We start from the raw sequence: 57,671 nt of genomic DNA on the forward strand, positions 1-57,671 counted from the left end.
GGCACGCTGTTGAGTTCTCAAGGAACGGACGCTTCCTTCGAAACCAATCGGTTCTGACGATGCAGTACCGGTTTCTCCGGACGTTTGCCCTTTCGCTGTCTCCGACTCTATCAGATCCGTTTTCCGGCCCGTTTCCGTGCCGTCTTCCGAATCGGATTCCCCTGTCGGCGGGGCGCCTTCCGGCTGACCGCTACTTTAGGGCCTTCCCCCGCCCGGCTCCAAATCGAGCCGAACCTCGAAAGCAATTCACCATGCCAAGGCACGACGAACAGACCCCCGCAAAGGGAGGGTGCTCAGTAGTAGAGGATCCGCCGGAACGGCGGGAGGAGTCATCAGAAGCCGTGACCGGCCGCTGACAACCCGAGGAACCTTACGGATCACCCGTGGCGGTGTCAAACGTGGCGGGCCGCCACCTGGCGCCATGGGTGGCGGGTCAACTCCCCCCGGGTTACCGGCAGTCCACCGGCCGGAGGTTCCTTCCGACCGAACCGGCGGTCAGTCGAGGTCGGTGAGGCGGCCGCCGGCGTCGGGCTGGGCGTGCTCGACGCGACGCAGGAGGCGGGTGAGGAGGTCGCCCAGCTGCACCCGCTCCTCGGTGGCGAGGTCCTGGAGGAGTTCCTCCTCGAAGACCGAGGCCATGCGCATGACCTCGAGCCACTTTTCCCGACCGGTGTCGGTGAGGCCGATGATGACGCGGACCCGGTTGTCCGGGTCACGCTCACGGGTGACGAGGTCCTGGGTGAGCATGCGGTCGATGCGGTGCGTCATCGCGGCCGGGGTGAGGCCGAGCCGTCTGGCGATGGTGCCGGGCCAGAGCTGGTAGGGATTGCCGGCCATGACGAGTTCCTTGAGGACCTCCCACTCCGGGCTGCTGAGGCCGAGCGTCGCGAGCTGGCGGCCGTAGGCCACGCTCATCCTGCGGTCCAGCCTGCTCAGTGCGTTGACCACCTTCTCCACCTGGGGGTCGAGCTCGCGGTACTCCCGCTGGTAGATGGCGATCTGCTCGTCGAGCGTCGGTTGTCGGTCCGGCATGTGCGCAGTATCGCACGGCAACTCATTCGCCCTAAACGCTTGCTCTGTGTATTCTTTAGGATCGAACTTTAGCTTCGAAGTCTTCGTAGCTGTACTCCTTGTCCCCCCTCGACTCAGGTAGGTGAGTGTTGACCACGGCTGTGTCCTCGGCGTCCTCGGCGACGGCCGCCGCGCTGCGGCGGATCCAGCTCGGAAACGCGCTGGCGGCTTTCGGAAACGGCTTCACGGTGCCGTTCCTCTTCGTCTATGTCGCGCGGGTGCGGGAGCTCGGCGACGGCACGGCGGGCGCGGTGCTCGCCGCGTTCGCCGCCGCCGCGCTGCTCGTGCTGCCCTTCACCGGTCGCGTCATCGACCGGAGCGGCCCCATGGTGATGGTCGTCGTCGGTGCCGTTTCTGCCGCCCTGGGCGCGCTGGGCTTCGGCCTGTCGACCGGTGCTGCTGCCGTGCTGGTCGCCTCAGCCGTGATGGGTGCCGGGATCGCCGTGCTGCAGCCCGCGCTCGCGACGATGATCGTGTGGTGCTCGACCCCGGGGTCCCGCTCGCGCGCCTTCGCCACCCAGTTCTTCCTCAACAACCTCGGGCTCGGGGTCGGCGGGCTGCTGGGCGGGATGCTCGTCGACGAACACGACCCGGCAAGCTTCACCCTGCTGTTCGTCATCGAGGCGACGATGTTCCTGGTGCTGCTCGCGGTGCTGGTGACGGTGCGGATGAGCCGTCCGGCGGCGGCTGCGGCCGAGGAAGGCGCCGAGGCGGCCGGTGCGGCGCGGGGCTCCGGCTGGGGCGTGCTGCTGCGGGACCGCTCGATGGTGCTGCTGTGCGTCCTGGGGTTCGTGATCTTCTTCGGGTGCTACGGGCAGTTCGAGTCGGGGCTCTCGGCGTACGCGGTCGAGGTCACCCGGATCTCGACGTCCACGCTGGGAATCGCGCTGGCTGCCAACACCGCGATGATCGTGCTGGCCCAGTTCGTGGTGCTGCGGCTCGTCGAGCGGCGGCGGCGCAGCCGGGTCGTGGCTCTGGTGGGCCTGATCTGGGCGGTCGCATGGTTGGCCGCGGGGGCTTCCGGGCTTGTGCACGGGGCGCAGGCGGTGGCCACCGCGCTGCTCATCGGCACCTACGCGCTGTTCGGGATCGGCGAGACCATGCTGTCGCCCACGGTGGCGCCGCTGGTCGCGGATCTGGCTCCGGCGCGCCTGGTGGGCCAGTACAACTCCGCTTTCGCGCTGGTGAAGCAGTTGGCGCTGGCCGTGGGCCCTGCCGTGGGCGGGGCGCTCGCCGCGGCGGGTGCCTGGTCGGCGTACATCGTGGTGCTGGTGCTGTGCTGCCTGGGCGTCGCCGGGCTGGCGCTTGTGCTGGGACGGCGGCTCACCGACCGCGAGGACCGGCCCGGTTCGGTCATCGTGGCGCGCGGAGAGTCCACCCGTCCGGTCGTCGAGGAGCAGCCCGTCGGGGCTGCCTGCTGAAGTTCCGCGGTTCCAGGGCCGGATCCGCGGGAGCGGGAGCCTGGCGGCGAGGGCCGCCGGGCCCCGGCCGGGCCCCGAGCCCCGAGCCCCGGCCGGCCGTACGCACCCCCCGTACGCACCCACCCCCCGTACGCACCTACCTGCCGGGCAGGGCGAACTCGCACCACACGGACTTGCCGCCGCCCGGAGTGCGGCGGCTCCCCCATGCCGAGGCGATCGTCGCGATGATCGAGATGCCGCGCCCGGCCTCGTCGGCCGGTTCGGCGCGGCAGCGGCGCGGGAGGTGGTCGTCGCCGTCGGTGACTTCGATGATCAGGCGGCGGTCGGTCCGGCGCAGCAGCAGCCGCATGGGCGGGGTGCCGTGCTGGAGGGAGTTGGCGACCAGTTCGCTGGCGGCCAGGACGCCGAGGTCGCGGAGTTCGGTGGGGAAGCGCCAGGAGGCCAGAACGCCGGAGGCGAAGGCGCGGGCGCGTGGGGCCGCTTCGGTGCCGCCGAGCAGGTCGAGTGCCGCGTTGTGGAACAGTTCGGCGTCGGGGCCGGTCCGTGCGGGGTGCTGGAAGACGAGGAGGGCCACGTCGTCGTCGTGGTCCTCGGTGATGCCCAGGGCGCGCAGCAGCCGGTCGCAGACGATGTCGGGCGAGCCGGTGGCCCCTGCGAAGGCATGTTCGAGCGCCGCCACGCCCTCGTCGATGTCGGCGTCCCGGCGTTCGATCAGGCCGTCGGTGTAGAGGACGGCGGTGGCGCCCTCCGGCAGCGGCAGGCTGCCGGAGGTGTGCAGCCAGCCGCCGGTGCCCAGCGGCGGGCCGGTGTGCTCGGTGGCCCGCAGGACGGTGCCGTCCGCCTCCCGCACCAGGATGGGCACGTGTCCCGCGGAGGCGTAGCTTAGGCAGCCCTCGTTGGGGTCGTGGACGGCATAGACGCAGGTGGCGATCTGGGAGGCGTCGATCTCGGCGGCGAGTCCGTCGAGGAGCTGCAGGATCTCGTGCGGCGGCAGGTCGAGCCGCGCGTAGGCGCGGACCGCCGTGCGGAGCTGTCCCATGACTGCGGCGGCGCGTACTCCCCGGCCCATGACGTCGCCGATGACGAGCGCGGTGCGGCCGGCGCCGAGGGTGATGACGTCGTACCAGTCGCCGCCGACGGCGGCGTCCGTTCCGCCTGGCTGGTAGGTGGCGGCGACGCGCAGGTCGTCGGGCTGCTCCAACTCCTGGGGCAGCAGGCTGCGCTGAAGGGTGACGGCGGCCTCGCGCTGGCGGCGTTCGCTGGCGCGCAGTCGCTCCGCGGCCTCCACCTGGTCGGTGACGTCCGCGGCGAAGATGAGCACTCCGCTGTCGCCCGAGGTGCTGATCGGGGTGCAGGTGAAGGTGTAATAGCCCGGGCGCCGTCTGCCGCCGGGCACGCCCTGCTGCGGCGGGACGCGGCGGGATTTGACCGTACGCGGCCGGCCGCTGCGGCGGACCTGGTCCATCAGCGGGAGCAGGCCGAGTTCCACCAGTTCGGGCAGGGCCTCGCGGGCCGCCGCACCGGTGGGGCGGGGTCCGAAGACGCGGCTGTAGGCGTCGTTGACGAACGCGATGCGGTGTTCGGGGCCGTGCACGACAGCGGCCAGCGCCGGTACCTCCCCGAGCAGGGCGCGGACCGGGAGCGCGTCGATGGCCCGTCTGCGCTGCCACCCCGTCTCGTCGAACGCGGTTTCGGCGCCCGGTTCGAGGGCTGCTCCGGCTTCCGTGTCGTCGGCTGCTCCGGCGCCGGTTCCGGAAGCGGCTCCCCACCCCGGCTCGGCTTCCCGGCCCGGACCGGCTTCCTGTTCCGGACCGGATGCGGGACCCGGCGCGGAGTCCGGTGCGGTTTCCGCGCCGGGGTCGGTGAGGGAGCCCGCTTCGGCCTCGGCGGGCGGGCGGCTGCGTGCTGCGGGGACGGTGGGAGTGTCGGAGACGTCGTCGTGCGGGTGGGCCGCCCGGCCGGACACCGTCGCGGCGGGCGGCGCCGGGCGGTCGGAGTCGGAGGTGGCGGGCGGGGCGGTTGCGGGAGCGGCGGTTGGGCCGGTCGGCGGCTCTCCGCCGACCGCTTCCGTCTCCTCGTCCCCGGTGCCTGCGCCACTGCCGCGGCGGGTGGTCCCGTTGCCGTCGTCCGTACCGCTGCCGGAGGTCCCGGCCGACCGCGCTCGCGCCTTTATCGCGGCCTGGGCGGCTGCGGTGCGCCGCTGTGTGCCGGGCAGTCGGGCGCTCCAGCGCGTGAAGTTCACGTCGTCCGATTCCTTGTGTGGTTCGCGGTGTTCGCTCGGTCGCTCCGGACCGCTTCGTGGTCACGCTTCGCAGGCACGGGCCCACCCATGGTCACATGTCCAGTGTGGCCCACCGCGCCGGTGGAACCCTCAGTTCTCGTCGGGGCGCCGTACGGTGCCCGCCGCGGATTCGAACTCGGCACGGGGGTGCTCCAGCGAGCCGAGGGAGACGATCTCCCTCTTGAACAGGCCGGAGAGTACCCATTCCGCCAGCACCCGTGCCTTCCGGTTGAAGGTCGGCACCCGGCTGAGGTGGTAGGCGCGGTGCATGAACCAGGCAGGGTAGCCCTTGAGTTTCCGTCCGTACACGTGGGCGACGCCCTTGTGCAGCCCGAGGGAGGCGACGGATCCGGCGTAGGAGTGCCGGTAGGGGGTGGGTTCCCGGCCTTCGCTCACCGCGGCGAGGTTGTCGGCGAGGCTGCGTGCCTGCCGGACGGCGTGCTGCGCGTTGGGGGCGCACAGCGGGGGCTCCGCGCCGTCCGTCGGCTCCGTGTCGGCGGTGAGATCGGGGACGGCCGCCGCGTCACCGGCCGACCAGGCGTGCTCGGTTGCCTCGACGCGCAGGGTGGCCGCGCACTTGAGCTTGCCGCGCTCGGTGACCGGCAGTCCGGTACGGGCCAGCAGGGGGTGGGGTTTGACGCCGGCCGTCCACACCAGGGTGCGGGCGGGGTGGCGGGAGCCGTCGCTGAGGACGGCGACCCTGTTCTCGCACGAGTCCAGGCGGGTCTCCAGGCGCACGTCGATGTTGCGGGCACGCAGCTCGCGCAGCGCGTACCCGCCCATCTCCGCTCCGACCTCGGGCAGGATCCGGTCGCTGGCCTCCACCAGCAGGAAGCGCAGGTCGTCGGCGGAGATGTTGTGGTAGTAGCGGCAGGCGTAGCGGGCCATGTCCTCCAGTTCGGCCAGCGCCTCGACGCCCGCGTAGCCGCCGCCGACGAAGACGAAGGTGAGGGCGGCGTCCCGGAGGGCGGGGTCGCGGGTGGAGGAGGCGATGTCGAGCTGTTCGAGCACGTGGTTGCGGAGGCCGATGGCCTCCTCGACGGTCTTGAATCCGATGCCGTGCTCGGCCAGGCCGGGCACCGGGAGCGTCCGTGAGACGGATCCGGGTGCCAGCACGAGTTCGGTGTAGGGCAGTTCGAGGGTCCGCGGCTCGGGGCGCTCCCCGGGGGCCGCGCGGCCCGCACGGGCGGCGTCGGACTCCGCCGTGGCGAGTGTGCTGATGTGCGCGACCCGGCGTGCGTGGTCGATGGTGCGCGCCTCGCCGACGATGACCTGGCAGTCCGGCAGTACGCGGCGCAGGGGGACGACGACGTGCCGGGGGGAGATCGATCCGGCCGCGGCCTCGGGCAGGAACGGCTGGTACGTCATATACGGGTCGGGGTCCAGGATCGTGATGATGACCCCGGTGGCGGACTCCAGTGACGAGGCGACGGGCGCACCCGGGGTACCCAGCGCGTCCGGCGCGTCCGGCGCGGCGGCCTCGATCACGCCGGCGGCGTGCTTGAGGCGCTGCTTGAGTCTGCGCTGGAGTCGCAGAGCCGTGTACATGCCGACGTAGCCGCCGCCGACGACGAGGATGCGCGCGGGTTCCGCAGGTTCCTTCGTGGCCTTCGTCACCTGACCATGACGCACCCTCGGCCCCTCGTTTGTCCACAGGACACGTCAATCATGTGACCAGGGTGCGCCGGGCACCCGTGGTACGGCTGATGTCGTAGTAGGTACGGTCCACGCAGGTCACGACGGGTATGGGGCAGGCGGGCAGGGGGTCGGGGCGGGGTACGGCCGATACCGGGGCTCGGCCGTCGGAGGGCCGTGCCCGGTCGCCCTCTTCTCTCTCGGGGTGGGCTCAACTATGTTCGTACCCCAGCGGGTGCGGCCTCTGGACCAGTGCGCCGTATCCCGGCCCCGCGGACGCGGGGGTCTCCGGGGGGAGACAGGGATTTACCGGGGGAACAACGATGCGCATTCAGGGTATTCACGGCTCTCGTGCGGGGGCGGCGCCGACCGCTGTCCCGACCGTCGCGGAGGGCCAGGCCACCGCACACGCCACCGCGACCGCGGCCGCCCGGCGGACCGCTCCGCTGCGGGTGGACGCACAGCGGAATCTGGAGCACGTACTGCGCGCGGCGCGCGAGGTCTTCGGCGAGCTGGGCTACGGCGCGCCGATGGAGGACGTCGCACGCCGGGCACGGGTGGGGGTCGGGACGGTCTACCGCCGTTTCCCGAGCAAGGACGTGCTGGTCAGGCGGATAGCCGAGGAAGAGACAGCACGGTTGACCGAACAGGCGCGGGCTGCGCTGGGCCAGGAGGAGGAACCCTGGTCGGCGCTCTCCCGCTTCCTGCGCACTTCGGTCGCCTCCGGGGCCGGACGACTGCTGCCGCCCCGGATACTCCGGGCCGAGGGTCGGGCCCAGGGTCGGGCCGAGAGCGCCCTGCGGGTGCCTCCGCAGCGCACGGCGGCGCCGGGCGAGTCCGCCGAGGCGCCGGTCCGTGCCGAGGGCGGCCAGCCGGAGCTGCGGCTGGTGGAGCGTGCTCCGGTCGCCGCGGTGACCGCCGAGGGCGGTGCGGGCGCGGCGTACGACGGGCTGGAGGACGATCCCGGGGCGGTCGAGTTGCTGCACGTCGTCGGGCAGTTGGTCGAGCGGGCGCGGGCGGCGGGCGAGCTGCGGCCGGACGTGACCGTCGGCGACGTGCTGCTGGTGATAGCGACCGCCGCTCCGTCGCTGCCGGATGCGGCGCAGCAGGCCGCTGCCTCGACCCGGCTGCTGGACATCCTGCTGGAGGGGCTGCGCTCCCGCAGCGGGCGCTGATCGGGCGCTGAGCAGCCCGCCGTCCGGCGCACCACTTCTCGGCGGGCGTCCCGCTGATCGTGCCGTCGGTCGTGCCGTCGGTCGCCGCCTGCCGTCCGGCGTTCCGCCCGGCCTCGTCGCCCGCGGACGCCGAGCGGCGGGCGGCGGGCGGCGGGCGGGGGCGGCGGCACGCTGTTCGAGGGCTGTCGGACAGCCGGGGGGCGTGGACGACTGACGCCCCGTCTCGACATTCGCAGAACCGTACGGAACAACCCGAACGAGTGGTTGGTCTGCTTGTCGGGTTCCGGCCCGCCGGGGCTGTGCCACTCTGACGCGATGGTCAGCACGCAGGGCGAGTACGGAAGTCGCGGCTATGGGTGGTGACAGGGAGCAGAGGCCCGGAAGGCCCGGACCGGACCCCGCGCAGGGACGGCCCGGGAAGGCCGCCGGGCGCCAGGTGCCCGAGCAGCGGCGGCCCGGCCGCTCGGAGGACCACGGAAACCGCTGTGCTGCAGGCCGCCCTCCCCGCGGTACCGAGCGCGGCATCCGGAGCGGGCGCGTCGGCCACGGCGTCTCCGATGTGGAGCTGCTCGCGCGAATGCGGGAGGGCGACGACAGGGCGTACGAGGAGCTGTACCGACGGCACGCCGAGCCGGTGCGCCGCTACGCCCGGACCTGCTGCCGGGACGCGGACACCGCGGAGGACCTCACGGGTGAGGTCTTCGCGCGCACGCTGCAGGCCGTGCGCGGCGGCAAGGGACCCGAGTCGTCGGTCCGCGCCTATCTCCTGGCCTCTGTGCGGCGGGTGGCGGCGGACTGGGCACGGACCCGGCGGCGCGAGCGGCTGGTGGACGACTTCGCGGCCTTCGCGCAGGCGGCCGCCGTCGGCTCCGTGGGCGGCGAGGGCGAGACGCTGGCGCCCGGTGCCGAGGTGCGCGCCATGCGGGAGGCGGAGCAGAAGCTGATCGTCCGGGCGTTCCGGAGCCTGTCCGAGTACGACCGGATGCTGCTGTGGCACACGGCCGTCGAGGGCGTGCCGCCGCAAGAGGTGGCGCCGCTGCTGGGCAAGTCCCGCGGCGCCACGGCGACAGCGGCTCACCGGGCGCGGGAGCACCTCAAGCAGGCGTATCTGCAGGCCCATGTGAGCCGGGCGTTGACGACCGGGGGCGGAGAGTGTGCCCGGTACGCGGACCGGCTGGGCGCCTATGCGCGCGGTGGGTTGCGGATGCGGGCCGAGCGGGGGCTGGCCCGGCACTTGGAGGAGTGCCCGGCGTGCCGTCAGGCGGCTTCGGAGGTCCGGGACCTGAACGAGCACATCAGGCTGCTGGTGCCGGTGGCTCTGGTCGGCTGGTTCGGAACGACCGGCGGCGCCCAGGCGTTCGGGGCGCTGCTCGGCACGGGTGCGCCGGCGACGGGCGGCGCCGCGGTCGGTGGAGCAGCAGCGAGCGGCGGCGCGGCGGCGGCAGGCGGCGGCGCCGCGGCGGGCGGTGGCGGAAGTGCCGGCGCGGGCGGCGCGGGCGGCGCGGCCTCCGAGGGGCTCGGCGCCCCGGCGAAGGCCGGTATCGGACTGGGAGTGGTGGCGGCGGCCGGTGCGGTGCTCGCGTACGCGCTGAGCGGCGGCGCCGACGAGCCCTCCGGGAAGCCGGAGGCTCGGCGTCCGGCGCCGACCGCCGCTCCCGGTAGGCCCGGAGAGCCCGGAGAGCCCGGCGAGCCGCCGCGGAAGCCCGGCCCGCCGCCGCAGCCGGGCAAGCCGGGATCCGGATCTGCCGCGCCCGATCCGGCGCCGCCGCGGAAGGAGGCGGAGGAGCCGCGCCCCGCGACGAGCCCGGCGCCGACTCCCGCGGCCGAGCCCGGCGAGCAGCCGGCGCCGCCGAGCCGGACACCGCCCCCGGACCCCGACCCGGCGCCCCCGCGCCCCGGTCCGCCCCGGCCGGCGCCACCGCCCGCACCGCCGGCGCGGCACGTCGTCGAGATCACCCGGGACACCGTGACGCTCAGCTCCGGCTCCGGGGATCGCACGGTGCGGCTGGTGGTGAAACGTCACCCCGCGACGGTGGGCGGCGCGGTCTCCGTCGAGTTGTCGGCGTCGAACTGGCCGCACAGCTCGACCAACCGCTCGACGGCCCGGGCACCGGTCAGCGGCGGGCGGCGGGCAGCCGTGCCATCGGCCGGGGAGTAGGCGCGGACCGCCCGGTCGAGGCGGAGTTCGGGAACGCTCGCGGGCAGCTCCCCGCGCCGTCGGCGCGCCGCGTCGGCGAACTCGACCGCCGCCGTGTGCCGGCCCGCGAGGTGCAGGATGTAGCCCGCAGTCAGCAGGGCTTGGCCCGCCAGGGGTTCCGGGATGCCGGTCTCCAGGCCGAGCCGCAGCGCAGTGGTGATCTTGCGAACGGCCGCCCCCGGTGGTTCGGCCCCCTCGGAAGCGGTGATCCGGGCGTCCAGAAGCCGCAGCATGACGTCGAACATCGCGGGCGGCGAACCGACCGCGGCGTGCTCCTCGGCCTGCCCGAGGAGCGCCCGGGCCGAGACGAGATCCCCGGCCTCGGCGGCGGCGACCGCGCGGAGGAAGACACCGAGCGTCAGCGCGTCCCTGATGCCCAGGCGTTCGGCCTCCGCGACGGCACGCTGTGCGAGCCGGTCGGCCTGACCGGTGTCACCGCGGCGGAGCCACACATCGGCGATGCGGGCGAGCAGCAGCGGCACCTCGGTGAGGGCGCCGAGCTGCTCCGCGTACCGCAGGGCGGTCTCGAAGTCCGCCCGGGCGTCGTCGTAGTGCCCCTCCTGGAGGGCGGTCTCCGCACGCAGTCCGCACAGCTGGCCCAGCAGCCAGCGGTCGCCGGTGCTCGCGGCGAGGGAGCCGATCTCGGGCAGGTCGTCGTGGGTCAGGGACAGCCCGCCGGGGCGGTCGATCCGTACGTGGGCGCGGAAGAGCAGTGCCACGGCCAGCCCCCACGGCTCGCTGTGACGGCGGCAGTTGGCGACGGCGAGGTCCATCAGCGGGGCCACGGCCTTGCTGCCGTCGACGAGGTAGCCGGTGAAGGGCCAGAAAATGCCGGGGAAGCGGGCGGCGGCCGGGCCCGGGTTCCTGAAGGTGACGAGCAGTTCCTCGGCGACGGCCCGGTGGTGGGGATCGGAGAGCAGCGTCTGGGTGTGGTGCTCGGACAGCAGGAAGTAGTCCAGCAGTTGCAGCTCCCGGAAGAGCATGTCCTCCTCCGGGCCGCGCTCCTCGGCGGCGGGGAGCAGTGCCAGGACGGACTCGACCCAGTGCGCGCCCTCGTCACGGTAGTTGCGCAGCCACCAGAACCAGCCTGCGGCGCGGACGAACGCGACGGCCGTCTCCCGGTCCCCGTGGCTGAGCGAGCGCCGCAGCGCGGCGCGGATGTTGTCCAGGTCGGCCTCGACCCTGGGCAGCCAGGAGAGCTGTTCGGCGGAGCGCAGGCGCGGTTCGGCCGCGTTGGCGAAGCGGAGGAGCTGGGCCGTGTGCCGCGCCTCGGCCGCCGCGCGCTCGGCCGGATGTTCGGCGGCCCGCTCGCGGGCGTAGTCGTGGATCGTCTCCAACATGCGGTAGCGCATGCCGGTGCCGCACTGGTCCGGCGGCTGGTCGGCGACGAGGAGGGACTTGTCCACCAGGGCGGAGAGCAGGTCGAGCACCTCGTCCGGGCGGATGCCGGGGTCAGCGGACCCTCCGGCGCCCTCGGCCGGTCCGCGCGGGGCGGACGCCGGTCCGTCCGATACGTGGCGCGCGCGTCCCGCCTCCGCCTCCGCCTCCGCCTCCGCCGGAGCCCGGCGTTCCGCCGGGGTGCCGGCAGGCTCGCCCGCGGCCCCGAAGCGCCCGTCCGCGGGCGTCGGCAGGCTGCCCGCGCAGACGTGCTCGGCGGCGGAGAGGGTGCAGCCACCCGCGAAGACGGACAGTCGACGTACGACGGCTCGCTCGCGCTCGTCCAGCAGGTCCCAGGACCAGTCGACCACCGCGCGCAGGGTCTGTTGCCGCGGCAGTACGGTGCGGCTCCCGTTGGTCAGCAGCCGGAAGCGGTCGTCGAGCCGGTCGGCTATCTGACGCGGGGTGAGCGACCGCAGCCGGGCCGCGGCGAGTTCGATCGCCAGCGGCAGCCCGTCGAGGCGTCGGCAGATCTCGGCAACCGCCGCCGGATCTGCGCTCGGCCGGAATCCCGGGCGGGCCGCCGCGGCGCGGTCGGCGAACAGCCGGTGCGCGGACGCCGGCGGCAGCGGCTCGACCGGCCGTACCGTCTCGCCCTGCACGTCCAGGCGTTCGCGGCTGGTGCTCAGCACGGTCAGCCCGGGGCAGTGGGCCAGCAGCGTCTCGGCGAGGCCGGCGGCGGCGTGGACGACGTGCTCGCAGTTGTCGAGCACGAGCAGCAGACGGCGCTGCTCCAGATGCTCGACCAGCAGGGCTGCCGGATCCCCTTCACCGGTCAGCGGGCGGGCGCTCTCGGTCGTGGCGCTGGACAGCGAGGTCACCCGGCGGCCGAGGGCGCTGAGCACGGCGCCCGGGACCGCCGCGGGGTGGTCGAGCGGGGCGAGCTCCACCAGCCAGGTCCCGTCGGGATACGGCGCCGGATCGGCAGCGGCCGCGGTCGCGGCGACCCGTTCGGCCAGCCGCGTCTTGCCCGCTCCGCCCGGCCCGATCAGGGTGACGAGCCGGGCGGCTTCGAGGTCGGAGCGGATCGCGGCGATGTCGGCCTCGCGTCCGACGAAACTGGTCAGCCGGGACCGCAGATTGCCGGGCGGAGCCGAACCAGGCACCGGTCCAGGCACCCGGGCCGAACCAGGCACCGACCCAGGCATCGGGGCCGAACCAGGCACCGGAACCGAACCGGGAGCCGATCCCGGGATCGCGCCGCGGGCCGCGGCCGGGCCGGTCTGCGGGCCCGCGGACGGCTGCCGGGCGGGGCGTCGGCCCAGGCCGTCCCGGGCTGCCGCGACACCGGACGAGGCGGCGTGGCGCTCCGACGGGACAGCCCCCGGAACCGGCCCCGGGCCCGCCCGCCGGGTGGCGGGGGGACGCCGGATGGCGGGGGGACGCCGGGCGCCCGGTCCGGGCGGCTCCTCCTCCGTACCGGCGGAGAGCAGTTCGGTGTGCAGCGCGCGCAGTTCGGAGCCCGGGTCGGCACCGAGGCGGGCGGCCATGTCCCGGCGTACGGACTCGTAGGCCGCCAGCGCCTCTGCCGTGCGGCCGCTCTCGTGCAGCGCGCGCAGATAGAGCGTCTGCAACGGCTCGTCGAGCGGGTGTTCGGGGACGAGTTCGCGCAGCTCGGGAAGTATCCGCTCGGCACGGCCCAGGGCGAGGTCGGCCGTGAGGCGGCGCAGCAGTGCGGAGTGCCGAAGCGCTTCGGCACGGGCGGCGGCGGAGGTCCCGTCCGGCAGGTCGGCCACGGCGGGGCCCCGCCACAGTGCGAGCCCCTCGCGGAGCACGGCGGCGGCCCGCGCGGGCTCGCCGGCCGCCAGGGCGCGCTCCCCCTCGGCGGCCAGCTCCTCGAAGCGCACCAGGTCGACGTCGTCCCGCTCCGGGTCGATCCGGAGCCGGTAGCCGCCCGGCAGCGACTGGACGGCGTCCTTGCCGAGGGCCCGGCGCAGCCTGCTGACCAGCGCGTGCAGCGCGGCGGGAGCGTTCTCCGGCCGCGCTTCGGGCGACACGTCCGCCCACACCTCGTCGATCAGCGTGTCCTGGGAGGCGGGAGCGCGGTTGTGGGCGCGCAGTGCGAGAGCGGCGAGCAGCGCACGCAGCCGCTGCCCGCCCAGCGGAAGAGGCTGTCCGGCCTCGTCACGCGCTTCGCTCGCCCCCAGGATCAGATACCGCACGGGCCCATTGTCCCTGTCGGGGCCGAACCGCCGGATGCATTTTCCGTGCGGAGTCCCGTCCCTCCGGCAGGTCCGTCCGGGGGCGTCGTGCGGAGCGCCGAACCGGATCGTGCGCCGACCGGAGCCGCTGCCGACCCGGAGCCGCTGCCGACCGGGAGCCTGCCGCTCACAGCAGCTGCCGGAGGTCGTCACCCCGCAGTCGGCGGGCAGCGCGTCACCCCCCGCAGTCGGCGGGCGGCGCCTCACCCCGCGAGGGGCGGGCGGCGCGTGCCCCCGAGCAGGCGGGAGCGGCTCGGGGAGAGGGCCGTCACCCGCCGGTGGGCGGCAGGATCCGCTCGTAGCGGCCGTCCGGGTGGACGCCCGCAGCGGCGGCCCGGTGGCGGGGGGCGGCCGACCCCGTCCAGCAGGTGCCGCGCCGGGCCAGCAGCCGGCCCAGCCACAACTCCATGGAGACCAGGTCCGCGATGCCTTCCACGGGCAACTGCTCGCCCCGCGCGACCCGCTGGACGGCCTGGCGTACGACCCGGGCCTCCACCAGTCCGGCCTCGGCCAGCAGCGGTGCCCGGAAGAGTTCCAGCAGCTGGTCGGCGGCCAGCCGCACCCCCGCGCGCAGAGCGGCGTGCTGCGTGGCGTGGGTGGGGGCGCCCCAGCCGGGCGGGAGTTCGTGCACTCCCGCGCCCGCGAGCGCGGCACGCAGTATGGAACCGCGTGCCTCCGGGCGCACGCGGAGCGCTTCGGGCAGCTCCCGCGCCGCACGGACGACTTGGTTGTCGAAGAAGGGGGCGTGCAGCCGCTGCCCGCGGATCTCCACCGCCTGCTCGAGGACCCGGTGGTCGGCGGCGGCACGGGTGAGCGCGGCCCGGGCCCGTCGTTCGCCGGGACGTTCGACGGACGGGCGGGCCTGCGCCGCGCCCTCCAGCCGCAGCGAGACCTCCGCCAGGGCCTCACCGGTGAGCCAGCGCGCGGCCGGTCCGGGGCGGCACCAGGTGAGTGCGGCGACGGAGGCGTCGACCGCGCTCTCGCCGCCCTCGGGGTACGGCGCGAAGGCGGCGGCCGTGAACGCGCTGTCGCGCAGCAGCGCCGCCGCTTCCGTCACTCCGTCGCGGTAGGAGGTACGGGCCAGCCTGCGCGCCGCGCGGTAGATGGTGACGGGTACCAGCAGGGAGCGGCCCGCGGTCTGCCCGCCGCTCTGTCCCTCGGCGCGGGCCAGCGCGGCGACGGGCCGCACGAGATGGCGGCGGCGCCGGTCCAGCAGCAGGTCGGCCAGCCGCGCCGGGTGCGCGTCGACGACCTGGCGGGCGCCGGAGCCGAGGAAGTGGTCCGAGCTGCCCGCGGAGAGCCGGCCGCGGTGGCGTTCCGCGGTCACCAGCGAGGGGCCCGGCTCGTCGGTGAGGGGGCCGCCGGTCAGGTCCGCGTAGGGCAGCGCCTCGTGGCCACCGGTCACCACGACGTGCCGCAGCCGGGGGTTCTCGGCGATGCTGTGCGCTCGCTCCAGCTCGGCGAGATGGCTGTCGGCGCCTGCGGTGTCGTGCGGGTCGGGGGTCGTGTCCGCCAGGGTGCGGTCGTTGAAGGTGACGGCCAGCAGCCGCTCCCCTGCTTCGGCCGCTCCCGAGCCGAGGACGGTCCCCGGTGTGCCGGGCAGTCCGGCGGCGAGCAGGGCCAGGGTGCCGGAGGCGGGTCCTCCGGACAGGTCGGCGCCGACTCCCGGTGCCGGGCCGCCGCGTGCCCGCTGCCGGTCGGCTGGGCCCATGCCGGGTACCGGGCCCGGATCGCGTACGTCGGTGTCGTGTTCGGCGGCGTGGCGGGGTGCGGTGAGCCGGGCGCGTACGGCGTCCACGAGCGCGTCCCGCACGCCGGCGACCGCCGTCTCCGGATCGACGGGCGGGGCGCCGACGACCAGCGAGCCGGAGGTCTCGTAGCCGGCGGTCTCGCGGCTGCCGCCGTCCCGGACGATCAGCGCGTGCCCCGGCGGGACTCTGCGCACGCTGCGGAAGGGGGTGCTGTCGCCGAGCGCCTCGGGCGGTTCCGGGCAGGCCAGTTGGACGGCCAGGTGACCGAAGTCCAGTTCGGCCTCGATCAGGTCGGCGAGCGGGAGGGCGGCCGTCGCGTAGGCGGTCCCTCCGGCCCAGGGCGCGTGGAAGACGGGCCGGGCGCCCGCGAGGTCGGCTGCCACCGTGATGCGGCGGCCCACGGAGGCGACGGCGGTGTAGCTGCCGGGCCACGCGGTCAGGTGGCGAAACGCTCCGCCGCGCGCGGCGATCAGCCCGAGCCGCAGTTCGTCGTCGCTGGCGCCGCAGCAGCCCAGTACCGCGAGCCGGTTGCCCGGCTCGGATTCGACGACGCGGATCTCGTCGGGCCGCCAGTCGCCGACGGCCCACAGCGGATCGGGGCCGCCCCAGAGCACTTGGGCGCCGACGGGCCGGAGGGCGCCGCCCTGTCCGTCGGGTACGTGTGCGGCGTGCGGGGCCGGTCCGGCGGGACCGTAGGGGTCCGGGCCCGCGGAACCGTACGGGTCGACTCCGGAGCCGTACGTGCCGGAACCGGCGGAGCCGTGCCTGTCGCGGCCGTTGGCGGTGCGGACGGGACCGCGGCGGCCGTCGGAGGTTGCCGCGGCACTGCTCCACCCCACCAACCAACGCATCGCCGCCCTGCTTTCGCGTCACTCCGCTGTGTGCCCCACCGCGCGGGCGCCCTCGCCCCACCGCGCGGGACACCCGGTGCGGATGCCCTGCGCCGCAGAGGCCGCTGCCGTTGCGGCCGGGGCAGCCGCTGCCGTTGCGGCCATGGTGCCATGAGAGTGGCGCGCGGGCGGCGTACGAGGGGGCGCAGACCTCGGCGCATCCGGCGGCGGCTCCGCGCCGCGCGGCGTTCTCGGGCCGCTGGGAACCTCCGCGCAACGGGCGGCATATACCTCCGGCGTGCCCTCCCGGCACCGCACACGCGACCGATGTCATTCGGCCAAATATGAACGGCTTCGGCAGTCCGGCAGAACCTTTCCTGACGCTTCGCCGTGCAACTCCGAATGGACGGCGTACCGAAGACCGCCGGGACGAGCCCGACAGCCCCACGCGATCCGCACAGGACGTGCGCGCAGGGCGCACGGACCCGTCGCACACGCGGGGCACAGAAGCGCGGGAGAGGGCACACGATCACGGGTACCGGGTCGGCGGTGTACCCGACGACGCTCGCGGCAGTGCCCGACGCCCCGCGCAACGGCCGGCGCCGGGCACCGCGGCCACCCGGCGTCCAGCGGGTGCCCCGGACCGCCGCGCGGCGCCGCCGGGCGGGCGTCCACCGCGGCCCACGACCGAGGACCGGCAGGGCGCGGCCCACCGCGCGGCACGCCTCGGGCAGCCACCCGCACTTCGACGGAAAGCCCACGTCCGGGCGGGTATGAAGGGGCTGCGGCACAGGATCGTGGGCGCGTCGTACGGTACGGCCGCGTAGCTGCTCCGCGCAGTGGGTCCGGTCGGCTCCCGGTCCCCGAACCCCGCCCGGTCGCGTCCCCCGTTGCCGGGCCGGGAGGCGCGCGACGCGCCTCCCGGCCCGGACCGCCGCCCGCGGGGAATGAGACGGCGGTGTCCCCCAGCCCACTGATTCCTTGTGCAGCGGGCCGACCCACGCGACTCCTATCGAACCCCTCACCTTCCGTGCCGGGCAGGCGCATGCATGGGCGCACGGCCACACGCCAGGAGCACAGCATCGGGCGTCCCGCAAGACGGCCGTTTCCCGCACGGCGCGCATGATTCCAGCCGCTCCGCGCGGGGCAGTATCGGGATGGCACGTGACCCCTGCACGTACACGCGTACGGACACATATCTCGCCATCCGGCAGGACGCCTCTTAACGGTCGGGATCCGTCGAACTACGCTGTGTTCCCAATGCTTTCCGCGTCGCGCACCGCGCAGTCGCGGGAGGGGCCCCGCGCCTCAGCCGCGGGGCGGTCGTCGGTGTGGTCAGGGGTGCGCATGTCCAGGGAGTCACGCGGGCCGAATGAGAAGCTCGGCACCGTCCTCGCCCTCGCAGGGATCAGCAACGCCGGACTCGCCCGACGGGTCAACGACCTGGGGGCCCAGCGCGGCCTCACGCTTCGGTACGACAAGACGTCGGTGGCCCGCTGGGTGTCGAAGGGGATGGTGCCGCAAGGAGCGGCGCCCCATCTGATCGCCGCTGCCATCGGCAGCAAGCTCGGCCGTCCGGTGCCGCTGCACGAGATCGGCCTCGCGGACGCCGATCCGACGCCCGAGGTCGGGCTGGCCTTTCCCCGCGACGTCGGGGCCGCCGTCAAGTCGGCCACCGACCTCTACCGCCTCGACCTTGCGGGGCGGCGCGGCGGCGGCAGCATCTGGCAGTCCCTGGCGGGCTCGTTCGCCGTGAGCGCCTACGCCACTCCCGCGTCGCGCTGGCTCATAACCCCGGCGGACAGCTCGGTGGCGCGCCACCTCGAACTCCTGGAGGGGACGCACCCGTCGAACGACGGCGCCGACGCCGGCCCCGACACTCCCACCGAGGGCGGGGCACGGGACGGACAGGGCGGACGGGACGGACAGGACGCACTCGACGGGCAGGACGGCCGCGAGGGCGGCGCGGACGCGGACGAGGTCGGCACCCCGCTGCGGGTCGGCCACACCGACGTCGCCAAGCTGCGCGAGGCCGCCGACGAGGCGCGCCGCTGGGACTCGAAGTACGGCGGTGGGGACTGGCGTTCGTCGATGGTGCCGGAGTGCCTGCGGGTGGACGCCGCTCCGCTGCTGCTGGGTGCCTACACGGACGAGGTGGGCCGCTCGCTCTTCGGCGCGACGGCCGAACTGACCCGGCTCGCGGGATGGATGGCGTTCGACACCGGTCAGCAGGAGGCCGCGCAGCGCTACTACATCCAGGCGCTGCGGCTGGCCCGAGCCGCCGCCGACGTTCCGCTGGGCGGCTACGTGCTCGCCTCCATGTCGCTCCAGGCGACCTACCGGGGCTTCGCCGACGAGGGCGTCGACCTCGCGCAGGCCGCGCTGGAGCGCAACCGGGGGCTGGCGACGGCCCGCACGATGAGCTTCTTCCAGCTCGTCGAGGCCCGCGCGCACGCCAAGGCGAACGAGGCGCAGGCGTGTGCCGGAGCGCTGGCCGCGGCCGAGAGCTGGCTGGAGCGCTCCCGGGAGGGCGACCCCGACCCCTGCTGGCTCGACTTCTACTCCTATGACCGGCTCGCGGCCGACGCCGCCGAGTGCTACCGCGATCTGAAGGCGCCCCGCCAGGTGCGCCGCTTCACGGAGAAGGCGCTCTCCCAGCCGAAGGAGGAGTTCGTCCGCTCGCACGGGCTGCGGCTGGTGGTCTCCGCCGTCGCCGAGCTGGAGTCGGGCAATCTGGACGCGGCCTGCGCCGCCGGAGTGCGCGCCGTGGAGGTGGCGGGACGCATCTCCTCCGCGCGCACCACGGAGTACGTCCGCGATCTGCTGCACCGGCTGGAGCCCTACGGGGACGAGCCCCGCGTCGCCGAGCTGCGCGAGCGGGCCCGACCCCTGCTGGTGGCTCCAGCGTGAGCGGGCTCCGTACGATGAACGGCATGTGAGGCGGGGAGGCACCTGAGGCGGGGAAGCGGAGGCAGTTCATGATGGGGGGCGTGTCCTCGACGTCCGGAAGACTCGACTGCGACGTGCTGGTGATCGGCGCGGGCATCGTCGGCCTGTCCACCGCCTACGCGCTCACCCGCCGGTCGCCCGGCACCCGGGTCGTCGTCCTGGAGAAGGAGCCCGGTCCGGCCCGGCACCAGACCGGGCGGAACAGCGGTGTGATCCACAGCGGGATCTACTACCCGCCCGGCTCGCTCAAGGCGCGGTTCGCGCTCCAGGGCGCGGCGGAGATGGTGAAGTTCTGCGCGGAACACGACATTCCGCACCAGGTGACCGGCAAGCTGATCGTCGCCACCGAGCAGCAGGAACTGCCCCGGCTGCACGGCCTCATCCAGCGCGGCCGACAGCACGGCATCCCGGTCCGCGAGCTGGGGCCGGCCCAGATCGCGGAGCACGAACCGCACGTCAGAGGCCTGGCGGCGATCCACGTCGGGACGACAGGGGTGGCCGACTTCGTCGCCGTCGCCGAGCAGCTCGCCCGCTCGGCGCGGGACGCCGGCGCCGAGGTCCGGTACGGCGCCGCCGGTGAGGTCGAGGCGATCGACCGCCGCCCGGGCCGCGGGGTCGCCGTCCGCACGGCGGACGGCGCGGTGGTACGGGCGCGCGCCCTGGTCAACTGCGCCGGGCTGCACTGCGACGCCATCGCCCGCCGCGCCGGGGACAGTCCGCAGGCCCGCATCCTGCCCTTCCGCGGCGAATACGCGGAGCTCGCCCCCGACCGGGAACACCTGGTCCGCGGGCTCGTCTACCCGGTACCCGACCCGGCGTTCCCCTTCCTGGGCGTGCACCTCACCCGCGGTGTGCACGGCGGCGTGCACCTGGGCCCGAACGCCGTTCCGGCGCTGGCCCGCGAGGGATACGCGTGGCGCACCGTACGCCCCAGCGAGTTGGCCGGGCTCCTGACCCACCCCGGTACCTGGCACATGGCGCGCCGCCACTGGCGCTACGGAGCCGGAGAAGTGCACCGCTCACTCTCCCGCCCCGCCTTCACCGCCGCGGTACGGCGCCTGCTGCCCGAGGTGGAGGCCGCCGACCTGCGCCCGGCACCGGCCGGGGTACGCGCCCAGGCCGTGCTGCGGGACGGCACGCTCGTCGACGACTTCCTCTTCGCGGAAGGCCCGCACACCGTCCACGTCCTCAACGCGCCCTCCCCGGCGGCGACCGCCTCGCTGCCCATCGGACGGGAGATCGCCCGGCGGGTGGCCGGGGCGCTGGCCGAGCGCTGAGGGACGCTTCGTCGCTGTCCTCCCGCGCCCCGTAAAATCGAGACCATCGTGTCCGAAAGCAACCACTTCTCCCAGAGCGACGAACCCGCCCACGACGCCCCCGGGCCCGCGCCGGGGCCGTCGGACGGCGGCTCCGTGCCCGAGGGCCGCGTGCCCGACCGCTCCGTTTCCGGCGACTTCGGGTCCGGCGGCCCGGCGCCCGGTGCCGGGTCCGCGACCGGCTCCGGCGAATCGGCGCCCGGCGCCGGGTCCGCACCCGGCACCGGCGGTGAACCCGGTCCCGACGACGAGCAGGGGCAGGACGGCCGACCCGGTCCCGGCACCGGGCCGGGGCAGGGCCACGGCGGCCGAACCGGCCACGGCGGCGAGCAGGCGCCGCGGATGATGGCTCGGATGTTCCCGCCCGGAGCCGGACCCTCGCCCGACCCGGCCGGGTCGCACCACGAGCGCCGCATCCGCAGCTTCCAGCCCCGCCGCAGCCGGGTGACCAAGGGGCAGCGGCTGGCGCTGGAGCAGCTGTGGCCGCGCTGGGGCTTCGACGTGGACGGGCTGCGGACGCTCGACCTCGGCGCGCTCTTCGACGACCCCGAACTGCCCGTCGTACTGGAGATCGGCTTCGGGATGGGCGAGGCCACGGCCCGGATGGCGGCCGCCGACCCGGCCACCGGTGTCCTCGCCGTGGACGTCCACACCCCCGGCCAGGGCAACCTGCTGCGCCTCGCCGACGAGCAGGGCCTCACGAACGTACGGGTGGGCAACGGGGACGCCATCATCCTGCTCCGGGAGATGCTGCCGCCCGACTCGCTCTCCGGGCTGCGACTCTACTTCCCGGACCCCTGGCCCAAGGCCCGCCACCACAAGCGGCGCCTGCTCCAGCCCGAGTTCCTGGACCTGGCGGCCCGCCCCCTGCGGCCGGGTGCCCTCGTACACTGCGCGACCGACTGGGAGAACTACGCGGAGCAGATGCTCGACGTGCTCAGCGCCCACCCCGCGTACGAGAACACCCAGCCCGACGGGGGGTTCGCGCCCCGCCCCGAGAACCGGCCGCTGACCCGCTTCGAAGGGCAGGGCCTGGACAAGGGCCACAAGGTGCGGGACCTGCTCTTCCGGCGCCGCTGAGCCCGCTCCGAGGCCGCTCGGTCCCTCGGCGGCGGTGGCCGATCGGCGACCGTCGCCGGGCAGCCGTTGCGGCGGTGCCGCAGCGCGTGTCACCCACACTGGTTACTGTCGACGGGTGCATGACGAGGCAACCGGCGCTCCCAGCGCCCCGTCGAACCCGATGACGCCCGGGCCGTCCGGCGCTCCGGCACCCGTTCCGGCCGCCCGCCCGGCCGCGCCGCAGAGCGCTCCGGACCCGGACGGGTCCGGGGGCGTCCCCGGAGCCGAGGAATCGGCCGAGGAGCGCATACCGGAGCCGGAAGGCGGCGCTTCGGGACCGCAGGATGTCGCGGATTCACCGACCCGGGCCATGCGCCCACGCCGGTCTCCGTCATCACCTCCGGCCACGCACCCCCCGGTACCGGCCGCCGAGGCGCCGCGCGCAGGGACGCCCTCCGGCGACGCCTCCTTCGCCGGAACCCCGGCAGCCCCGACGCCCTCCGGCGCGGCACCGGCGCCGCCGTACCGGTCGGAGCTCCCGGAGCCGCAGGACGCGCCTGCGGGAGCGCCCGGCGCCGCCTTCCCTCCCGCATACGCCTCCGTGCAGCCGCCGTACGGCCCGACGCCTCCTCGCACGCCTGCCGCCGCTCCGCAGCCGCCCGGTCCCGGACCCGTGGTCGGCGGCCCGCCGAACCCGGCGGATGGCGTCCCGCAGGCAGGGCCGCACTATCCGGAGGTGGCCGCGCCGCAGGGTCGACCCCCGCACGGCGCTCGCCCTCCCGGGCATCCCGCTCCGGCCGGATCCGCCACGCCGCACACGACCGCCGCGTCCGGCTGGGAAGTCCCACCGCACGGAACCGGGCCCGGGGGGACGCCGCACAACGGCACGCCGCACGCCGGGATGTCGCACAACGGCACGCCGCACGCCGGGATGTCGCACAGCGGAATGCCGCACGACGGCACGCCGCACGCCATGCCGACCCATCCGGTGCCGTCCTGGTGGCAGCGGAACCAGCGCACATTGCGCGCCACTTCGGTGATCGTGCTGCTCGCCCTCTGCGGACTGATGATCCTGGCGCTGGTGCGGGAGCAGACCGGCACCCGGGGCCTGCTGGTCGGGTTCGGGCTCGCCCTCTTCCCGGTACCACTGCTGCTGGCCGCGTTCCGCTGGCTGAGCGCGCCGCAGCCCGTTCCCTGGCGCACCCACCTGTTCGCCTTCGCCTGGGGCGCCTGCGCGGCGACCCTCGTGGCGATCCTCGCCAACGGCTTCGCCACCGACTGGCTCGCCTCGTCCGTCGTCGTCGACTCACCCGACCAGGCGGACACGCTGGGCGCCACCGTCATCGCACCCGTGGTGGAGGAGACGACCAAGGCGGGAGCCATCCTGCTGATCTTCCTCTTCCGGCGCCGCCACCTCGACAGCGTCGTCTCGGGCATCGCCGCCGCCGGCATCACCGCCGCCGGGTTCGCCTTCACGGAGAACATCCTCTACCTCGGCACCGCCTATGGAAAGGACACGGTGCTGGACCCCGACGGCTTCGCCGGTTCGGTGACGGCCGGCACGTTCGTCATCCGCATCGTCTTCGCGCCCTTCGCCCATCCCCTCTTCACCTCCATGACGGGCATAGCCCTCGGCATGGTCGCCGCGCTCCCCCAGCGCCGCCGCGTACTGCGCTGGACGCTGCCCCTGCTGGGCTGGTTCACCGGGGTGCTGCTGCACGCCATCTGGAACGGTTCGGCGTCCTTCGCCAACTACACGTTCCTCGCCGTGTACGGCCTCTTCATGATCCCCGTCTTCGGCGCGCTGACCTGGCTGGCGATCTGGTCCCGCCTGCACGACCTGCGCCTGGTACGGAACACCCTGCCCGCCTACGCGGCCGCCGGATGGTTCAGCGAGCCGGAGCCCTGGTCGCTCTCCTCGATGCGCGCCCGCTCGATGGCCCGCGCCATGGCACGCCGCAGCCACGGCCCCGAAGCGGCCCGCACCGTCGCCGCCTACCAACAGGACGCCGGCGCCCTGGCAATCCTCCGCGCCCGCGCCGACAACGGAGCCACCGCCCCGGACTTCGCATCCCGCGAGCACACCCTCCTCCAACGCCTCTGGACCAACCGCCCCCTGGCCGGCCCACCCACCACCAGCGCGGCCCTCGCCCTCAGCCGCCCCCCGACCCCCCGCTGGACGGGACACCCGATGCGCTGATCCGCAGGTGCGGACTGACCGTTCGGCCGACGTACCGCGCGCCTCGGCGTCCCGGGACGAGAGTGTGCGGCGCGGCAACCCGGCGTCGTCGTCCCCCGTACGCGACCGGTGCCGGTCCGAGAAGGAGGACAATGGAGGAATGGATGCCGCACCACCCTCCAGCGACGTCGTCTCGGGCAGGATGAGCCGGCAGGCCAGCCAGGACACGGGCGCCGAACGGGCGGTGCGACGGCTTCTCCATGCCGCCGGCTACCGCTATCGGACCCACTTCCCGGTACCGGGCATGCGCAGGCGCAAGATCGACATCGCCTTCACCCGGGCGAAGCTGGCAGTGCTCATCGACGGCTGCTTCTGGCACGGCTGCCCGGAGCACGCCACCAGCCCCAAGGCGAACGCGGAATGGTGGCGCCGGAAGCTGGCCCGCAACGTCGAGCGGGACCAGGAGACGAACGCACAGCTGAGGGCCGAGGGCTGGACGGTCATGCGCTTCTGGGAACACGAGTCGCCGGAAGCGGTCATGCGTCTGGTGGCCGGAGCGGTCGAACGGGAAAAGGAAACCAGGAGGAAGCCACGGTGACAGGGCGGGGCCGATGAGCGGACTACGATTCGTCGACGTGTGCGCGGGAGCGGGTGGGTTGTCCCTCGGGCTGGAAGCCGCCGGCTTCGAACCCGTACTGCTCCTGGACAACAAACCCGCGGCCTGTGGGACGCTGCGCATGAATCGCCCGGCATGGCACGTTCTGGAAGCAGATCTGCTGAGCTTCTCCCCTTCCCGGCATCAACAGATCTACGACGTAGATCTGCTCGCGGCGGGTCTGCCTCGCGTGAAGTCCAGCGCGACCGTGGCACGGACCGACACCGAGGCCGAACTGCGTCTTCTGGAGGCGACCCTCTACCTGGCACACGCCGTGCGGCCCCGGGCTCTGCTCATCGAGAACGTGCCGGAACTGGTCGACGCAGCGGACTTCGAGCCCGTCCGCGACTTCATCCGCCGGGAGCTGGAGCATCTCGGCTACCGCTTCGAATGGTTCGTCCTGAACGCGGCCGACTTCGGGGTGCCGCAGGTCCGGAGACAAGGACTGCTCGTCGCGCTCCGGACGGAGTATTTCGAGGGTTTCCGTCCGCCGGAGCCGACAGTGCACGAGCACCTGTCGGTGGGCCGGGCACTGCGCCGCTCGATGGCCATGGGCGGGTGGCCGGAAGCCGATCGATGGGCTGCACAGGCGGCTGGCGTGGCCCCGACGCTCGTGGGCGGATCCGACCGGCGTGGGGGTGCGGACCTCGGACCGACCGGAACGAAGAAGGCCTGGGCCCGGATGGGGGTCGACGGGGGCACCGTGGCCGACAGCGTCCCTGGGCCCCACTTTCACTGGCTCCCGGAGGCGGGACGCCATGGGATGGTCAGGATCACCACGGCGCAGGCCGCTCTGCTGCAGGGCTTCCCGCCCGACTGGACGTTCAGCGGGAGGAAGACAGCCCGATATCGCCAGATCGGGCACGCTTCCCCGCCGCCGGTGGGCGAGGCGCTCGGGGTGGCGATCGGAGCCGCACTGAACGCTTCCGGTTCGGTCGACGGATACACTTCAACCCCATGACCAGCCCAGGCACACAGGAGCATCATCTCGACGGAGTCCGCATTCTGGACCTCTTCGCGGGTCCCGGCGGCCTCGACGTGGCCGCACACTTCCTGGGCTTCAAGAGCGTGGGGATCGAGTGGGACCGGAACGCCTGCGAGACACGTTACGCAGCCGGCCTGCCGACGATCCACGCCGATGTGAGCGTCATGCGCGAGACCCGCTTCCAGGAGATCCCCGCATCGGTCGACGTCCTCGCCGGTGGGCCGCCCTGTCAGTCCTTCTCGGTCGCGGGCAACGGCGCCGGGCGGCGGGCGCTGGACACGGTGAAGGAGTTCATCCACCGCCTCGTGGAGGGGGAGGACGAAGCCGAGATCGACAGGGACCTGCACTCCTTGGGCGATCCCCGGACCGCATTGGTGCTGGAGCCGCTGCGCTGGCTCCTCAAGGCCATCGAGACGGACGGTCGTGATCCGTACAAGGTGATCATTCTGGAGCAGGTCCCCGAGGTCCTGCCTCTCTGGGAGGTCTACGCGAAACTCCTGCGCGGCGGCGAGGGGAGGCTCAGGGGCGTCAAGTACGAGGCCGAGTGCTGGAAGCTGAAGACCGAACAGTTCGGCGTGCCGCAGACCCGGAAACGCGCCGTGCTCGTCGCCCGACTGCCCGGTGACGGAGCCATCCGACCGCCGAAGGCGACCCACCAGCCCTTCGATGTACTGCGCGGCAGACGCAATGCCGCGCAGCCGGACATGCTCCCGACCGACGCGGCGGCCTCGGGCACCGAGGCGCGCTGGATCTCCATGGGAGAGGCCCTCGACACGGCGAGCCGGGTCGAGGGCTCGCCGGTGGACGTGTCGCGGCTCCGCACGGACGGCGGCATGAAATTCTTCGTCGTCTCCAACTACGGTTCCGGAGGCGATCCCAAGAACCGCGGTCGCCGCTCCTCCGCCGAGCCCGCCTTCACGGTCACGGGGAAGATCTCCCGGAACAAGGTGTACAGGAGCCTCGCGGAGTACGAGGCGAAGAGGTGGGACCGTTTCACCATCCCCGAATCGGGGGTGCTCCAGACCTTCCCGCACAACTTCCCGTGGTCCGGGAACGACCGGGCCCAGCAGGTCGGCAATGCCGTGCCCCCGCGCCTGGGCATGCATGTGCTCGGTCGCGCCCTGCGCGGAGCGGCGCCCTCGGACGAGGAGTTGACGGCCGCGAGCACCTGGCCGAACGTGCCCCGGACAACCACGGAAGAGCTGCGCCGGCTCGGGTGCGGCGATCGGAGTCAGTGCCCTCCCGACTCCCACAAGGTCATTCGTCCTCGTGGGGAGCCCTCCCCCTGACAGGTGCCTCCGCGAAGAGCTCTGCGAAGTGACCCACCAGGATCTCGACCGCCCCCGGCTGCACGGGCTGCTCCTCCGGCCCCTCCGGCAGATGGTCCCTGGGCGACGGCAGAGCTGATTCGGCTCCCGCGATCCAGTCGCGCAGCGGCTCTCCGTCGCGCTCCGCGTCAGGAGCGAGGACGTCGTACATCAAGGTTGCAGCGGCGGCGTTGACCGCGGATGTCAACGCGTTCACCTCCCGCCCGGTGCGTACCGTCCCCCGTTCCATCATTCCGACGAGGGCCAGTGCCGTGGGACGGTGATCGATGACATCGAGTCGGAGCGCCGAGTTCAGCATGTCCTGGCTGCCGCATGTCGCCACCACAGGTTGATAGTCCGAGCCGTCTCGGAAGAGTTCGGCCGCCCACCAGAGGCGCGCGAAGGCCTGCTTGTAGTGCGGGCCGACGAACCTGTCGCGCGCCACCCGCGCTCGGGAATCGCTCCTGTTCGGATCCGACAGGTGTCGCCAGACGACGTAGTCCGGGGCCACACCGACTGCCAGATACGTCCAGAACTGCTTGTCGGCGGCTTCCTTGCGGGTCATGCGCAGCGTCTCGTGCAGCCGCGGAGCCAACCATGCGTCCGCCGCCGTGGGGCGCTCGTGCCGGAATCGGCTCAGCGCGTCGTCGATCAGATCCCGCACACGGTGCAGCCGCCAGCGCGCATCGTCGCCGGGCATCGGCTCGGCGACCTTGTTCAGCGCGATCGACGGGATGTCCTCCCGTCCTTCGAGCACTCCTGCGGTGAGGTGTTCGGCAGCATGCACGTCGGAGAGCAGAGCGAGCTGTTCCGGAAGATGTTCGGGACGGGAAGTCACGCGGGTGTCTCCTGGTCGAGTCGTGCGATGTCACGGACGCTGTCGGCCAACTCCTTCGGGACCTCGGCACGGCGGGCGGCCGCATACTGGATACGCGGCTGCAGATCCGTCCAACTCCCCTCGCCGGTACGGCGGCGGTGCACCTCGCGCAGCGCGTCCTCCTCCGACCGTCCCGGGAGGACATCCGGGAGCATCTCCCTGAGCACGGCGCCGCGCCAGTCGGCCGGGAAGAGCGGCGTCCCGTCGTCCTCGATCTCCAGATCCCCGATCGCCGTGTGGAAGACCGCGACCCACGCATCGGCACACACCTGGGCCATCAACAGCCTTCCGAAGAGCTTCTCCGTCTTCGTGCCCTCGGCTTCCACGAGCCCAACGAGGCCCTCGAAGTCCGAGTTCAGGCGGACAGCCGGAATCCGTCCCGAGGTGTCCACGACCCATGGCGCGTCGCGGAAGTCGCGCAACCACTCGGCACCTCGCGCGAAGCTGACCGTGGTGACGTCCAGTTCGCGATCTCTGCGGGGGGCCGCCGCTGTCATGTCGATCAGCCACTCACGCTCGGTGCAGGCGATGATCCGTCCGGACACCCCTCCGACGGTGGCGACCACGTACACGACGAGCGACGCCCGATCCATGTGATCGTCCCGGTCGAGTTCGACCTCCCCGATCCAATCCCCGCCTGTCTCCGCAGCCGGCCGCAACCGGGCCACGGTGCGAGCGTTGGTGGCCCCCTCGGTCAGCACGGCGACGACCGAGACGTCGGACCAGTGGCCCTTTCTCTCGATCTCGCGGGCAGGGACGGTAGCCCTCAGGGACAACCGTGCGGTCTGCCAGTCGGCGCGTTCGGCCATGCCGAGCGCCACGACCTGATCGACGACCGAATGTGCCCTGGAGTCCAGCTGCTCGCGGGCGTCCCCGGGACCACGGAGTCGTACCGCGGTGACCCCTGCAGTCACCTCGCCGGTCGGTCGAGGGTAGGGATACGCCCTCACGCGATGATCTCCTTGCTCTCCTGGAGTTCGACGACGAGGCTGGTCAGCGCGGCCCGCGTGGACTGCGTGGACACATCGGTGACCCCTTTGAAGACAGCACGACGAGCGCCCGGCGAGAAGCGCAGCACTCCATCGACCGCCTCACAATTGCTGACTGCGACCAGTTCGGCCCACTTGACCACCGGCCGGGGGCCCGACCGGACCTCAAGCTTGGCCACGGGGTTCATGTGCCATGGTCCGCCGCTCGAGGGCACCTTGACCTCGCCGGTGACCTGCCATGCGCCGGAGGAGGAACTCTCCGCCTGCAGCTCGTCCAGTTCCGGGGCCGCCGTTGTCCCCTTGGCCTTGCCTGTTCGTCGGCCCTTGCCCGAAAGCTTGAGTCGATGTGCGACTTTCTTCGTGCCGCGCGGCTTCTGCTCCTCGGGAATCGCCACCAGAGCCTGCACGGCCCGGTTCGTCTCGGTCGTCAGAGTTGCGATCCGCCGGTGGGCCGAGGGCATGTAGCGCATCCTCAGTTCCTCCGTCTGACCCCACTTGTTGTGTTCGGGAGGCTCCGAGGACCGCAGGAACTCCTCGGCCTCGGCCGCGAACGGCGCGTCGTCCCCCGCCGCGCGTCCGGCGAGCAGCACCGCCTGGAACGGGTTGGTTCCGACCGGGATACCGGCAACCGGACTCGTCTTCACGGTCATCCGGTTTCCACGCATCGCGGTCACCTGATTGATCCTGCCGTCCGCGTCCGAAGCCTCCGTCACCAGGAGAACCGCCCGGTGCTCGCCCGCCGTGTCCGGGAGACCGTCCCGCGCGGGGAGCTTCAACGGCACGGTCACGCACGCCACCTGTCCCGCCTCCGTGAGGCGCTCCACCGTGCTGCCACTCAGGAACGCCTCGAGAGCACGCGAGCGCGCGGGTTGGTGACGATGCGGGTCGACCCGCTCCTCCGCGATGTGCTCCACACCGTTGCGCAGCGTCCGCACCGATGCCTCCAGCATGGGCTGCTGCTCGCCTCCCCCCGTCATCGCGGCCCAGAAATTGCGCCCCAGCGCCCGAACCAGTCGCTGGTGCATGCGCTCCAGGCTGTCCTCGTCGTCGCCCGCGTCGGCCTCCTGGGATCCGCCGGCCTCGAGACTGGCCACATCGTGCGCTCCGACGATCAGGAAGGACGTGCCGGGAGCAGCGTCCTCTCGCGTCAGATGCAGGTCCGCGACCGTCTTTTCGTCGGCCCACCAGGAGCGGACGACCTCCGGGTTCTCCGCCTCGGCGTCCGGCAGGCCCAGCCAGGCGGGTCCGGCGTACCGCCGGCCCGCCACCTCCCGCCACGGCAGATCGAGGCGTCCGATAACCCGGCGTTCCGTCCGCCCCTCGTGCGGCCGGGAGAGCGTGGAGTTCATGAGGACGAGGCCCAGCCGGCTGGTGGCCCACAGCGTGGCCTTCCCGAGCCCGTAGGACCCGCCGGCCGACGTGTCGGACTTGCGACTTTCCAGCTGCCGACGCACCACTGCGGCGAAGCGACCGTCCCCGTAGTCGTCGCCGGTCAGGCCGTTGGCGTTGTAGTCGTCGACACGTAGCAGTACCAGTCGATCCCGCTCGGCCATCTCCCGCAGCCCGGCACCGATGACGCGGCCGACCTTCTGGTCCTGCGCTGCGGCTGCTTCGAAGTGGGGGTGGATATCGCTCCATCGAATCGCCGAACGGAACCGGGCCAGCACCTCGCCGGTGAGTTCATGCAGGGTGTAACGGACGCCGACCGGGCGGTCGTTCGACCTGTCGCGCTCGTCGAGGCTGTTCTGCGTCGCCTCACGGGCCAACACCTCCAGATCGGCCTCGAAGGCGAAGGCGGCGGCATTGCCGAACTCACGCCCCCCGTCGTCGTGTTCGGGTCGGTGATACCAGACAGCAGGCCTCTCCGTGTTCCCGGTCTCCCGCTGTGCCTCCGCCGGGGACACCTTCTCGGGTTCGCTCGTGCCCCCGAACACCACCCGCAGCGCCACAGCATGCTCTTCGCGGGGCTCGGAGCGTCGCGCGAGCCAGGCCTCGATCAGTGCACGCGTCACCCCCAGACGGCCTGCGAGTTCGACTTCGTCCATCTCGTGCAGCTGCATGCGCTCGGCCAACCACGTGCCGAATTCCGTCTCGTTCGAAGCCACCCGCTCTTCTCTCCCGTCGGACCCGTTCGTTGCATCCGGTGTGTCGACATTCCTGTCAGTTCCGGGCCTGCCGACACGCTTTTCCCTCCGCCTCTGCGGACGGCTGTGTGGTGCGGACCTCACGACAACCATTTCCCTGCCGCTACGGACGATCTTCACGTCGTGCCGCGGTGCACCGCCCTCTTGCGGCTGCTCGTACACACAGGTACGAAGCTGCTCCAGGGCACGCTTCTCCAACTGGCGGATCCTTTCGCGCGTGAGTCCGAGCTTCCTGCCGATCTCCTCCAGCGTCCAGCATTCCCCGTCGACGAGCCCGAAGCGCAGTTCGATGATTTCGCGAGTTCGCTTCGTGAAAGCACATGCGTCGAAGAGTTGGAACAGTTCTTCGCGAGCGAATTCTTGCCGCAGCACCTGCTCCGGACCCGGCACCCGACCATGCTCGTCGACGACGAGGTCCCCGAGTGTGATGTTCTCGCCGACCGGCTGATCCAGCGACAGAACCGCACGATGCAGCAGGGGCAGGTATCGCCTCACCTTCTCCGGATCCAGCTCGCACGCCAGGGCCAGATCGTCCACGTCGGGGATCCCGCCCCGCTCCAGATGAGCCCGCTCCGCCTTGCGCAACCTGTTCAGGTCTTCCCAGACGTGAACGGGGAATCGGATCAGCGAGCCTTCGTTCGCGATCGCCCGGGAAATCGCCTGCCGGATCCACCAGGTCGCGTAGGTGGAGAATTTGTACCCTCTGGAGACGTCGAATTTCTCCAGGGCTCGGATCAACCCGATCGTTCCCCACTGCGCGAGATCTTCGTGCATGGAGGCTCTCGCCGGATGCCCCGTGTCGATCAGAGTCTTGTGCACGAGCCGCTGGTTGTGGGCGACCATCGCGCTCATCGCCCGATACGCCTCGCTGCCTCGGGACAGTGTGGCCACATATCCCTCGGGCAGCGGCTCCGAAACCCCTCTCTCCCCTCGGAACAGGAGGCAGAGTCCGACCTCCTCCTCGGCCTTCAGCACCCGCCGCGGGTGGACCAGCCTCCGGTCGACCTCAAGCAGGACGCGAGCGGCTCGCCGAGCACTGTCGGTGCCTTCGCGGTCCGGCGTCGCTCGTGGGGACACGGGATGCGGGGGCTCCGGCTTCGCCTGGGGGACGTGTGCCTCCGACCGCTCGGGCCGCTCACCGGAGTCCGTCGGCAGATCGCGGATCCTCGCTCCGTCCGGCTCGAACCCCAGTGTCTCCCGGTCGTGTTCGTCGGCGACGGAAGCCGCGGCCACGGCTTCGTACAGTGCCTGTGTCCGCTGATCGCCGAGGCGGGCGGCCCTCATCACCTGGCTGACGGCGGCATGCCGGTCGACTCCTTCTTCGGTGAATCGACGTATGAGTCGTACCAGCAGGTCACGTCCGGCGTCGGTCATCCGCCCTGCGTCCGCGTCATCCGGATCCGTGACCATCGCTCTCCCGCCCCCACGCTGCTGCTCGATCCCCCGGCAAGTCCATCATCGGTGAGCCGTGCCTGCCAGCACTTCCGGCCAGGAGCGGCCCGCGAGACGCCCGGTGTTTGTATTTTTGAGGGGCACATCGTGTGACCGTGGGGAGAGTGGATGCGCATCATTCCGAGCGAGATCTCGAGCCGGACCAGGAGCAAGGCCGAGCGCGATGTGTTCGCAGCGTTGCGGGCGATCCCCGATGATCAGAGCGTGGCACTGCACACCGTCCACCTCCCCAAGCACCACAAGAAGCGAGTGGGCGAGATCGACTTCGTGGTCATCACGCCCGACATGCTGCTCTTCATCGAGGTCAAGGGCGGACGCATCGTCCAGCGCGACGGCAAGTGGTACTACGGACCGTACGGTCGGGAGGGCCGGAAGGAGGAGAGCCCCTGGGAACAGGCCAACGGGGGGATGCACGAGTTCGAGCGCGAGATGAGCGCCCTGGTCGGCAATCTGAGACGCCAAGGTGTGCTCGGCGGCTATCTGGTCATCACGCCGGATGTGGACATTCCCCGTATGACGCACTTCGAGCCCGAGCAGTATCTGGGGACCACCGCGTGGGACGGCGGGCGCGGCCTGGCTCGGGGAATCGAGCGGGCCACCGCCCACTGGCGGTCCGAGAACAAGTGGGCTCGTTCCATCTCCCCGGCACTCCGTAGGAAGATGCTGGACGCCATTCGGCCCGACTTCGACCGGGTGCCGAACCTTCGGTCCCGGTTGACCGATCTCGACGCCGCCTTCGAGCGTCTCACCACCGAGCAGATGGAAAAGCTGGACGAGGTCGAGTCCAACAAGCGACTGATCCTGACCGGTGGCGCGGGAACAGGCAAGACGTTCCTCGCCGCGGAGGCGGCACGCCGCCGAGCCGCGCACGGCAGCGTTCTCTTCACCTGTGCCGGCACCACGTTGGCCACACACATGGCGCGCGTCCTCGCCGACGACGCGACAACCGTCCTGCCCTTCCACCGGCTCGACGAGGTGAAGGGTCGTGTCTTCGACCAACTGATCGTGGACGAGGCACAGGATCTGATGAACGTCGACTCCCTTCTCGGCACCCTGGATCCGCTGCTCGCGGGGGGCCTTTCCGAGGGGCGCTGGCTCTTCATGCTGGACCAGAACAACCAGGTGCTGAACCTGGACGCCTATGATCCCGAGACCTGGGAGTGGCTGTCCGACCTCGGCTGCGTCGTCGGCCCTCTGAGGCGCAACTGCCGCAACACGCATCAGATCGTCGATCAGGTCCGCTCGTACACCGGTGCCGACCTGGGCGTCGCGTCGGCAGGCGAGGGTGAGCAGGTGCGCTTCCCCGCCGTGCAGGACGTCCGGGACGAGGCGGCGGCTCTCGACGCCTACATCGACGACCTCGTGGCCGAGGGCGTCTCCCCGGAAGAGATCACCCTGCTGTCCGTCTCCGGCGACTGGGAGACCAGCTCCGCCCGGCTCTCCGGACGTGCCTCCAAAATCCAGCGATTCACCGATGTCGTCGGGAGCGACAACCGGAAGCGACGGCCGCTCTGGTCCTCGGTGGCGGACTTCAAGGGCCATGAGAACCACATCGTCTGTCTGATCGACCTCGAACCCGCACACCTCGAAGGTCGACTCGACGCGATCTATGTCGCCTGGACCAGGGCGCGCTCGCAACTGTGGATCGCCTGCCGTCCCGGTACGCGTGAGCTGCTGAAACAGCTGGGGATCGCGGTGCTGAGGAGGGAGGCACAGTCCGCATGACCGACCTGGGCGAGAAGGCCGAGATCCTCTCCGATCACCGCGACGCGTTCGTGTCCTATCTGCGGGAGCAACTGGTGGGGCCCGCCGGCGGCGAGGACGAGATTCTCGTCGACCCCCCTGACCGCCGCTATCTGATGGGCACCCTCTACCCCCGCGGCGCCTCGCTGCAGGCGCACTCACAGACGGAGGGCGAGGAGGACTTCCACGAGACCGCTGCCGGAACCGGCGAGGAGGACAACTTCGCGGACGATCCGGTGGCCGAGGCGAACGCGTGGCTCCCGTCGTCTCTCGGCGTCTCCTTCTTCACCGACGCACGAGAGATCGAAGTGAGGTGCGAGGCCTCGCGCTATCTCACTCACCGCGAGGGCGGACGCCGCGGCTGGCACAGGCAGCCGCGGCTCGTCTCCCGCAGGAGTGTCGAGAAGGACGACCCGAGCCCGATGCAGGTCCTGGAGGGGCACGGCCGTCTGCACGTCCGATGGCGTCCCTACGCTGCGGGACACCTCGTGACGTGCGTGCTGGCGAACGCCCACGACGAGGAGGAGAGCAGCCACAAGGACCGCGATCTGATGCTCTTCCAGGCCGGGTTGACCGCCACGACCATCGGCGGGGAGGTACTCGAGTATCCGAGCACCCGTCTCAACAGTCGTGACGAGGAGGAGCAGGAACTCCGCGTCCAATACCGGCACGTCGTGACCCGGGCCGTGGGGCACGGATGCGCCGTCGAATGGGACGGCGGGGGCGACGACGTGCCCCCACCGGTCACCTCCGTCCGGGCCCAGGTCATGCCTCGGCAGGTGGTCGCGCACATCAAGCCGGACGGCCCCCGGGACCTCCCCGTGCTCCGGCTCGCCCACCTCTCGCGCACGGATCTCTCGTCGGACGCGCTCGGAGCGGAGCTGCGCGCATTCGCCCAGGACTACCGCGGCTGGCTCCACGCCCAGCGCCGGGAGGCGGCATCCCTCAAGCCGTGGGCCGCCGCCCCCGCCGCACGGATCCTCGACCGCATCGCGCGCGCGGTCGACCGCATCTCGTCCGGGGTCGACGCCCTCACCGCGTCGACCCCCGCGGGAGCCGCGGCCCGTGAAGCCTTTCGCCTCGCCAACCGTGCGATGGCGCTCCAGATGCTGCACAGCCGTCCGGAACTGGCGGGCAGCCGACGGACCAGAAAGAGCGACCTCGTCGAGCTGACCGAACCGCCCGACGACTACGCCTGGCACCCCTTCCAGCTCGCATATTTCCTGCTCGTGGTCGAGGGCCTGATGAACCCGAACCACGAGGACCGGGAGACGGTCGACCTCATCTGGTTCCCCACCGGCGGCGGCAAAACGGAGGCGTATCTCCTCACCGCGTGCTTCGAGATCCTCTGGCGTCGGCTGCGGTTCGGTGCGCAGGGCGGCGGCACCGCCGTACTGAGTCGCTACACGCTGAGTCTGCTCACCACGCAACAGTTCCAGCGGACGGCCACCGCCGTCTGCGCGCTGGAGTACATCAGGTTGGGATTCGACGGAGCGCTCCCGCACGACCTGGGGGAGGAGCCCGTCTCCGTCGGGCTCTGGGTGGGCCAGCAGACGACGCCGAACCGGATCGCGGACGCACAGGACGAACTCTCCGCGCTGAAGCAGTTGCACTCGCCCGACGACCGCTTCCTGTTGGAGCGTTGCCCCTGGTGCGGAACGGAGATCGTGCCGGAACGCCGGGGCGTGGAGAAAGACTTCGGCATCGTGGCCGACGGCGTCACGACGGGCTTCTTCTGCCCACGCTCCACCTGTGCGTTCCACGAGCGACTGCCCGTGTCCGTCGTGGACGAGGAGATCTATCGCGAGCCGCCGACATTCGTGCTCGGCACTGTGGACAAGTTCGCCCGGCTGGCCTGGGAACCGGAGGCCGGAAGTATCTTCGGGCGCAGAGACGGCAAGCGGCCACCCTCACTCGTGATCCAGGACGAGCTGCACCTGCTGGCCGGCCCGCTGGGGACGACCGTGGGCCTGTACGAATCGGCGATCCTCCAGCTGTGCACCCGCGACGGCGCGGCTCCCAAGGTCATCGCGTCGACGGCGACCATCCGCCGTTCGCAGGACCAGGTCCGCGGCCTCTACGGACGTCCGACCCAGCTCTTCCCGCCGGCGGGCATCAAGGCCGGCGAGTCCTTCTTCGCCACGCCCGACACGCACAGGCCGGGCAGGCTGTACGTAGGTGTCATGGCGCAAGGCCACACGGCCTCGACCTCGACGGTCCATGTGGGGGCAGCGGCCCTGCAGGCCCCGAAGGAGGTCGGCGACAACGACACCACACGCGACGCCTACTGGACCGCGGTCGCCTACCACAACAGCCTCCGGGAGCTGGGGCGGACGGTCACGATCGCCCGAGACGACATTCCGGCCCGCCTGGATCATCTGACGAAGGACGACTCCCGACGACGCAAGCTGGACGACGACTCGGTGGTCGAGCTGACCAGCAATATCGCGCGGGCCGAGCAGCCACGGCTTCTCGAGCGTCTCGGCAAGAGCTTCAAGGAACGCGGCAGCATCTCGTTCCTCGCCACGACCAACATGCTCTCCGTCGGCGTCGACGTCCCCCGGCTGGGCCTCATGCTCATGAACGGTCAGCCCAAGACCACGTCGGAGTACATCCAGGCGACCAGCCGCGTCGGCCGCCGCCATGTCCCCGGACTGATCGTCACGCTCTTCCGCTCCACCAAACCGCGGGACAGGTCTCACTACGAATCGTTCGGCGTGTACCACAGCTCCCTCTACCGGCACGTCGAACCGACCAGCATCACCCCGTGGTCCATGCCCTCGCGCAACCGGGCACTGCACGCGGTGCTCACCATCCTGGTCCGACACGGGATCAAGGGCCTCCATTCCGAGAACCGGGCCGGCGAGATCCTCGACCACCTCGACGAGGTCCGCGGGATACGCGATCTGGTGCTGGACCATGTGCGTCGCGCCGACCCCGACGAGGTCGGTGCCGCGACCGAACAGCTGGACCGACTGATCGAAGAGTGGCAACAGCAGGCCGAGATCGCACGCGGAGACGGAACCCGTCTCTACTACCGGCCCCAGGGGCGGTCGTACGAAGCGCTGCTCACCGACTTCGGCAAGCAGGACGGTCTGTGGGAGACGCCCCAGTCGATGCGCAACGTCGACCGTGAATGCCTGCTCGTCGTGAGAGGAATGTGACACCGATGAAGGATGTCCGGCACAAGGTCCGCAGATCACAGACCATCGTTCCGTTCGGCGTCGGTGGGATCATCGACCTGCGTGGCGAGTCGTTCGTCGCCGAGGACACACTGGGGTGGGCAGCGTCGGCCGAAGCGGTGGAAGCCCCCCGTCTCGTCGCCAAGCTGGGCGTTCCCGGTCTGCGCGCGGCCCCGGCCGTCCCCTCCGGCAAGGCTGCGCACACGACCCGCTCCGGGCCACTGTACGTACGTTTTCCCAAATGGCTCTTCTGCCCTCAGTGCAGGAACATGCTGCGGTGGCGTCCGGATCATGAGGTCCGGAACAGACAACCGACATGCCGGCAGTGCGCCGGGAAGGCGCAGTTGGCACCGATGCGTTTCATCCAGGTGTGCCGGGCGGGCCACATGGCCGACTTCGACTGGCGCCGGTGGGCCCATTCCCGGAGCGAGAACCACGCTCAGCGCCAGTGCCAGGTCAGCCGCCTGCGATTCGTCGCGACTCCGGACTCCTCCGGGCTGGAGGCCCTGCGCGTGTGCTGCGCCGTCTGCCGTGCCGGCCGCAGCCTCGCCGGGCTCAGCCGAAAGAACACTCTCGGAAAGGCCGGGTTCCGGTGCCCCGGTACGCATCCATGGGAATCGGAGTCCGACGAGGCGGAGGTCTGCGAGGAGACACCGCAGGCAGTACAACGCGGAGCCTCGAACGTCTACTTCCCGATCACGCACTCGGCGATCGACATCCCCACGCCCTCGGGGTTCTCCGTGGACGACGAGGCGACCCAGGCCGTCATCAACGACAAGCACTGGCCGATGCTCATAAGCGCCGACAACGGTCCCCTGGCCCCCGCCTGCCGCAGTCAGATCGCCATCTCATGCGGCGTCGACGAGCACTTCGTCGAGTCCCTGGAACGTCGCCACGCCGCCGAGACCGCCTCGGTGCCGTTCGCGGCCGATGCCGACGACGACCTCAGCGTCGCCGAGTGGGCCGCATTCTCCGAACCCGAGTCCGCCGTCGATTCGAAGACGTTCTCCGTACGCCGGACCAGCCTCGACGTGGGCGACGGGGACCCCGTCTCGATGAGAGAGCTGGCTGCGCAGATCTCGACAGTCGTCGTCGCCCATCGGATCCGCGAAGTCCGCGCGCTCGAAGGATTCACCCGGTACGAACCGAGTTCCGGCGAGGGCGAGGCGGGCGAGGGCGGACGTTTCGTTTCCGTCAACACCCGTGCGCGTGCCCAATGGCTACCGGCTGTCGAGACCTACGGCGAAGGGATCTTCATCGCCGTCGAGGAGGAACGACTCAGGTCGTGGGAGCGCACTCCCTCCGTCCACGACCGAACACTGTCGATCGCGAGGAACCTCGAGGCCTCCTTCAAGGTGGACTGGCTCAGAGGAAAGACCGGGCCGGACCTGCTGCCGCGCTTCGTCATGCTGCACACTCTGGCGCATCAGTTCATTCGCCAACTCTCCTATGACAGCGGCTACAACGCGGCTTCCCTCCGCGAACGCGTCTACGCGAGAAGCCACATCCCGGGGAGCGGCCATCCGCCCCAGGCGGGGGTGTTCATCTACACGGCCGCCGGGGACACCGAGGGAACGCTGGGCGGACTCGTCCGTCAGGGACGTCCTCCGAACCTCGTCGAGACTTTGATCCGACTGCTCGAATCGGCGCAGTGGTGCTCCCAGGACCCACTCTGCGCCGACTCCACCGGCAGGTCACTGGCAAACCTCAACCGGGCCGCCTGTCATGCCTGCACACTTCTCCCCGAGACGAGTTGTGAGATCGACAACTCTCTGTTGGACAGAACTCTCCTGATCGGCGACGACACCGTCCCAGGATTCTTCGGCGACGTCGTCCGTGCGGCGTTGGAGGAATCCGCTGAAGCCGTCGATCTCTCATGAGGGCGCCCTCTCTGCTCGACCTGGAAACCGAACAGCATTCGGTCATCGATCTGGCGTTCCGCGGCAGCCATGTCATCACCGGGAACCCCGGCTCGGGCAAGACCGTGCTGGCCATCCACCGGGCCTGGGCACTGGCCACGATCGGGCGCGAGGTCACACTCCTCACCCGCTCCAATGTGCTGCACCAATACCTCGCTCAGCTGGCGCCCGACCTCACCGAGTCCGTCCGGGTCACCACCTCCTACCGGTGGATCCGGGACTTCTGGAACGAGCGCTTCGGTTCGGATCCGCCGAAAACCGACGAAGGGGGATGGCACCACGACTGGGTCGAGATGCAGCAGACATGCATCGTTCGAGGCATCACTTCGACGGCGCACCTCGTCATCGACGAGGGCCAGGGGCTTCCCGTCGATTTCTACCGATGGTGCCGCGTCCTCGGTATCGAGGTCACTGTCTTCGCGGACGAGAACCAGCAGATCGGGGACGACCAGAGCACCGTCTCCGAGATCCACCGGGAGGTCGTGGCGCAGGCCCCTCCACTGGTCCTGCGCGGAAACCGTCGGAACAGCCGGGAGATCGCCATGCTGGCATCCGAGTTCCAGGAGGGAAGGGGGGAGCGAATTCCGCTTCCGTCGAGGAGCGCGGGTCGCACACCGACGGTCCTGAGAGTCCCCACTCTCGATTATCTCGTCACCGGGATTTCTCAGTACTTCTCCGCCCACCCGGAGCGGACCATCGGGATCATCTGTCGGTCGAATCGGCTGCAACGAGAAATTCAGAGTCGACTCACGACACTCGGACTGGCCGCGCACACCCAGGCCTATGTACACGACGATCGGTATCGGAACGCAATCGATTTCTCCACCCGTCCCATCCGCATCGTGAACACGAACAGCATGAAGGGGCTGGAGTTCGACAGCGTCTTCGTTCCCGATCTGGACGCCTACACGGAGGATCCGACCGGCGTGGCGGCGCGTCTTCGCTTCTTCGTCCTCTGCACCCGTGCTCGCGAGGACCTCCACCTCGCCCATCGAGGCTCCCGGGAGCCCGCGATCCTCTCCGACGTCCCCGATTCCCTGTTGGCCCGACATGCCGGCTGACATGCGGCTTTCGCGAGACACACCCGGGCTGTCCCCACAGGGCCGATCAGCGGCACAGCCGGGCGGGATCGTCCGAACCCGCCGTACGCGTCGCCGTGTACCGCAGATCCCCGGGTTTTCGAGTCGAATCCGAAACGATGCGACCACTGCCCTCTTCCATGCCGAGACCCACGGAGACCTCGTGACCGACACTCCCGACAAAGAGTCCCGCCTCCTCCGACTCCTCTCCGACTACGACCGAGGCGTGCTCGTCACGTTGCGGAGGGACGGTCGTCCTCAGTTGTCCAACGTCAATCACACGTATGACCCGGACAAGCGGCTGCTGCGGGTCTCGATCACGGCGAACCGGGTCAAGTCCCGGAATCTGGCCCGGGATCCGCGGGCCAGTTATCACGTGACGAGCAGCGACGGGTGGGCGTGGACGGTGGTGGACGGGACGGCGGAGCTGACGCCCGTCGCACAGGATCCGCACGATGCGACCGTCGAGGAGTTGGTCGAGGTGTACCGGGCCATCCGGGGTGAGCATCCGGACTGGGCGGAGTACCGGGACACCATGGTGGCCGACCAGCGGCAGGTGGTGCGGCTTCCCGTGGAGCGGGTGTACGGCCAGCCGCAGCGGGGCTGAGCGGCTGCCAGTGGCCGTCCACGGTGTTCGGGCGGCCACCGTGCCATCGGTACACGCGTGTGTCTCCGGTTCCCGTCGCCCGGGTGTACGGCGGGATCCGGAGCCCCCGGCACGGCCGTGCCGTCGTGCAGGCGCACTGCCGTGCCGCCCTGCCGCAGCGCGGCTTGTTGCCGTCGCAGCCGCCGTGCGGCCGTGCCGACGAGGTGTTACGCGGACGCGTCCGTCAGCAGGCGGAGTTCGTCGTTGGTGAGGCGCAGATCGGCGAAGGCCAGCAGCGCGGGGAGCTGGTCGACCGCGCGGGCGCTGGCGATGGGGGCCGTCACGGTCGGCTGCGCGGCGAGCCAGGCGAGCGCGACGGTGGCCTCGGACGCCTGGTGCGCGGCGGCGACGGTGGTCAGCGCGGCCAGGACGCGCTGGCCCCGCTCGGTGGCCAGCAACTGTGCGGCCTTGCCCGCACGCGCTCCCTCGGGGACGGCCTCGCCCGGACGGTACTTGCCGGTGAGGAATCCGGAGGCCAGCGCGTAGTACGGCAGGACGGCCAGCGACTCCCGTCGGGCGAGCTCCTCCAGTTCGCCCTCGTAGGTGTCGCGCGAGACGAGGTTGTAGTGCGGCTGGAGCGCCACGTACCGGGCGGCGCCCTCCCGGTCGCTGAACGCGAGCGACGCGGCCAGGCGGGCCGGCGAGATGTTGGAGGCGGCGATCTCGCGGACCTTGCCCTCCCTGACCAGGTCGTCGAGAGCGGAGACGATGTCGGAGACCTCGACCGATTCGTCGTCGAAGTGCGTGTAGTAGAGGTCGATGCGATCCGTCCGCAGACGGCGCAGCGAATCCTCGCAGGCGGCCTTGATGGTGGCGGGGGCGAGTCCCATGTGGTCGGGGTGGCGGGCCACCTTGGTGGCGACGACGACGTTGTCGCGCAGGGAGGGGCCGCGTGCGGCGAGCCACTCGCCGATGACGGTCTCCGACTCGCCGCCCCTGTTGCCCTCCACCCAGGCCGAGTAGCCGTCGGCCGTGTCGATGACGTTGCCGCCGGCGCCGGTGTAGGCGTCGAGCACCGCGAACGAGGTGGGGGTGTCTGCTGTCCACCCGAAGACGTTGCCGCCGAGCACCAGCGGCGAGACGGACAGTTGACCGATCTTCCTGTCGGCATTCATCTGCATGCCGCGACCGTAGCGCGGGGTCGGGCCGTCCCGAGGGCGCGCACACCGGGCAGGCCGGAGGTCGTGCCCGGTGCGGGTCCGTTTCGGGGCACGTGCGGTGCGCTCAGGCGCTGTCTCCCCCGGCTCCTTCAGCTCCCCCCGGCTCCCTTCAGCCCCCGGCTCCCTTGTCTCCCTCGGCTCCCCTGTCCTTGCTCAGACCTTGACGCCCTTGTCGCGGAGCCACGGCAGCGGGTCCACCGGGTCGCCCCCGTGCGGGCGGACCTCGACGTGCAGGTGGGGGCCCGTGGAGTTGCCGGTGGAGCCGACCCGGCCGATGACATCACCGGTGCCGACCTTGTCGCCCGCCGACCTGGTCATGGACGAGAGGTGGCAGAACCAGAGTTCGGTACCGTCCTCGAGTTGCAGCACGACGCGGTAGCCGTACGAACCGGCCCAGCCGGCCTCCTTGACCGTTCCGCTGTGGACGGCCTTGACGGGGGTGCCGTTGGCGGCGGCGAAGTCCTGTCCGGTGTGGTCGCTCTGCCACATGCCGCCTGCCTGGCCGAACCCGGCGCTGAGCTGGAAGGAGGCCAGCGGTGCCGTGTAGCTGCGGGCGAGTTCGGCGCGGCGGGCCGCTTCGGCCTTGCGCTTCCGCTCGGCCTCCGCCTTGCGTTCCTGCTCGGCGGCCGCCTCGCGCGCCCGCTCCTGCTTCGCCTCTTCGGCAGCGGCGGCCCGTTCCGCGGCCTCCGCCGCGGCCGCGCTCGCGGCCTGCCGGGCCGCCTTCTCGCGGGCTTCCTCGTCCGCCGCGGAGCGGTGGCGCTCGGCCTGTTCGAGGATGCGGGCCCGCAGGGCCTCGCCCGCGTCGGTGCGGCCCGCCGCCTCGTCCTCGTCGGAGAGCCCGGCCTGGGTGAGGGGGGCGGCTTGCGCGTTCCGGCTGCCGGAGTCCGCCGTACCGTCGGCGTCCTCGGAGAGCAGGCCGCCGATGACGGGCAGGTCTTCGGCGTCGGGCAGCCGGTCGGGGATGCTCCGGAGCGCGTCGGCCGCGGTGTCCACGTCGGGCACGGATATCGTGCCGGGGTCCCGGTCCTGGGCGGTCGCCATACCGCCGGCGCCGACGGCTGCGATCATGCCGACTCCCAGGACGGTGCCGCCCCGCGCCACGCCTCCCGCGCGCTGCTTGGCGACCCGGTGCCGGCCTCGTACCGGAATCGCGGAGTCCTCGGAAGGGTTCCAGTCCTCCCACGGCTCGTCAGCGGCGTCAGCGGCAGCAGGGGCCTCCCCGGCGTCGCGCGCTGCATTGTGCGGCGGCATGGGGCCAGGGCCGCCGGAACCGGCGGAGACGGCGTACATGGACCGTCCCGGGATGGAGCCCTGGGGCGCGGCTTGGCCGGAGGAAGCGGCTTGGCCGTAGGGCGTTGCGGGGCCGTAGGGCGCTGCCGGGCCGGCCTGGTCGGCGGGTGGGGCGTAGGCGTCCGCTTGGGACGCATGGCCGACGAAGCCCTGGGATCTGGAGGCCACGGGGGCGCTCTCCTTTCCTTCCTTCTCGCCTACCGGGTTAGCTGACGGGTTCGGAGCAGGAAGGTCTCCTACGGGCGTCCTCTCGCAAGGGCGTCCGATTCACCCCGTCCTCCTCGTCCGGCTGACGAGGAGGGGTGGTTCCCCGGTTCCCACGGTGCTGTGCGGCCGATCGGGTGCTGCTGTTGCACCGCGTGCGGGATTCGGCGACGGCGCACGGTGCCGTCTTCCGTGACGGCAGTGACGACCGTGCTGCGTTATCGGACGTTAATAGAACTGTGGCCGGGATTCCAAGCCGTTCCCCGTAATTGACGTGAGACCCGCCTCGCTCTCCACCAGCCCCGTCCGTGCCTCTGCCCGGCCCGCGAGCGGCGTCCGACCGGTCGGCACGCCGGTCAGTGCCCCGGTCGGTGCGCCGATCGGCGCACCGGTCGGCGCACCGGTCGGCGCACCGGGCTCAGGCGTCGCGAGGGACGTCGCCCCGGGTGTCGCCCGCGGCGTCGTGGGCGACGGCGAGCAGCGCCATGTCGTCCGCCGACCGGCCACCGGTGTGGGCCGCGACGTCGACCAGGATCGTCGCCAGCAGTTCCTCCGGATCGGCGAAGGAGGTGCGGGAGAGGCGTTCGGCCGGCTGGTAGAAGTCGCCCTCCGGGTTGCGGGCCTCGGACAGGCCGTCGGTGTAGAGGAGGAGCTGGGCGCCGGGCGGGAAGACGAACTCGTCCACCTGCTGAGGCGATACGCCCAGGTCCGTCATGCCGAGCGGGAGTGCGGGGGTGGTGGGCTCCAGCAGGGCGGCCCGGCCGCGGTGCAGCAGCACCGGAGCGGGGTGGCCACGGTTGAGGACGCGCAGGACGACCTGCTCGTCTGCGGCTCGGTCCTCCGTCGCCGCGCTGTCCTGGCCACCGCCCGGTGCACCCGGTCCACCCGGTGCTTCCGGTTCACCCGGTGCGCCGGGTGCTTCCGGAGCGGTCGGGGACGCTCCGGGCACGGGAGGATTCGGGGGCTGCGTGCGCGGGTCGAGGACCTCGACCAGTACCGCCGTGCTGAAGTCCTCCAGCCGCGCCGCGCCCTGGAGGCGATGGGCGTCCCGCTGGAGAGCCCGGTCGAGACGGGCCGCCACACCGGGGAGGGCCGTCTCCTGCTCGGCCGCTTCCCGGAACGCCCCGACCAGGAGGACGACGGCGGCCACCGCGTCGAGCCCTTTGCCCCGTACATCGCCCAGCAGCAGTCGTACGCCGTACGGGGTCTCCTCCGCCGCGTAGAAGTCCCCGCCGATCCGGGCCTCCGCCTGCGCCGCGCGGTACCGCGTCGCTACGCTCAAGGCACCCACGTGGGAGGGCGGTGTGGGCAGTACGGCGTACTGCACGGCCTCGGCGATGCTGCGCGCGGAGGCCAGTCTGCTGCCGCTGCGGATCAGGACGTAGTTCACGCCGACGGCGAGGACGGAGACGGTCACGATGGTGATGGACCGGGCCTCGGCCTCCAGCACGTTGCTGGAGTCGTGGAAGGTGGAGAACAGGATGGTCGCCCCGGAGGAGAACAATCCGGTGAGCACGGTGCCGCGGAGGGTCAGGAAGGCCGCGGCGGCCAGCGGAGCGGCGGCGAAGGGCGCCGAGACGGTCACGTCCGGGGGCGTCGCGAAGTCCAGGACGATGCCCAACGCGCACAGCGCGGCGGGCAGCCATCGCGCCAGGCGCCATAGCCGCCCCAGGTTGCCGCCGTACCCGTCCACCGGCTGTATCCCGGCCGCCGTTTCCCGCACGTTCCCAATCTGACCCGGTCGGTGGCTTCAGGCCAGTCAGGAGCGGTCGAAGGGGGAGGGGGCCGGGTGACGCACCGGAGCCGCGCGGCCCCCGCAGCAGCCGCGAGGGCCGCCGGTTCGTCTCCCTTACCACGGAAGGGGCGGCACCGCCTGTCGAAAGACCGGCGAGGGACCGGCGAGGGACGGGCGAGAGCCGGCGAGACGGTCGGTCCGGCGGGGCGGAGCTTCGGCTCGGCCTGCTCCCGGCGTCACGAAGACCCGGCACCACGAAGACGGCGACACCACGACGCGGCACCACGAAGACGGCAGCGCAGAGAGGGCCGCAGCGCCCGGATGCTCGCCCCGGCCGGGAGACATCCCGGCCGGGAGGCAAGGCCGAGGTCGCGCCCGGAGCGCGGCCGCCGGGACTCCGGGCCGGGCCTCAGCCGCCGGCGCCGGTGCCCGGGGACAGCGGGCCGATCTTGGGCACGGACGCCTTGCCGGTGTTGGTGACCGGGCCGCCGGACCAGTCCACCCGGAGGGAACCCCGCTCGTCGGGCGGGGTGACCTTGGCCGCGCTCGGGGTGACCGTGGTGACGTTCGTCATCTTCGGGTTGGTGTAGGAGAGCGGGGCCCAGGCGCTCTTGCCGGGCTTCAACTCGACGGTCCGGACCTTCCCGCCGGTGCGGTGCGGGTCGAAGGAGACCTGCTCACCGGCGTCGTTGACGAAAGCGAGCCCGGGATAGCCGCGTACGGTGCAGGTGTCGTCGGACCGGTTGGTCAGCACCAGCGCGAAGTTCTCCTGCCCGGCTCCCGGGTGGTTGTCGCCGAACGACGCCTTCAAGTCGCCCGTGCCGCACCGGGAGCCGGAGGACGAACCCGACCCGCTCCTGCTGCTCGACGAGTCCGCGGAGGACGAACCCGACGCCTTGGAGCCCGACGCCGAGGGGTCCGAGCCGCTCCCGTCGTCCTTGCCGCCGGTGTCCTCGCTGCCGTTCTTGCCGTCCCCGTCCTTGGAGTCGCCGGACTTGTCGCTTCCGGCCGGGGCGGCGTCACCGCCGACCTTCTCCGGAGCCGGTTCGGGGTCCTTGCCGCAGCCGACCACCAGTGCGCCCGCAGCCAGTACCGCGGTCGCGGCAGCGGCGACGCGCGTCACCCGGCGCCGCCTGCGGTGGGCGGCGCACGGTGCGCCGGGGGCCGGGACTCCGGCCTCGGACGGGGTCGTAGCGAGCTGCGCGGTTGTCGGGTCCTGGCGCTTCGTCATGGCTGCCGTCACTCCCTGGTCATGCTGTCGCGCGGTCGTTCGGCCTCCCCGCGGCCTCGTGTGCGTGCCGGTTCTCGTCTCCAGCGTGCCTCGGGGCTTTCGCGCCGTACACAGCATTCGATGGCCCATTGCGCGGGAAAGTTCACGGCCGGCCGCGATTTTTTCGCGGCCGGTCGCGACGGGAGGGTCCGAACCGGAACGCGTGCGCCACATGAGGTCGAGGGGGCGTACGGGGTGAAACCGGCGCGGCAGCGGCCGACTTGCCGTGCGGCTTCCTGCCGTGCGGCCGACTGCTTTCCGGCTGCCTTCCGGCTGCCGCGGTATCGCCGCCCCTGCCGGGCCCTGCCGCCCCCGTCGGACCTCTGCCGAGCCCCTGGCATGCCGCCGGTCGCCCCTGCCGCGGACCGGTCCTACGAGGCGTCGGCGCTGACGCGCAGACTGTCCAGCACCTTGTCCGTCTTGTCCGAACAATCCTCCTCGCAGCGAATCTGCACATACACCGGAGACGTCCCCTGCTTCGTCGACTTCAGGCCGATCTCCTCCAGCGAGTACCCGGAGGCGCAGGAGGACCACGTACGAATGCGCCCGCTCCACCCTCCGCCGTTGAAGGTCCGGCTCCCCGCGTAGTCGCACTCCGAGTGCTTGATTCCGGCCACCTTGTCGGGCAGTGCCTCCGCGGCACTGTCCGCGCCGCTCTCCCCGTCCCCGCCGTCCCCGCCGTCCCCGCCGTCCGCGCTCTCGCCGCCCTTGCCTTCCGCGGAACCGAGGCCGACGAAGACTCCGCTGGTCTTCGAGGTGAGGTCCTGCCATCCGTGCACGTCCTCCGCGACGAGCAGTCCGGGCGCGTGGTCGGCCGACAGCCCCAGCGAGGAGGGGTTCCAGCCCGAGTCGGTGAACTCCCGCGCCCATGTGCCCGGGACCCGCACGCTGATCCGCCCGCTGGTGTCGCGCACCTTCACCGCCGAGGGCGTCCGCTGGGGGTCCGGGGCCAGCGCCGTGGCCGCCACTCCCACCCCGGCCAGCACGACAACGGCCGCCCCGAAGGCCAGCGCCCGCGTCCGGCGGCGGCGCGCGGGCCGCGGGGACGCCGTGCCGCCCGTTGAGGGGCGCCCCTCGGCGGGATCGGACGCCCGGAAGCCAGGTGCGCCGGCTGCGGACATCCCGGGCGCGGCTCCCCCGGAAGAGGAACCCGCCGAAGAGGAACCCGCCGAAGAGGAGCTCCCGGCAGGCGGCCCCTCCGGCAGGGCGCTCTCCGGAGCGCGCCCTGCGGATGCGGCGGAGCGTCCCGCATCCGCCGCAACGGGTTCCCCGGTGGCCGGATCCGCCGAGCCGGGCCCCGCCGATTTCGGCCCCGCAGATGTCGGCCCGGACGACGCGAGCTCGGCGCGGTCCGGCTCCGACGAGGTGGGTACCGCACGGTCCGGCTCCGCGGTGGCGGGCCCGGCCCCGGCGGAGGGCGCCTCGGGCCCCGCCGGTGCGGAGGGATGGCCGACTCCCGCTCCCGACGTCCGGGAGGGCGGCTCGGCCGCCACAGTCGCCGGCTGAGCGGTCCCCTGCGAGGTGGCCGGGCGCACCGTGGACGGCATACCGCTCGCGGAGGCCCAGGACGGCGTACCGGGGCCGTCCTGGCCTGCTGCCGCCGCGTCCGGGGCGGACTCCCGCTCCCCCGCACCGGGCGCGGCCGACTCGTCCTCGGCGTGCTCCAGCGTCTCCGCGATCCGGTCCAGCTCCCGCGCCAGCGCCGCCGCCGCCGGCCAGCGGTGCTCGCGGTCGGGTTCCATCGCGCGCCCGACGGCGGCTCCCACCGCGGGCGGCAGTCCGGGGCGCAGTTCGTCGAGCGGCATCACCCGGTCCGGCGTTCCGGGCGTCGCGCCCGAGACCAGGTGGTAGAGCACGGCCCCGAGGCTGTAGACGTCCGCGCGGGCGTCGATGCCCTCGAAGGGTTCGGCCTGTTCGGGCGCCATGTAGCCGACCGACCCGGCGACCACGGTCAGTCCCGACGCGTGGGCGAGGTTCTTGGCCAGGCCCAGATCGGCCACCAGCACCCGCTCCCGGCCCTGCACTCCTCCGCTGGTCAACAGGACATTGGATGGCTTGATATCGCGGTGCACCACTCCGGCCTCGTGCAGGGCCTCCGCGCCGCGCGCCGCCTCGGCGGTGAGCCGGACCGCCTCGGCCACCGGCAGCGGGCCCAGCGTCATCCGGTCGGCGACGGTGCCCTGGTCCGCGTACTCCATGACGAAATAGGGGCGTTCGTCGTCCAGCTCTCCCACGTCGAAGACCTGGACCACGCCACCCGAGGACGCCTTGCGCAGCAGTCGGGCCTCGGCCAGGAAACGGTCCCGGATATCCATTCTGTGCGCCCAGTTGTCGGCCATCACCTTGACGGCGACAGGTGCCTCCAGACGGTCGTCGTGTGCGAGCCACACGACCGCGAAGGCACCGGAGCCGAGACGACGGTCGACCCGGTAGCGGCCGATCTGATCAGGTGAAGGCATGCCCCTTATGATGCCTGGATGTGCCCACCGTCCTCCTCCCACGCCGTGAACCAGCCATCCGGGCAGCCTGAGCCGACCGGCGCCGGAGCGACACCGGAGCCCGTCGACCCGTCGGCGCCCGCCGACACCGAAGCCCTCGCGGCCCGCGCGGCGACCGGGGACAGTGCGGCCCTCGACGCGCTGCTGCGCGCCATCCGGCCCGACGTGGTACGGCATTGCGGCCGCTTCCTCCTCTTCCGCGAGGACGCCGAAGAAGCCGCGCAGGACGTGCTGCTGCAGGTGTCCCGGCACATCGAGCGCTTCCAGGGCCGCAGCCGCTTCAGCACCTGGCTGCACACGATCGTGGCCAACTGCTCCCGCCAGAAGTACCGCGAACTCAAGCGCCGCGCCGTCGAGCAGCCGACGCTCCCGCATCAGACGAGCGCCCCGGAGCAGCGCCCGGACCCGCGGACGACGAGTGTGATCGCGGGCTCCCGGGTGGACCTCCTGGAGGCACTGGAGCGGCTGGAGCAGGAGAGCCCGCACCTGGTGGCTCCCCTGGTCTACCGCGACGTGTGCCAGATGGACTACGCCGAGATCGTCGACCGCCTCGGCATCCCGCTGGGCACCGTCAAGTCCCGGCTGCACCACGCCCGTCGGCAGATCCGGCCGTGGCTCACCTCACAGGAGCTGTGACCTCCGCGCCGCGGCCGGACGCCGCAGTGCCCGGCCGCGCGACCACCTCGGCCGGCGGCTGGAGGGCCGCCGCTCCCTCGGGGACGGGTACGGCGGCGAAGATCCGGTCCTGCTCGCGCTGCAGCTCCTGCGCCCGGGCCGGAGAGGTGCTGGGCAGCCGCTGCTCCTCGTAGAGCTTGTGCGTCCGCAACTGGGCCTGCTTCCCGGCCGGGGTGTGGAACTGGACCTCGAAGACGTGGCCCGACCGCGGCGCCGCCCACGACGAGTTGACGGCCTTGTAGCCCTTCTCGCGGCCCCAGGTGGTGGACCACTTCACCGTCGAGTTGCCCCAGTCGGCCAGGGTGGTGGCCGCGACGGTGACACCGCGGGTGTAGCGGGCGTCCGGCCACTGCAGGGTGTAGCGGACGGAGTCGTTGATCCTGGCGAGCGCCTTCTCCACCGTCCGGCCCGGCTTCTCCTCCATCGATGTGGCGACCTTGCGCTTGAGCGAGTCCGGCGACTTGAGGCGCGCGTCGAACCCGACGAGTTCCGCCCCGCTGAGCCGGGCCGCCGCGCGGATCTGCGGACTGATGGAGCGCTCTGCCCGGCGGGCGGCAGCTGCGGTCGCGGTCGGCCGCGTGGTCCACTGGACCGCGTGGTGGACACGGCGGTGGAGTTCGAGGCGCATCGGGCGCGGCTCTTCGGGATCGCCTACCGGATGCTGGGCTCGGCGTCCGAGGCGGAGGATCTCGTGCAGGAGGCGTATCTGCGCTGGGAGCGCGCCGACCGGCACGCGGTGGCGGCTCCGGGCGCCTGGCTGGCCAAGGTCGTCACCAATCTCAGCCTCAACGAGCTGGCCTCCGCCCGGATGCGCCGCGAGCAGTACGTGGGCCCATGGCTGCCCGAGCCGGTGCTGACGTCGGCGAACGGAGCCGTCGGCGCGGTGGCGGGGGCCGGCGGCGCCGGGGCCCGGACCGCATCGCCGCCGCTCGGCCCCCTGGAGACGGTCGAGCAGCGCGATTCGGTCTCGTTCGCGCTGCTCGTCCTGCTGGAGCGGCTCACGGCGCCGGAGCGCGCGGTGTTCGTGCTGCGCGAGGCGTTCGACTACCCGCACCGGGAGATCGCGGAGCTGCTGGAGACCTCGGAGGCCAACTCGCGCCAGCTCCACCGGCGGGCCAGGAAGGCGATCGGCCGCGATACGCCCGCCGCGCGCACCGGGGCGACCGGCACGACGGAGGCCGACGGCACGACGGACACGACGGGCGCGACGGCCGCGGTCGGCGGGACCGGCGTCGGCGCACCCGTGCGGCAGCGCTGGACGGGGCTGGTGGAGACATTCGTCGCGGCCGCCCGCGAGGGTGATCTCCGGCGGTTGGAGCGGCTGCTGACCGAGGACGTGGTCTCGTACGCGGACGGCGGCGGACGGATCAGCACCGCACGGCGCCCGATCCTGGGCCGGGCGAAGGTGGCGCGGTATCTGGCGGGCGGTCTGGCCCGGTTCGCGGCAGCGGCCGTTCTGGTGCCGTGCGAGGTGAACGGCGGGCCCGCGCTGCTCGCACTCGCGGAGGGCGGACTGCTGGGCGTGGTCACGCTGGAGGTGGCCGAGGAGCGGATAGCCGCGCTGCGGATCTGTGTGAGTCCGGACAAGATCGCCTTCGCGGCACGGCAGTTCGCGGCGTATTCGCCGAGCTGACGGCCGCGGCCGGATCGACCGGGACCGCGGCTCCTGTGCGAGTACGTCGCGGCTGCGGGCGTGCCGCGTCCGGGCGCACCTGTCCGCGGCGGCCCGGGACCGAGGTTCCGTCCCCGGGCCGGTGGTGGGAGCGACTCGCGTCCGGGGCGGGGTTGTCACGTCCGGGGCCGCTGTCCGGTCTCCAGGGTGACGGCACACCCGCGAACCCGGAGGAACGAGTCCCATGGCCCCTTCACCGAACCCGACCGGCCCCGCATCCGGCACCCCGCACGCCACCGGACCCGTACTGGTGACCGGCGGCACCGGCACCCTCGGCCGCCCGCTCGTGGACACACTGCTGGCGGACGGTACGCCGGTACGCGTGATGAGCAGGCGCCCTCGCCGGGCGTACGACGAGCGGCCCTGCGAGTGGGCGGTCTGCGACCTGGTCAAGGGGGTCGGGCTGGCGGCGGCCGTCTCCGGGGCCCGGGCGATCGTGCACTGCGCCACCGATCCGTGGCGGGAGGTGAAAGTGCTCTCGCGGCTGGTCGAGGCGGCGCGCGAGGCGGGCGTGCGGCACCTGGTCTACATCTCCATCGTGGGCGTGGATCGGATCCCCTTCCCGTACTACAAGGCCAAGTTCGCCGCCGAGCGGCTGCTGGAACAGTCGGGGGTGCCGTGGACCCTCCAGCGGGCGACCCAGTTCCACGATCTCGTGGCCTGGCTGACCACGGCGCAGCGGCGGCTGCCGGGCGTCGTCGCACCGGCCGGATTCCGGTTCCAGCCGGTGGAGGTCACCGAGGTCGCCCACCGGCTCGCCACGGCGGTCCGCGGGGAGCCCGCCGGCCGGCTGCCGGACCTGGGAGGGCCGCAGGTGCACACGGCCCACGAACTCGCCGAGCTCACTCTCCGGTCGGCCGGACGCACCCGCCGCGTGCTGGACCTCCCCCTTCCGGGGCGTACGGCCCGCGCGTTCCGTCAGGGCCACAATCTGGCCCCGGAGTCGGCCACCGGCACCGTCACGTTCGCCGAGTTCCTGGCGGCGCGGCAGGCCCGGGAGGCGGGACGGACGGGACGGGAGGGACAGACGGGTCAGGGTGGTGAAGCGGGGTAGGGCGGGGCAGCCGGGGTGGCGGCAGGGCGGCAGGGCGGCAGGGCGGCAAACCACCAAGCGGACAGCGGCACCGGACGGCGGCACCGGGCAGCGGCGGAGGCACCGGGCGGGGCGGCAGCGCGCAGCGGGACGGGGGCTCCGGCTCGGTCGAGGCCCAGTAAGGTGGCCCGTGCGAGCCGTAAGGGAACTGGAGACCCGTTGTGACACCTGAACCGGGGGCCCGGCGGAGGACGACCGGCCCGGGAACCGCCGCCTCACCCGGCACCGTGAGGCCCGGGGGACGCACGGCGCGGGTGCGCGAGGCGGTGCTGCGCGCCGCCGGGGACGCCCTCGCGGAGCACGGTTTCGCCCACCTCGACCTCGCCGAGGTGGCCCGCCGCGCCGAAGTGGGCAAGACGACGGTCTACCGGCGGTGGGGGACGGTCACCGCGCTGCTGGCGGATCTGCTCGACGACATGGCCGAGCAGTCCGAACCCCGCACCGAGACGGGCGCCCTCCTCGAAGACCTGGAGGCCAACGCCGCGCTGGTGCGCCGCGCCCTGACGGATCCCCGGCAGGGCGCCCTGTTCAAGGCGGTCATCGCCGCGGCCACGTGCGACGCGCCGGCGGCCGAGGCCCTGCACCGGTTCTACGCGGCCCGGATCGCGGAGTGGGCGCCCTGCGTGCGGCAGGCGGCCGAGCGGGGCGAGGTACCGTCCGGCACGGACCCCGAGCAGGTCATCCGCGCCGTCTCCGCACCGCTGTACTACCAACTGCTGACCACCGGCGCCCCCTTGGACCGGGCAGCCGCCGAACGGGCGGCGCTGGCGGCGTACGAAGCGGCCCGTGCGGGGGCGTTCCGCACCGGCCGCTGAGCCGAAGGGGCCCCGGTCCGGCCCGGCCCGGCCCGAGATCGAAGACGCCGCGGCACACCCGCGGACCCCGCACACTCCCGGCGGGGAGCACCAATCCCGGCGGAGTAGCACACAATCCCGGCGGGAAGCACGCAATACCGGCGGGAAGCGCGCACCCCGAGCCAACGCGCACCGTCCAGCCGCACGCGCCCGCTGCCGACGAGCACGCGCCCGCTCCTGCCCAGCACCTGCCCGGCGCCCGCCCCCAAGAACGCGCGCCCCCGCCGAAGGACACACCGTCACGCCGGACCGGAAATCCCCGCGTCCGGCGTGCGATCCGCGGGCCCGGAGCCCGACGAGGGCTGCACGGCCCGGCAGTGCACGCACGGTAGGACAATCCGCATGGATCGGGCGCTGACGACCGGTCTCGGCGGGGATCGGGTTCTTACGGAGCGATGACACGGTGCCGCGTACCGTTGCGCGGCGCCCGTACGCCTCTAGCGTGGCTGTATGCGCGTTCTTGTCACCGGCGGTGCCGGATTCATCGGTTCCCACGTCGTGGAGGCCCTGACCGACGCGGGCCACGAGGCGGTCGTCCTGGACGCCCTGCTCCCGTCGGCGCACGGAGAGGATGCCGCCTCGCCCGCCACCGCGCCCGGGGTGCGGCAGCTGCGCGGCGACGTGCGCGACCGGGACGCCGTCGCCGAGGCGCTGCACGGCGTGGACGCGGTGTGCCACCAGGCGGCGATGGTCGGGCTGGGCAAGGACTTCTCCGACGCCCCGGAGTACGTCAGTTGCAACGACCTCGGCACGGCGGTGCTGCTGACCGCGATGGAGCGGGCCGGGGTGCGCGCGCTGGTGCTGGCCGGTTCGATGGTCGTCTACGGGGAGGGCCGCTACACCTGCCCGCAGCACGGGAGCGTCCGGCCGGGGCCGCGTGCCGTGCCGGATCTGCGTGCAGGGCGGTTCGATCCGCCGTGCCCCGACTGCGGCGCGGCGCTACGGCCCGGGCTGGTCGGCGAGGACGCGCCGCTGGACCCGCGGAACACCTACGCGACCACCAAGCTCGCCCAGGAGCACCTGGCGGCGGCGTGGGCCCGCGCCGTCGACGGGGCCGCGGTCTCGCTGCGCTACCACAACGTCTACGGGCCCGGGATGCCCTGCGACACGCCGTACGCGGGAGTGGCCTCGTTCTTCCGCTCGGCGCTCGCCCGCGGGGTGGCGCCCACCGTCTACGAGGACGGGGCGCAGCGCCGGGACTTCGTCCATGTGCGGGACATCGCGGCTGCCAACGTCACCGCGCTGGAGGCGCTGCGCACGCCGGGTGCGGGCCGGGCGCCGGGTTCCTTCGCCGCGTACAACACCGGCAGCGGCGACCCGCACACCATCGGCGAGACGGCGAGCGCGCTGGCCGAGTTCTACGGCGGGCCCGACCCGGTGGTGACGGGCGAGTTCCGGCTGGGCGACGTACGGCACATCACGGCGTCCTCCGAGCGGGCCGCGCGGGAGCTGGGATGGCGCGCGCAGATCGGTTTCGCGGAGGGCATGAAGGAGTTCGCGGCGTCCGACATGAGGGCGCCCTCGGGGCAGGCGTAGCGGACCGTTGCGCCACCGTGTCCGCTTCCGCGCCGCCGGATGCAGCCGATTCGCCGGATGCAGCCGTTTCGCTGGATGCAGCCGATTCGCCGGGTGCAGCCGGTCCCCCGGATGCAGCCTGAGCACCGGGAGCAACCGGACCGTCGGGTCCCGCCGGTCCGCAGCGTCCGGCCGGTCCACCGGCGGCGACCGGCCCACCGGAAGCAGCCGGCCCACCGGAAGCAGCCGACCCGCCGACAGCAGCCGACCCGCCGGGTCCAGCCGGCCCCTCGCGTGCTTCCGGTGCACCGGCGGACCGCTCGGCGCGGGCTCAGCCCGGTCCGGCGGTCGGCAGGGTGAGTTCGAAGCAGCAGCCGCCGGTCACGTTGCGGACGGCTGCCGTGCCCCGGTGGGCCTCGACGATGCCGCGGACGATGGCCAGTCCCAGGCCGGCGCCCGGCGGCGTGCGGGCGTGGGTGCCGCGCCAGCCGGTGTCGAAGACGCGCGGCAGGTCCTCCTCGGGGATGCCGCCGCAGCCGTCCGTGACGGAGAGGACGACCTGCTCCTGGACGCTGCGGACATGCACCGCGACGGTGCCGTCGGCCGGAGTGCGCCGGATGGCGTTGACGAGCAGGTTCCCCAGCACTCTGGTCATCTCGCGCGGGTCCACCTCCACCGGCACGTCGGTCAGCGCGTCGCCCACCAGCCGGACCCCGCTCTGCCGGGCCAGCGGGTCGGCGCCCGCCAGCGCCTCCGACACGAGTTCGGCGGACGTCACCCGGTGGGTGGTCAGGGCGAGCGCGCCCGCGTGGATCCGGGAGAGTTCGAACAGGTCGCCGACCATGGAGTTGAGCCGTTCGACCTCGGTGCGGATCTGCCGCAGGCAGCGTCCGGTGTCCTCCACCATGCCGTCCTCCAGCGCCTCGGACATGGCGCGCAGTCCGGCCAGCGGGGTGCGCAGGTCGTGCGAGATCCAGGCGACCAGTTCCCGCCGGGAGCTCTCCAGTGCCCGCTCGCGGTCCCGGGAGGCGGCCAGTTTCTCGCTGGTGGCGGCCAGCTCCCGGGTCAGGGCCGCGAACTCGGCCGGGTCGTCCGCCTCGGCCGCGCCGGGCGCCGGGAAGCTGCCGCCGTCCCCGAAGGACCGCGCCGCGCGGGTGAGGGCGTGGCTGCGGGACGCCACCCAGCGACCCAGCAGCAGCGCGGTCGCCAGCGAGACGACGGCCGCCATGGCGACGACCGTGGTGATGACGAACAGGTCGTGCCGGGAGAGGAACATGGCCCAGGCCACGGCCAGCGTCCCGGAGAGCATGGCGGTCACGGCGACGGTGGAGACGACCGTCAGGGACACGGCGAGCGAGCGGTGCCGCAGGGCGCGCAGCGCCAGGGCGCCCAGCAGTCCGGCCGCGGCGGCCCCCAGGAAGGCGAACAGGGCGATGAGCAGCATGTCGTGCACGGTGGTTCAGTCCTCCTGCGCGCCGGCGCCCGGGTCGAACCGGTAGCCGACCCCCCACACGGTCTGGATCAGCCGGGGCTGCGCGGGATCGTCCTCGATCTTGGCGCGCAGTCGGCGTACGTGGACGGTGACCGTCGAGAGGTCGCCGAAGGCCCAGCCCCACACCTCGCGCATCAGCTCCTCGCGGGAGAACGCGCGGGCGGGGTGCCGCAGCAGGTGGGCCAGCAGGTCGAACTCGCGCACGGTGAGCGAGAGCTCGGTGCCGTCCCGGCAGGCGCGCCGGGCGAGGGGGTCGACGGCCAGCCCTCCGGCGCGCAGCACCGAGGCGGGCCTGGGGGCCTCTTCGGCGCGGCGGCTGCGGCGCAGCACGGACTCGACGCGCAGCACCAGCTCGCGGGGGCTGAACGGCTTGGTGACGTAGTCGTCGGCGCCGACCTCCAGGCCCAGCACCCGGTCGCCCTCGTCACCGAGTGCCGTGAGCATGATGACGGGCACGGGTCCCCTGCCGCGGAGTTGGCGGCAGACCTCCAGGCCGTCCATGCCGGGCAGCATCAGGTCGAGCACGACCAGGTCCGGCCACCGGGCCGCGGCGCGCTCCAGCGCGTCCGGGCCGGTCTCCGCGCGGTCGACGGCGTATCCGGCGCGCTGGAGGTACCCGGTGACGACCTCGGCGACGGTGGGGTCGTCGTCGACGACCAGGACACGCCCGGCGGGTGGTGGCTGCATGGCCTCAGGGTCGCATCGGACGCCGGAGCGCGGGAGGCGGGTCGGCGGCGGCCGGGGCGATGTCCGTGTTTCGTAAGAACGCGAAGTCTGGAATGTCGCTTTTGGCTCCGTAGGGTGTGCGGAGCGTGATCGAACCCCGTCCGAAGGAGGCCGTGCCCGTGCCCGGTGTCGATGTCGTACTCCCCTGCCTCGACGAGGAAGAGGCGCTGCCCTGGGTGCTGGAGCGGATCCCCCCGGGCTGGCGCGCGATCGTCGTCGACAACGGCTCCACGGACGACTCGGCGGCCACGGCACGCGGACTGGGCGCGACCGTCGTCTCCGAGTCCCGGCGCGGCTTCGGCGCCGCCTGCCACGCGGGGCTGACGGCCGCCGAGGCGGACATCGTCTGCTTCTGCGACTGCGACGCCTCGCTCGACCCCGCCCTCCTGGTGCCGTTCGTGGAGGCGGTGCGGGAGGGCCGCAGCGACCTCGTCCTGGGCCGCAGGCGCCCGCAGACGCGCGGTGCGTGGCCCGCGCACGCCCGCGCGGGCAACCTCGCGCTCTCCCGGATGCTGCACGCGCGCACCGGCGTACGGCTGCACGATCTGGGCCCGCTGCGCGCGGCCCGCCGCGAAGCGCTGCTGGCGCTCGGACTGACGGACCGGCGCAGCGGATACCCACTCCAGATGGTCGTGCGGGCGGCGGACGCCGGGTGGCGCATCGAGGAGCGCGACGTGCCCTACCGCCCGCGCACCGGCAAGTCCAAGGTGACCGGCACCTGGCGGGGCACCTGGCACGCGGTACGCGACATGCGGGCGGTGCTCCAGGAGCCGCCCGTCACCGAACAGGAGGCTGCCCGATGACGACGCCGTCCCGTCCCGCCGAGGGAACCACCCCGGAGGGAGCCACCACATCAGGAGCCGCCCCGGCAGGAGCCACTCCGGAAGGAACCTCCCCGGAGGGAACCACCACCCTGCTCGTCATCGCCAAGGAGCCGCTGCCCGGGCGGGCCAAGACGCGGCTGTGCCCGCCGTGCACCCCGCAGCAGGCGGCCCGGCTGGCTGCGG

At 72.5% G+C, this 57,671-nt stretch carries 37 protein-coding genes, 1 pseudogene and 1 riboswitch (1 of these 39 running past the window's edge); of the genes and pseudogenes, 22 read left to right on the top strand and 16 right to left on the bottom strand.

The annotated features are described in order from the left end of the window. Positions 1-495: 495 nt before the first annotated feature. Positions 496-1,032, bottom strand: a complete 537-nt coding sequence (locus ACFYNS_RS24685; protein WP_074999236.1) for a MarR family winged helix-turn-helix transcriptional regulator — start codon at positions 1,030-1,032, stop codon at positions 496-498. Between the two features lie 125 nt (positions 1,033-1,157). Between ACFYNS_RS24685 and ACFYNS_RS24690 the strand changes: the two genes are divergently transcribed. Beyond that, positions 1,158-2,492 carry an MFS transporter gene (locus tag ACFYNS_RS24690; RefSeq protein ID WP_360302032.1) on the top strand — a complete coding sequence of 445 codons (1,335 nt, stop codon included), beginning with the start codon at positions 1,158-1,160 and terminating at the stop codon, positions 2,490-2,492. A 136-nt stretch (positions 2,493-2,628) separates the two neighbouring features. Here the strand turns inward: ACFYNS_RS24690 and ACFYNS_RS24695 are convergent, their stop codons facing one another. Together ACFYNS_RS24695 and ACFYNS_RS24700 are read right to left on the bottom strand one after the other, a co-directional pair. Then, complete coding sequence (locus ACFYNS_RS24695) at positions 2,629-4,734, bottom strand: SpoIIE family protein phosphatase (RefSeq protein WP_388605121.1); 2,106 nt, start codon at positions 4,732-4,734, stop codon at positions 2,629-2,631. Between the two features lie 129 nt (positions 4,735-4,863). Next, positions 4,864-6,321 (bottom strand): FAD-dependent oxidoreductase, encoded by a 1,458-nt coding sequence (locus ACFYNS_RS24700; RefSeq protein WP_360302041.1) that lies wholly within the window; start codon positions 6,319-6,321, stop codon positions 4,864-4,866. Positions 6,322-6,731: 410 nt separating this feature from the next. On the opposite strand from ACFYNS_RS24700, the gene ACFYNS_RS24705 reads away from it, so the two are divergent. Then, the gene (locus ACFYNS_RS24705; protein WP_360302038.1) at positions 6,732-7,583 is read left to right on the top strand and encodes a helix-turn-helix domain-containing protein; all 852 of its coding nucleotides are present in this window, start codon (positions 6,732-6,734) and stop codon (positions 7,581-7,583) included. Positions 7,584-8,160: 577 nt separating this feature from the next. Beyond that, positions 8,161-8,829: pseudogene (locus tag ACFYNS_RS24710) on the top strand (RNA polymerase sigma factor); the annotation flags it as partial. A gap of 773 nt (positions 8,830-9,602) precedes the next feature. Here ACFYNS_RS24710 and ACFYNS_RS24715 read toward each other — a convergent pair. Together ACFYNS_RS24715 and ACFYNS_RS24720 are read right to left on the bottom strand one after the other, a co-directional pair. Further along, positions 9,603-13,379, bottom strand: a complete 3,777-nt coding sequence (locus ACFYNS_RS24715; protein WP_388605123.1) for a BTAD domain-containing putative transcriptional regulator — start codon at positions 13,377-13,379, stop codon at positions 9,603-9,605. Between the two features lie 307 nt (positions 13,380-13,686). Further along, positions 13,687-16,020 carry an asparagine synthase-related protein gene (locus ACFYNS_RS24720; protein ID WP_388605125.1) on the bottom strand — a complete coding sequence of 778 codons (2,334 nt, stop codon included), beginning with the start codon at positions 16,018-16,020 and terminating at the stop codon, positions 13,687-13,689. A 1,326-nt stretch (positions 16,021-17,346) separates the two neighbouring features. Here ACFYNS_RS24720 and ACFYNS_RS24725 point away from each other — a divergent pair. The 7 genes from ACFYNS_RS24725 to ACFYNS_RS24755 all read left to right on the top strand — a co-directional run bounded on the left by ACFYNS_RS24725 (position 17,347) and on the right by ACFYNS_RS24755 (position 26,431). Further along, entirely contained in the window at positions 17,347-18,909 is a 1,563-nt protein-coding gene (locus tag ACFYNS_RS24725; RefSeq protein WP_360291698.1) for a sporulation protein, read from the top strand. A gap of 68 nt (positions 18,910-18,977) precedes the next feature. Beyond that, positions 18,978-20,225: an L-2-hydroxyglutarate oxidase gene (gene lhgO / locus ACFYNS_RS24730; protein WP_360291701.1), complete on the top strand. Its 1,248-nt coding sequence runs from the start codon at positions 18,978-18,980 to the stop codon at positions 20,223-20,225. A 48-nt stretch (positions 20,226-20,273) separates the two neighbouring features. After that, the gene (gene trmB, locus ACFYNS_RS24735) at positions 20,274-21,344 is read left to right on the top strand and encodes a tRNA (guanosine(46)-N7)-methyltransferase TrmB (protein ID WP_388605128.1); all 1,071 of its coding nucleotides are present in this window, start codon (positions 20,274-20,276) and stop codon (positions 21,342-21,344) included. A 952-nt stretch (positions 21,345-22,296) separates the two neighbouring features. Beyond that, the gene (locus tag ACFYNS_RS24740; protein WP_360291703.1) at positions 22,297-23,523 is read left to right on the top strand and encodes a PrsW family intramembrane metalloprotease; all 1,227 of its coding nucleotides are present in this window, start codon (positions 22,297-22,299) and stop codon (positions 23,521-23,523) included. Between the two features lie 139 nt (positions 23,524-23,662). Continuing rightward, positions 23,663-24,100: a very short patch repair endonuclease gene (locus ACFYNS_RS24745; RefSeq protein ID WP_360291706.1), complete on the top strand. Its 438-nt coding sequence runs from the start codon at positions 23,663-23,665 to the stop codon at positions 24,098-24,100. 13 nt (positions 24,101-24,113) lie between these two features. Continuing rightward, positions 24,114-25,118, top strand: a complete 1,005-nt coding sequence (locus ACFYNS_RS24750; protein ID WP_388605129.1) for a DNA cytosine methyltransferase — start codon at positions 24,114-24,116, stop codon at positions 25,116-25,118. After that, positions 25,115-26,431: a DNA cytosine methyltransferase gene (locus ACFYNS_RS24755; protein ID WP_360291712.1), complete on the top strand. Its 1,317-nt coding sequence runs from the start codon at positions 25,115-25,117 to the stop codon at positions 26,429-26,431. The genes ACFYNS_RS24750 and ACFYNS_RS24755 overlap by 4 nt, the downstream gene beginning before the upstream one ends. Here the strand turns inward: ACFYNS_RS24755 and ACFYNS_RS24760 are convergent. From ACFYNS_RS24760 to ACFYNS_RS24770, 3 genes are read right to left on the bottom strand one after another with little or no spacing between them, the layout of a single operon-like run. Continuing rightward, positions 26,400-27,287: a DUF6339 family protein gene (locus ACFYNS_RS24760; protein ID WP_360291714.1), complete on the bottom strand. Its 888-nt coding sequence runs from the start codon at positions 27,285-27,287 to the stop codon at positions 26,400-26,402. The genes ACFYNS_RS24755 and ACFYNS_RS24760 overlap by 32 nt on opposite strands. Next, on the bottom strand, positions 27,284-28,276 hold the full coding sequence (locus tag ACFYNS_RS24765) for a hypothetical protein (RefSeq protein WP_360291717.1): 993 nt from the start codon (positions 28,274-28,276) through the stop codon (positions 27,284-27,286). The genes ACFYNS_RS24760 and ACFYNS_RS24765 overlap by 4 nt, the downstream gene beginning before the upstream one ends. Further along, positions 28,273-31,833, bottom strand: a complete 3,561-nt coding sequence (locus ACFYNS_RS24770; RefSeq protein WP_388605132.1) for a sigma-70 family RNA polymerase sigma factor — start codon at positions 31,831-31,833, stop codon at positions 28,273-28,275. Before ACFYNS_RS24770 ends, ACFYNS_RS24765 begins: the two co-directional genes overlap by 4 nt. A gap of 186 nt (positions 31,834-32,019) precedes the next feature. Between ACFYNS_RS24770 and ACFYNS_RS24775 the strand changes: the two genes are divergently transcribed. The 5 genes from ACFYNS_RS24775 (at position 32,020) to ACFYNS_RS24795 (ending at position 40,441) form a co-directional block, all read left to right on the top strand. After that, complete coding sequence (locus tag ACFYNS_RS24775; protein WP_360291723.1) at positions 32,020-33,636, top strand: NERD domain-containing protein; 1,617 nt, start codon at positions 32,020-32,022, stop codon at positions 33,634-33,636. Continuing rightward, positions 33,633-36,818, top strand: coding sequence for a helicase-related protein (locus ACFYNS_RS24780; protein ID WP_388605134.1), 3,186 nt, complete (start codon positions 33,633-33,635; stop codon positions 36,816-36,818). Before ACFYNS_RS24775 ends, ACFYNS_RS24780 begins: the two co-directional genes overlap by 4 nt. Positions 36,819-36,823: 5 nt before the next feature. Beyond that, complete coding sequence (drmB, locus tag ACFYNS_RS24785; protein WP_388605136.1) at positions 36,824-38,716, top strand: DrmB family protein; 1,893 nt, start codon at positions 36,824-36,826, stop codon at positions 38,714-38,716. Next, positions 38,713-39,816, top strand: a complete 1,104-nt coding sequence (locus tag ACFYNS_RS24790) for a DNA helicase (RefSeq protein WP_360291731.1) — start codon at positions 38,713-38,715, stop codon at positions 39,814-39,816. Before drmB ends, ACFYNS_RS24790 begins: the two co-directional genes overlap by 4 nt. A gap of 181 nt (positions 39,817-39,997) precedes the next feature. Further along, on the top strand, positions 39,998-40,441 hold the full coding sequence (locus tag ACFYNS_RS24795; protein WP_360291733.1) for a PPOX class F420-dependent oxidoreductase: 444 nt from the start codon (positions 39,998-40,000) through the stop codon (positions 40,439-40,441). A 206-nt stretch (positions 40,442-40,647) separates the two neighbouring features. On the opposite strand, the gene ACFYNS_RS24800 is transcribed toward ACFYNS_RS24795, so the two are convergent. The 5 genes from ACFYNS_RS24800 to ACFYNS_RS24820 all read right to left on the bottom strand — a co-directional run bounded on the left by ACFYNS_RS24800 (position 40,648) and on the right by ACFYNS_RS24820 (position 48,598). Further along, positions 40,648-41,595, bottom strand: a complete 948-nt coding sequence (locus ACFYNS_RS24800; RefSeq protein ID WP_388605202.1) for an aldo/keto reductase — start codon at positions 41,593-41,595, stop codon at positions 40,648-40,650. A 198-nt stretch (positions 41,596-41,793) separates the two neighbouring features. Then, positions 41,794-43,098: a M23 family metallopeptidase gene (locus tag ACFYNS_RS24805; protein WP_388605137.1), complete on the bottom strand. Its 1,305-nt coding sequence runs from the start codon at positions 43,096-43,098 to the stop codon at positions 41,794-41,796. A gap of 11 nt (positions 43,099-43,109) precedes the next feature. After that, a riboswitch (cyclic di-AMP (ydaO/yuaA leader) is annotated at positions 43,110-43,314 on the bottom strand. Positions 43,315-43,552: 238 nt separating this feature from the next. Next, complete coding sequence (locus tag ACFYNS_RS24810) at positions 43,553-44,857, bottom strand: PP2C family protein-serine/threonine phosphatase (protein WP_360291739.1); 1,305 nt, start codon at positions 44,855-44,857, stop codon at positions 43,553-43,555. 421 nt (positions 44,858-45,278) lie between these two features. After that, positions 45,279-46,100 (bottom strand): DUF4232 domain-containing protein, encoded by an 822-nt coding sequence (locus tag ACFYNS_RS24815; protein WP_388605139.1) that lies wholly within the window; start codon positions 46,098-46,100, stop codon positions 45,279-45,281. A 410-nt stretch (positions 46,101-46,510) separates the two neighbouring features. Next, complete coding sequence (locus ACFYNS_RS24820; protein ID WP_388605141.1) at positions 46,511-48,598, bottom strand: protein kinase; 2,088 nt, start codon at positions 48,596-48,598, stop codon at positions 46,511-46,513. 18 nt (positions 48,599-48,616) lie between these two features. On the opposite strand from ACFYNS_RS24820, the gene ACFYNS_RS24825 reads away from it, so the two are divergent. Then, entirely contained in the window at positions 48,617-49,273 is a 657-nt protein-coding gene (locus ACFYNS_RS24825; protein WP_360291748.1) for an RNA polymerase sigma factor, read from the top strand. Here the strand turns inward: ACFYNS_RS24825 and ACFYNS_RS24830 are convergent. Continuing rightward, entirely contained in the window at positions 49,254-49,940 is a 687-nt protein-coding gene (locus tag ACFYNS_RS24830; RefSeq protein ID WP_388605142.1) for an ATP nucleotide 3'-pyrophosphokinase, read from the bottom strand. The two genes, ACFYNS_RS24825 and ACFYNS_RS24830, sit on opposite strands and share 20 nt — an antisense overlap. Between ACFYNS_RS24830 and ACFYNS_RS24835 the strand changes: the two genes are divergently transcribed. From ACFYNS_RS24835 to ACFYNS_RS24850, 4 genes are all read left to right on the top strand, one after another. Continuing rightward, positions 49,908-50,945 carry a sigma-70 family RNA polymerase sigma factor gene (locus tag ACFYNS_RS24835; protein WP_388605144.1) on the top strand — a complete coding sequence of 346 codons (1,038 nt, stop codon included), beginning with the start codon at positions 49,908-49,910 and terminating at the stop codon, positions 50,943-50,945. The genes ACFYNS_RS24830 and ACFYNS_RS24835 overlap by 33 nt on opposite strands. A gap of 223 nt (positions 50,946-51,168) precedes the next feature. Further along, the gene (locus tag ACFYNS_RS24840; protein ID WP_388605146.1) at positions 51,169-52,038 is read left to right on the top strand and encodes an SDR family oxidoreductase; all 870 of its coding nucleotides are present in this window, start codon (positions 51,169-51,171) and stop codon (positions 52,036-52,038) included. 266 nt (positions 52,039-52,304) lie between these two features. Continuing rightward, on the top strand, positions 52,305-52,892 hold the full coding sequence (locus ACFYNS_RS24845; RefSeq protein ID WP_360291758.1) for a TetR/AcrR family transcriptional regulator: 588 nt from the start codon (positions 52,305-52,307) through the stop codon (positions 52,890-52,892). 489 nt (positions 52,893-53,381) lie between these two features. Continuing rightward, positions 53,382-54,467, top strand: coding sequence for an NAD-dependent epimerase/dehydratase family protein (locus ACFYNS_RS24850; RefSeq protein ID WP_388605148.1), 1,086 nt, complete (start codon positions 53,382-53,384; stop codon positions 54,465-54,467). 310 nt (positions 54,468-54,777) lie between these two features. Here the strand turns inward: ACFYNS_RS24850 and ACFYNS_RS24855 are convergent, their stop codons facing one another. Together ACFYNS_RS24855 and ACFYNS_RS24860 are read right to left on the bottom strand one after the other, a co-directional pair. After that, on the bottom strand, positions 54,778-55,899 hold the full coding sequence (locus ACFYNS_RS24855; RefSeq protein ID WP_360303195.1) for a HAMP domain-containing sensor histidine kinase: 1,122 nt from the start codon (positions 55,897-55,899) through the stop codon (positions 54,778-54,780). A 6-nt stretch (positions 55,900-55,905) separates the two neighbouring features. Next, positions 55,906-56,625: a response regulator transcription factor gene (locus ACFYNS_RS24860; RefSeq protein ID WP_360303197.1), complete on the bottom strand. Its 720-nt coding sequence runs from the start codon at positions 56,623-56,625 to the stop codon at positions 55,906-55,908. A 125-nt stretch (positions 56,626-56,750) separates the two neighbouring features. Between ACFYNS_RS24860 and ACFYNS_RS24865 the strand changes: the two genes are divergently transcribed. Both ACFYNS_RS24865 and ACFYNS_RS24870 read left to right on the top strand, forming a co-directional pair. After that, a complete protein-coding gene (locus ACFYNS_RS24865) occupies positions 56,751-57,467 on the top strand; it encodes a glycosyltransferase family 2 protein (protein WP_388605150.1) in 717 nt (238 codons plus the stop codon). Next, positions 57,464-57,671 carry the 5' portion of a DUF2064 domain-containing protein gene (locus ACFYNS_RS24870; protein ID WP_360303201.1) on the top strand. The gene runs 596 nt beyond the window's last position, so only the first 208 of its 804 coding nucleotides appear in the window; the start codon lies at positions 57,464-57,466; the stop codon falls past the right edge of the window. Before ACFYNS_RS24865 ends, ACFYNS_RS24870 begins: the two co-directional genes overlap by 4 nt.

Origin of the sequence: Streptomyces sp. NPDC006925, assembly GCF_042869575.1 — a bacterium.
GTDB lineage: Bacteria > Actinomycetota > Actinomycetes > Streptomycetales > Streptomycetaceae > Streptomyces.

Excerpts from the sequence above, each read along its gene's own strand:
- ACFYNS_RS24685 (WP_074999236.1), bottom strand. The coding sequence starts at position 1,032 with ATGCCGGACCGACAACCGACGCTCGACGAGCAGATCGCCATCTACCAG.
- ACFYNS_RS24700 (WP_360302041.1), bottom strand. The coding sequence starts at position 6,321 with ATGTACACGGCTCTGCGACTCCAGCGCAGACTCAAGCAGCGCCTCAAG.
- ACFYNS_RS24705 (WP_360302038.1), top strand. The coding sequence starts at position 6,732 with ATGCGCATTCAGGGTATTCACGGCTCTCGTGCGGGGGCGGCGCCGACC.
- ACFYNS_RS24720 (WP_388605125.1), bottom strand. The coding sequence starts at position 16,020 with ATGCGTTGGTTGGTGGGGTGGAGCAGTGCCGCGGCAACCTCCGACGGC.
- ACFYNS_RS24725 (WP_360291698.1), top strand. The coding sequence starts at position 17,347 with ATGTCCAGGGAGTCACGCGGGCCGAATGAGAAGCTCGGCACCGTCCTC.
- lhgO (WP_360291701.1), top strand. The coding sequence starts at position 18,978 with ATGATGGGGGGCGTGTCCTCGACGTCCGGAAGACTCGACTGCGACGTG.
- ACFYNS_RS24740 (WP_360291703.1), top strand. The coding sequence starts at position 22,297 with ATGCCGACCCATCCGGTGCCGTCCTGGTGGCAGCGGAACCAGCGCACA.
- ACFYNS_RS24745 (WP_360291706.1), top strand. The coding sequence starts at position 23,663 with ATGGATGCCGCACCACCCTCCAGCGACGTCGTCTCGGGCAGGATGAGC.
- ACFYNS_RS24750 (WP_388605129.1), top strand. The coding sequence starts at position 24,114 with ATGAGCGGACTACGATTCGTCGACGTGTGCGCGGGAGCGGGTGGGTTG.
- ACFYNS_RS24755 (WP_360291712.1), top strand. The coding sequence starts at position 25,115 with ATGACCAGCCCAGGCACACAGGAGCATCATCTCGACGGAGTCCGCATT.
- ACFYNS_RS24770 (WP_388605132.1), bottom strand. The coding sequence starts at position 31,833 with ATGACCGACGCCGGACGTGACCTGCTGGTACGACTCATACGTCGATTC.
- ACFYNS_RS24775 (WP_360291723.1), top strand. The coding sequence starts at position 32,020 with ATGCGCATCATTCCGAGCGAGATCTCGAGCCGGACCAGGAGCAAGGCC.
- ACFYNS_RS24780 (WP_388605134.1), top strand. The coding sequence starts at position 33,633 with ATGACCGACCTGGGCGAGAAGGCCGAGATCCTCTCCGATCACCGCGAC.
- drmB (WP_388605136.1), top strand. The coding sequence starts at position 36,824 with ATGAAGGATGTCCGGCACAAGGTCCGCAGATCACAGACCATCGTTCCG.
- ACFYNS_RS24790 (WP_360291731.1), top strand. The coding sequence starts at position 38,713 with ATGAGGGCGCCCTCTCTGCTCGACCTGGAAACCGAACAGCATTCGGTC.
- ACFYNS_RS24800 (WP_388605202.1), bottom strand. The coding sequence starts at position 41,595 with ATGAATGCCGACAGGAAGATCGGTCAACTGTCCGTCTCGCCGCTGGTG.
- ACFYNS_RS24815 (WP_388605139.1), bottom strand. The coding sequence starts at position 46,100 with ATGACGAAGCGCCAGGACCCGACAACCGCGCAGCTCGCTACGACCCCG.
- ACFYNS_RS24820 (WP_388605141.1), bottom strand. The coding sequence starts at position 48,598 with ATGCCTTCACCTGATCAGATCGGCCGCTACCGGGTCGACCGTCGTCTC.
- ACFYNS_RS24825 (WP_360291748.1), top strand. The coding sequence starts at position 48,617 with ATGTGCCCACCGTCCTCCTCCCACGCCGTGAACCAGCCATCCGGGCAG.
- ACFYNS_RS24830 (WP_388605142.1), bottom strand. The coding sequence starts at position 49,940 with ATGCGCCTCGAACTCCACCGCCGTGTCCACCACGCGGTCCAGTGGACC.
- ACFYNS_RS24840 (WP_388605146.1), top strand. The coding sequence starts at position 51,169 with ATGGCCCCTTCACCGAACCCGACCGGCCCCGCATCCGGCACCCCGCAC.
- ACFYNS_RS24850 (WP_388605148.1), top strand. The coding sequence starts at position 53,382 with ATGCGCGTTCTTGTCACCGGCGGTGCCGGATTCATCGGTTCCCACGTC.
- ACFYNS_RS24860 (WP_360303197.1), bottom strand. The coding sequence starts at position 56,625 with ATGCAGCCACCACCCGCCGGGCGTGTCCTGGTCGTCGACGACGACCCC.